The 57,048-nt window shown below is 68.5% G+C and carries 49 protein-coding genes and 1 tRNA gene (2 of these 50 cut by a window edge); 23 read left to right on the top strand and 27 right to left on the bottom strand.

Going from position 1 to position 57,048, the window contains the following annotated elements; all coding sequences use genetic code 11:
- The 14 genes from zigA to gatC form a co-directional block, all read right to left on the bottom strand.
- Positions 1–716, bottom strand: the 5' portion of a protein-coding gene (gene zigA / locus GO999_RS16480; protein ID WP_111374655.1) for a zinc metallochaperone GTPase ZigA. It extends 583 nt beyond the left edge of the window; only the first 716 of its 1,299 coding nucleotides appear in the window; its start codon is at positions 714–716; the stop codon falls past the left edge of the window.
- Between the two features lie 69 nt (positions 717–785).
- Complete coding sequence (gene dksA, locus GO999_RS16475) at positions 786–1,205, bottom strand: RNA polymerase-binding protein DksA (protein WP_011000013.1); 420 nt, start codon at positions 1,203–1,205, stop codon at positions 786–788.
- A gap of 409 nt (positions 1,206–1,614) precedes the next feature.
- On the bottom strand, positions 1,615–2,691 hold the full coding sequence (locus GO999_RS16470) for a CobW family GTP-binding protein (protein ID WP_211906414.1): 1,077 nt from the start codon (positions 2,689–2,691) through the stop codon (positions 1,615–1,617).
- Entirely contained in the window at positions 2,679–3,197 is a 519-nt protein-coding gene (locus GO999_RS16465) for a Fur family transcriptional regulator (RefSeq protein WP_011000015.1), read from the bottom strand. The genes GO999_RS16470 and GO999_RS16465 overlap by 13 nt, the downstream gene beginning before the upstream one ends.
- An 88-nt stretch (positions 3,198–3,285) precedes the next feature.
- Complete coding sequence (locus tag GO999_RS16460; RefSeq protein WP_071012306.1) at positions 3,286–4,542, bottom strand: lactonase family protein; 1,257 nt, start codon at positions 4,540–4,542, stop codon at positions 3,286–3,288.
- A 12-nt stretch (positions 4,543–4,554) separates the two neighbouring features.
- Positions 4,555–6,081 carry an N-acetyl-D-hexosamine oxidase gene (locus GO999_RS16455; RefSeq protein ID WP_011000017.1) on the bottom strand — a complete coding sequence of 509 codons (1,527 nt, stop codon included), beginning with the start codon at positions 6,079–6,081 and terminating at the stop codon, positions 4,555–4,557.
- A gap of 146 nt (positions 6,082–6,227) precedes the next feature.
- On the bottom strand, positions 6,228–7,421 hold the full coding sequence (locus tag GO999_RS16450) for a class I SAM-dependent rRNA methyltransferase (protein ID WP_028860027.1): 1,194 nt from the start codon (positions 7,419–7,421) through the stop codon (positions 6,228–6,230).
- 39 nt (positions 7,422–7,460) lie between these two features.
- On the bottom strand, positions 7,461–8,450 hold the full coding sequence (gene xerC / locus GO999_RS16445) for a tyrosine recombinase XerC (protein WP_211906413.1): 990 nt from the start codon (positions 8,448–8,450) through the stop codon (positions 7,461–7,463).
- A gap of 13 nt (positions 8,451–8,463) precedes the next feature.
- Positions 8,464–9,177: a DUF484 family protein gene (locus GO999_RS16440; RefSeq protein WP_020830841.1), complete on the bottom strand. Its 714-nt coding sequence runs from the start codon at positions 9,175–9,177 to the stop codon at positions 8,464–8,466.
- The gene (gene gatB, locus GO999_RS16435) at positions 9,177–10,643 is read right to left on the bottom strand and encodes an Asp-tRNA(Asn)/Glu-tRNA(Gln) amidotransferase subunit GatB (RefSeq protein ID WP_020830842.1); all 1,467 of its coding nucleotides are present in this window, start codon (positions 10,641–10,643) and stop codon (positions 9,177–9,179) included. The genes GO999_RS16440 and gatB overlap by 1 nt, the downstream gene beginning before the upstream one ends.
- Positions 10,644–10,728: 85 nt before the next feature.
- A complete protein-coding gene (locus GO999_RS16430) occupies positions 10,729–11,706 on the bottom strand; it encodes a dienelactone hydrolase family protein (RefSeq protein ID WP_011000022.1) in 978 nt (325 codons plus the stop codon).
- On the bottom strand, positions 11,685–12,185 hold the full coding sequence (locus tag GO999_RS16425) for a hypothetical protein (RefSeq protein WP_011000023.1): 501 nt from the start codon (positions 12,183–12,185) through the stop codon (positions 11,685–11,687). Before GO999_RS16425 ends, GO999_RS16430 begins: the two co-directional genes overlap by 22 nt.
- A gap of 40 nt (positions 12,186–12,225) precedes the next feature.
- Positions 12,226–13,713 (bottom strand): Asp-tRNA(Asn)/Glu-tRNA(Gln) amidotransferase subunit GatA, encoded by a 1,488-nt coding sequence (gene gatA / locus GO999_RS16420; protein WP_069079278.1) that lies wholly within the window; start codon positions 13,711–13,713, stop codon positions 12,226–12,228.
- Between the two features lie 90 nt (positions 13,714–13,803).
- On the bottom strand, positions 13,804–14,103 hold the full coding sequence (gene gatC / locus GO999_RS16415) for an Asp-tRNA(Asn)/Glu-tRNA(Gln) amidotransferase subunit GatC (protein WP_011000025.1): 300 nt from the start codon (positions 14,101–14,103) through the stop codon (positions 13,804–13,806).
- A 477-nt stretch (positions 14,104–14,580) separates the two neighbouring features.
- Here gatC and GO999_RS16410 point away from each other — a divergent pair, with 477 nt between their 5' ends.
- The 5 genes from GO999_RS16410 to rodA all read left to right on the top strand — a co-directional run bounded on the left by GO999_RS16410 (position 14,581) and on the right by rodA (position 20,960).
- Positions 14,581–15,624 (top strand): rod shape-determining protein, encoded by a 1,044-nt coding sequence (locus GO999_RS16410; RefSeq protein WP_011000026.1) that lies wholly within the window; start codon positions 14,581–14,583, stop codon positions 15,622–15,624.
- Between the two features lie 177 nt (positions 15,625–15,801).
- Positions 15,802–16,842: a rod shape-determining protein MreC gene (gene mreC, locus GO999_RS16405; protein WP_197345194.1), complete on the top strand. Its 1,041-nt coding sequence runs from the start codon at positions 15,802–15,804 to the stop codon at positions 16,840–16,842.
- Positions 16,843–16,853: 11 nt separating this feature from the next.
- Positions 16,854–17,366, top strand: a complete 513-nt coding sequence (gene mreD / locus GO999_RS16400; protein WP_211906412.1) for a rod shape-determining protein MreD — start codon at positions 16,854–16,856, stop codon at positions 17,364–17,366.
- Between the two features lie 22 nt (positions 17,367–17,388).
- Positions 17,389–19,794 carry a penicillin-binding protein 2 gene (gene mrdA, locus GO999_RS16395; RefSeq protein ID WP_020830846.1) on the top strand — a complete coding sequence of 802 codons (2,406 nt, stop codon included), beginning with the start codon at positions 17,389–17,391 and terminating at the stop codon, positions 19,792–19,794.
- A 23-nt stretch (positions 19,795–19,817) separates the two neighbouring features.
- Positions 19,818–20,960 (top strand): rod shape-determining protein RodA, encoded by a 1,143-nt coding sequence (rodA, locus tag GO999_RS16390; RefSeq protein WP_011000030.1) that lies wholly within the window; start codon positions 19,818–19,820, stop codon positions 20,958–20,960.
- 30 nt (positions 20,961–20,990) lie between these two features.
- Here the strand turns inward: rodA and GO999_RS16385 are convergent, their stop codons facing one another.
- The gene (locus GO999_RS16385; protein WP_211906411.1) at positions 20,991–22,685 is read right to left on the bottom strand and encodes an AMP-binding protein; all 1,695 of its coding nucleotides are present in this window, start codon (positions 22,683–22,685) and stop codon (positions 20,991–20,993) included.
- A 455-nt stretch (positions 22,686–23,140) separates the two neighbouring features.
- On the opposite strand from GO999_RS16385, the gene GO999_RS16380 reads away from it, so the two are divergent.
- A complete protein-coding gene (locus GO999_RS16380) occupies positions 23,141–24,079 on the top strand; it encodes a LysR family transcriptional regulator (protein ID WP_011000032.1) in 939 nt (312 codons plus the stop codon).
- Between the two features lie 100 nt (positions 24,080–24,179).
- On the opposite strand, the gene GO999_RS16375 is transcribed toward GO999_RS16380, so the two are convergent.
- From GO999_RS16375 to GO999_RS16360, 4 genes are all read right to left on the bottom strand, one after another.
- Positions 24,180–26,813, bottom strand: a complete 2,634-nt coding sequence (locus tag GO999_RS16375; protein ID WP_211906410.1) for a DNA topoisomerase III — start codon at positions 26,811–26,813, stop codon at positions 24,180–24,182.
- A 230-nt stretch (positions 26,814–27,043) separates the two neighbouring features.
- Positions 27,044–27,433, bottom strand: a complete 390-nt coding sequence (locus tag GO999_RS16370; RefSeq protein ID WP_020830850.1) for a thioredoxin family protein — start codon at positions 27,431–27,433, stop codon at positions 27,044–27,046.
- A 40-nt stretch (positions 27,434–27,473) separates the two neighbouring features.
- Positions 27,474–28,679 carry a DNA-processing protein DprA gene (dprA, locus tag GO999_RS16365; RefSeq protein WP_016722608.1) on the bottom strand — a complete coding sequence of 402 codons (1,206 nt, stop codon included), beginning with the start codon at positions 28,677–28,679 and terminating at the stop codon, positions 27,474–27,476.
- Positions 28,680–28,696: 17 nt separating this feature from the next.
- The gene (locus GO999_RS16360; RefSeq protein ID WP_011000036.1) at positions 28,697–29,869 is read right to left on the bottom strand and encodes a LysM peptidoglycan-binding domain-containing protein; all 1,173 of its coding nucleotides are present in this window, start codon (positions 29,867–29,869) and stop codon (positions 28,697–28,699) included.
- A gap of 253 nt (positions 29,870–30,122) precedes the next feature.
- On the opposite strand from GO999_RS16360, the gene def reads away from it, so the two are divergent.
- The 16 genes from def (at position 30,123) to GO999_RS16280 (ending at position 48,385) form a co-directional block, all read left to right on the top strand.
- Positions 30,123–30,632 (top strand): peptide deformylase, encoded by a 510-nt coding sequence (def, locus tag GO999_RS16355; protein ID WP_011000037.1) that lies wholly within the window; start codon positions 30,123–30,125, stop codon positions 30,630–30,632.
- A gap of 47 nt (positions 30,633–30,679) precedes the next feature.
- Positions 30,680–32,653, top strand: a complete 1,974-nt coding sequence (locus GO999_RS16350; RefSeq protein ID WP_211906409.1) for an ArnT family glycosyltransferase — start codon at positions 30,680–30,682, stop codon at positions 32,651–32,653.
- A 45-nt stretch (positions 32,654–32,698) separates the two neighbouring features.
- Entirely contained in the window at positions 32,699–33,682 is a 984-nt protein-coding gene (gene fmt, locus GO999_RS16345; RefSeq protein ID WP_011000039.1) for a methionyl-tRNA formyltransferase, read from the top strand.
- A 34-nt stretch (positions 33,683–33,716) separates the two neighbouring features.
- On the top strand, positions 33,717–34,364 hold the full coding sequence (locus tag GO999_RS16340) for a LysE family translocator (RefSeq protein ID WP_028860038.1): 648 nt from the start codon (positions 33,717–33,719) through the stop codon (positions 34,362–34,364).
- Between the two features lie 118 nt (positions 34,365–34,482).
- On the top strand, positions 34,483–35,343 hold the full coding sequence (htpX, locus tag GO999_RS16335; RefSeq protein ID WP_211906408.1) for a zinc metalloprotease HtpX: 861 nt from the start codon (positions 34,483–34,485) through the stop codon (positions 35,341–35,343).
- A gap of 90 nt (positions 35,344–35,433) precedes the next feature.
- Positions 35,434–36,759 carry a 16S rRNA (cytosine(967)-C(5))-methyltransferase RsmB gene (gene rsmB / locus GO999_RS16330; RefSeq protein WP_011000042.1) on the top strand — a complete coding sequence of 442 codons (1,326 nt, stop codon included), beginning with the start codon at positions 35,434–35,436 and terminating at the stop codon, positions 36,757–36,759.
- A gap of 13 nt (positions 36,760–36,772) precedes the next feature.
- The gene (locus GO999_RS16325; protein WP_197361135.1) at positions 36,773–37,573 is read left to right on the top strand and encodes a DUF4390 domain-containing protein; all 801 of its coding nucleotides are present in this window, start codon (positions 36,773–36,775) and stop codon (positions 37,571–37,573) included.
- Positions 37,570–40,005 carry a sensor histidine kinase gene (locus tag GO999_RS16320; protein WP_019717341.1) on the top strand — a complete coding sequence of 812 codons (2,436 nt, stop codon included), beginning with the start codon at positions 37,570–37,572 and terminating at the stop codon, positions 40,003–40,005. The genes GO999_RS16325 and GO999_RS16320 overlap by 4 nt, the downstream gene beginning before the upstream one ends.
- A 36-nt stretch (positions 40,006–40,041) precedes the next feature.
- Positions 40,042–40,764, top strand: a complete 723-nt coding sequence (locus tag GO999_RS16315; RefSeq protein WP_019717342.1) for a response regulator — start codon at positions 40,042–40,044, stop codon at positions 40,762–40,764.
- 64 nt (positions 40,765–40,828) lie between these two features.
- Positions 40,829–40,904: transfer RNA gene (locus GO999_RS16310), tRNA-Phe, on the top strand.
- A 257-nt stretch (positions 40,905–41,161) separates the two neighbouring features.
- A complete protein-coding gene (locus GO999_RS16305) occupies positions 41,162–43,528 on the top strand; it encodes a hypothetical protein (RefSeq protein ID WP_248173115.1) in 2,367 nt (788 codons plus the stop codon).
- A 238-nt stretch (positions 43,529–43,766) separates the two neighbouring features.
- Entirely contained in the window at positions 43,767–44,072 is a 306-nt protein-coding gene (locus tag GO999_RS16300) for a hypothetical protein (RefSeq protein ID WP_011000047.1), read from the top strand.
- A gap of 204 nt (positions 44,073–44,276) precedes the next feature.
- Positions 44,277–45,179, top strand: a complete 903-nt coding sequence (locus GO999_RS16295) for a MurR/RpiR family transcriptional regulator (protein ID WP_016722598.1) — start codon at positions 44,277–44,279, stop codon at positions 45,177–45,179.
- Positions 45,180–45,209: 30 nt separating this feature from the next.
- The gene (locus tag GO999_RS16290) at positions 45,210–46,562 is read left to right on the top strand and encodes an aspartate aminotransferase family protein (protein ID WP_020830859.1); all 1,353 of its coding nucleotides are present in this window, start codon (positions 45,210–45,212) and stop codon (positions 46,560–46,562) included.
- A complete protein-coding gene (locus tag GO999_RS16285; protein WP_028860045.1) occupies positions 46,559–47,404 on the top strand; it encodes a beta-keto acid cleavage family enzyme in 846 nt (281 codons plus the stop codon). The genes GO999_RS16290 and GO999_RS16285 overlap by 4 nt, the downstream gene beginning before the upstream one ends.
- A gap of 75 nt (positions 47,405–47,479) precedes the next feature.
- Entirely contained in the window at positions 47,480–48,385 is a 906-nt protein-coding gene (locus GO999_RS16280) for a transporter substrate-binding domain-containing protein (RefSeq protein WP_011000051.1), read from the top strand.
- A 3-nt stretch (positions 48,386–48,388) separates the two neighbouring features.
- Here the strand turns inward: GO999_RS16280 and GO999_RS16275 are convergent, their stop codons facing one another.
- From GO999_RS16275 to GO999_RS16260, 4 genes are all read right to left on the bottom strand, one after another.
- Positions 48,389–49,678, bottom strand: coding sequence for a multifunctional CCA addition/repair protein (locus GO999_RS16275; protein WP_020830861.1), 1,290 nt, complete (start codon positions 49,676–49,678; stop codon positions 48,389–48,391).
- Positions 49,675–50,364, bottom strand: a complete 690-nt coding sequence (locus GO999_RS16270) for a glutathione S-transferase family protein (RefSeq protein ID WP_011000053.1) — start codon at positions 50,362–50,364, stop codon at positions 49,675–49,677. The genes GO999_RS16275 and GO999_RS16270 overlap by 4 nt, the downstream gene beginning before the upstream one ends.
- A gap of 191 nt (positions 50,365–50,555) precedes the next feature.
- On the bottom strand, positions 50,556–51,560 hold the full coding sequence (locus GO999_RS16265; RefSeq protein ID WP_011000054.1) for a complex I NDUFA9 subunit family protein: 1,005 nt from the start codon (positions 51,558–51,560) through the stop codon (positions 50,556–50,558).
- Between the two features lie 162 nt (positions 51,561–51,722).
- On the bottom strand, positions 51,723–53,675 hold the full coding sequence (locus GO999_RS16260) for a lytic transglycosylase domain-containing protein (protein WP_071012338.1): 1,953 nt from the start codon (positions 53,673–53,675) through the stop codon (positions 51,723–51,725).
- Between the two features lie 38 nt (positions 53,676–53,713).
- On the opposite strand from GO999_RS16260, the gene GO999_RS16255 reads away from it, so the two are divergent.
- Entirely contained in the window at positions 53,714–54,319 is a 606-nt protein-coding gene (locus GO999_RS16255; protein ID WP_011000056.1) for a 5-formyltetrahydrofolate cyclo-ligase, read from the top strand.
- Positions 54,320–54,410: 91 nt separating this feature from the next.
- On the opposite strand, the gene GO999_RS16250 is transcribed toward GO999_RS16255, so the two are convergent.
- From GO999_RS16250 to ahcY, 4 genes are all read right to left on the bottom strand, one after another.
- Positions 54,411–54,869, bottom strand: coding sequence for a TfoX/Sxy family protein (locus GO999_RS16250; RefSeq protein ID WP_211906406.1), 459 nt, complete (start codon positions 54,867–54,869; stop codon positions 54,411–54,413).
- 8 nt (positions 54,870–54,877) lie between these two features.
- Complete coding sequence (metF, locus tag GO999_RS16245; RefSeq protein WP_011000058.1) at positions 54,878–55,708, bottom strand: methylenetetrahydrofolate reductase [NAD(P)H]; 831 nt, start codon at positions 55,706–55,708, stop codon at positions 54,878–54,880.
- A 13-nt stretch (positions 55,709–55,721) separates the two neighbouring features.
- Positions 55,722–56,063, bottom strand: a complete 342-nt coding sequence (locus GO999_RS16240; protein ID WP_011000059.1) for a phage holin family protein — start codon at positions 56,061–56,063, stop codon at positions 55,722–55,724.
- Positions 56,064–56,129: 66 nt separating this feature from the next.
- Positions 56,130–57,048: the 3' portion of an adenosylhomocysteinase gene (gene ahcY, locus GO999_RS16235; RefSeq protein ID WP_011000060.1), read on the bottom strand. The gene runs 506 nt beyond the window's last position; only the last 919 of its 1,425 coding nucleotides appear in the window; the start codon falls outside the window, past its right edge; its stop codon occupies positions 56,130–56,132.

The raw sequence follows: 57,048 nt of genomic DNA, 5'->3' as shown, positions 1-57,048 counted from the left end.
GCGGCGGCGGCGTCGAAATCGAAGCGGTGGGTGTTCAGGATCGCGTCCAGCGGCACGTGGCCGAACGACGCCGGCAGGATGCGCGCGCGCGGGTTCAGCGAATGCAGGATGCCGGCCAGCCGCTCGCGCTCGGCTTCGTCCACCAGGTCGGTCTTGTTGAGCACGATCACGTCGCAGAACTCGACCTGCTCGATCAGCAGGTCGACCACGGTGCGGTCATCGTCCTCGTCGCGGGCCTGGCCGCGGTCGGCGAGGAAGTCGGCGGCGTCGTAGTCGGCCAGGAAGTGCTGGGCGTCGACCACCGTCACCATGGTGTCGAGCCGGGCCAGGTCGGACAGCAGCCGGCCTTCGGCATCCTCGAAGGTGAAGGTCTCGGCGATGGGCAGCGGCTCGGCCACGCCGGTCGATTCGATCAGCAGGTAGTCGAAGCGGTCTTCGCGCGCCAGGCGGGCGATCTCGTCGAGCAGGTCCTCGCGCAGTGTGCAGCAGATGCAGCCGTTGGACAGCTCCACCATGCGCTCATCGGTGCGCGAGAGCTGGGCGCTCGTGGCGGTGCCGTCGCCCACGAGCTGCGCGTCGATGTTGACGTCCGACAGGTCGTTGACGATCACGGCCACGCGCTTGCCCTCGCGGTTGGCGAGCACGTGGTTGAGCAGCGTGGTCTTGCCGGCGCCGAGGAAGCCGGACAGCACGGTGACGGGAAGGGGTCGAGTCATGGCAGTGCCTACAAAGCAAACAGCCCGGCGATCACCGGGCTGCGGGGTCAGGCTGGGTCGACGAGCACGTCAGTCGCCAAACAGCTTCTGGCGCTTTTCGCGGCGCTCCTGCGCCTCCAGCGTCAGCGTGGCGGTCGGGCGGGCCAGCAGACGCGGGATGCCGATCGGCTCGCCGGTTTCGTCGCAGTAGCCATAGTTGCCCTCGTCGATGCGGGCGATCGACTGCTCGACCTTCTTGAGCAGCTTGCGCTCGCGATCGCGGGTGCGCAGTTCCAGCGCGTGTTCTTCCTCGATCGTGGCGCGGTCGGCCGGGTCCGGCACGATCACGGTTTCGCGCAGGTGCTCGGTGGTCTGGCCGGCATTCTTGAGAATGTCGTCGCGGAGCTTTTCAAGCCGGTCCTTGAAGAAGGCGAGCTGGGCCTCGTTCATGTAATCCTTGTCGCCCATCTTCAGGATTTCGGCTTCGGTGAGTAGTTTCTTGCTGCTCATGGTTGCTGCGGATGATCCTGGTAAATCGCGCGCCGTGTCGGCTGTCGCGTTGTCCTCGCGCGGGGATGCGCCGGACATGTTCTGGCTGGCGGCGGGCTTGCCGCTCCGCGTGCCTCCTGTCGCCTTCCCGGCAGCGGCGCCCCCTGCCGCTCTGTTCCGGGTGGCTGGCGCAGCCTGGGCTGCTGCCGGTACTGTTCCGGGCTGTCCGCCGCCGTTGGCGCCGCGCCCGTCCTTGGTCCTTGACGTCACCATTGCCTGCTCCTCCTGCCGGGCCTGCCTAGGACGACGTACATCGAATCGATCTATTGTATCTGAACGATCTTACCCGAACTATCGGAGAAACACGGACATGAAATGCGGCCCGGACGTCCCGGGCCGCGCGCCGCAAACGAGGGGGGCGGCGGCCGCGTCAGGCCAGGCAGTTCTCCAGGCCCTTCAGGATGGTGTCGCGCGGCAGGTCCACGCCGATGAAGACCATGCGGTTGCCCGGCGTCTCGCCGTCCCACTTGCCGCCCACGTCGCTGCCCATCAGCTGGTGCACGCCCTGGAACACTACCTTGCGGTCGACGCCCTCCATGTACAGCACGCCCTTGTAGCGCAGCAGCTTCTCGCCGTAGACGTTGAGCACGCCGGAGAGGAATTCCTCCAGCTTGGTGTAGTTGAACGGCCGTTCGCTGCGGAAGACGAACGAGGCGATGCGGTCGGTATGGTGCGCGTGGCCGTGATGGTGGTGATGGCCGTGCCCGTGATGGTGATCGTGGCCATGCTCGTGATCGTGATCGCAGTCGGGCGAGCAGGCGTGGTTGTGCTCATGACCGTGGTCGTCCTCGCGCAGGAAGTCGGGGTCGATCTCCAGCTTGGCGTTCAGGTTGAAGCCGCGCAGGTCGAAGATGGTGTCGATCGGCGCCTCGCCGAAGTTGGCGGTGCGGATCGGCGCGCGCGGGTTCATGTGCAGCAGGCGGTGGCGCAGCGCCTCGACGTCGTCGTCGGAGACCAGGTCGCCCTTGGTGATGAAGATCGCGTCGGCGAAGCCCACCTGGCGCTGCGCTTCCTCCTGCTTGTCGAGCTGCTGGTTGCCGTGCTTGGCGTCGACCAGCGTGATGACGGCGTCCAGCAGGTAGCGGGCGGCGATCTCGTCGTCCATGAAGAAGGTCTGCGCGACCGGGCCCGGGTTGGCCACGCCGGTGGTCTCGATGACCACGCGGTCGAACTGCAGCTCGCCCTTGTCGCGGCGCGTGAGCAGGTCGGACAGCGCGGCCACCAGGTCGCCGCGGATGGTGCAGCAGATGCAGCCGTTGCTCATCTGCACGATCTGCTCGTTGCCGTCCTGCACGAGGATGTCGTTGTCGATGTTCTCCTCGCCGAACTCGTTCTCGATCACGGCGATCTTCATGCCGTGCTGTTCGGTCAGGATGCGCTTGAGCAGCGTGGTCTTCCCGCTGCCGAGAAAGCCCGTCAGGATGGTGACCGGGATCAGTTTGGACATGGTGCGTTTCCTGTCTGGTGGCGGGCGGCGCAGTCGGCGCAGCAGCCCTTGATGGTGAGTTCGGCGTGGTCGGCGGCGAAGCCGGCAGGCAGGGCGGGCGTCGGCACGGCCGGCGGCGTGGCCGTTTCCAGGCAGAAGTCCCGCCCGCACTGGGTGCAGTGGAAGTGGCTGTGGGCCCGGTGCGCGGCTTCGCGCGCGGCGTCGTGCTCGGCGAGGCTGAAGCGGAACACGCGGTCGGCGCCGGCCGTCTTGTGGACGATGCCGCCGGCCACCAGCCAGTCGAGCACGCGGTAGACCGTCACGCGGTCGATGCCGGCATCGGCGGGCAGCGCGTCGCAGACGGCCTGGTGCGACAGCGGGGCATCGCCCTGCATCAGTGCGGCCAGCACGCGCACGCGCGGCTCGGTCACGCGGCTGCCCAGCCCGCGCAGGCGCGCCCGGGCCGCCGCTTCGGGCGCATCCGGATGAGAAGTGGTGGGAACGTCGCGTGGAGCCGGGCTGTTCATCCGGCCATTGTACCCAGCCCTGCGCTCCTGCCGCAATTCAGTTGCAACTGGGCGGCGTCGTGCCGTCCCGGATGTGCCCGATGTCCGGCTAGCCGGCGAACACCAGGCACACCGGCGTCGGCACGTTGGAGACCACGGCCGGCTGATCCAGCCTGCCGGTGGCGTCGTCGATGCGCAGGCGCAGGATCGTGTCGCCCTTCTGGCTCAGCGCGTAGAGGTGGCGGCCGTCGTCCGCCATGGTCAGCGCGCGCGGGAAGCGCAGGCCCTCGCTCCAGTACTGGAGGGCGGCGAGCCTGCCGGAGGCCGGGTCGATGCTGAACGCGGCGATGCTGTCGGCCAGCGGGTGCTCCGATTTCAGCCGCCGGTTGGAGGCATACAGGAAGCGCCCCGACGGGTGCATCACCAGCGCCGCGCCGCTCTTCTGCCCGGTGTAGTCGGCCGGCGTGGTGGCGATGCGCTGGCGCTCGTCCAGCACGCGCCCCGTGGCGGGGTCGTAGCCGTGGCAGGCCACGGTGCCGTCCAATTCGCTGATGACGTAGAGCAGCTTGCTGGACGGATGCAGCGCCAGGTGGCGCGGGCCGCCGCCGGGCTTGAGCTGGGCGCGGTCGCGCGGCGTCAGCTTGCCGTCTTCCAGCGCGAACACGTTGATGCGGTCGGTGCCGAGATCCGTGCCCAGGATGTGCCGGCCGGTCGGGTCGAACAGCACCATGTGGGCGTGCGGCGCCTCCTGGCGCGCGGTGTCGGGCCCGGAGCCGGTGTCCTTGAACAGGCCCGAGACGCTGCCCAGCCTGCCGTCCGCGCCGATCGGCAGCACGTTGTACGCGCCGCCGCCGTACAGTGCCACGGCCAGGTGCTGCCCGTCCGGCGACACCGCCACGTGCGCGGGAATCGTGCCCGACAGCGACAGCGGCTGCCGGTTCAGCAGCGTCAGCCGGCCGTCGCGCGGGTCGATGGCATAGGCCTCGGCGGTGCCGGTGGCGCGGCCTTCGTAGACATCGATCTCGTTGATGGCGTACAGGCAGCGCTGATTCGGGTGCACCGCCAGGAACGACGGGTTGGCGCTCTCCACCACCTGCACCTGCGACCAGGCATCGCCGCGCGGCGCCAGCACGTAGATGCCGCGCGCGGGGGGCCCGCCCGCCGTGCCGCCCGGCGCGTCGAACGTATAGGTGCCGACATAGGCGAAGCGCGGCGCTCGCGTGCCGCCGGCCGGCGGCGTGCCGGAGGCGGCGGGCTGCTCGGCGCCCTGCGCCTGGGCAAGCTTGGAAAGAGGCAATGCGCCCAGCAAGGGCAGGCTACCGGTCCACTGCATGAGGGTTCTGCGAAAGCGGTTGAAACGGGTCATCGTCGTTCCTCCTCACGGACGCACGGACATCGCGTGGTGGAAGATGTTGTTCGGATCATAACGGCGCTTGACGCGTTGCAGGAACGCATAGAGATCGCCGTCGCCGTAATAGAGCTGCGGCCAGAACGGATAGGCCAGCATGTCGACGTCGGGGTAGTTGATGTAGCAGCCCTCGTACCGGTCGCCGGGGTATGGCGTGCCGGCATGCGGCGCGCTCACGTCGGGCGTGCCGTAGACGTCGCGGTAGAAGTCGCCGATCCAACGCAGGTGGCCGGCGTCGTCCGCGGCCGATGTCCAGTAGGTCTGGTACTGCAGCTTCATGACGGAAGCGCGCTGGGGCACGGCCGTGTCGGCGATGCGCTCGGCCTTGTTGACGGCGCCGCCGTACGAGTCGACCTGCAGCAGCGATTGGCTCAGGTCGATGCCCTGCACGGTGCGCGTGAGATGCGTGTAGATGCGCTGCGCCTCGCGCGCCGTGAAGCCGCGCTTCATGTAGGCCGACTTGTACTTGCCGCGCTGGTTCGGGCCCGAGCCGTTCAGAGACTGCGTGGCGGTCAGCCAGTCGTACTGGACGACGGTGTGCGGCTTGGAGCAGAGCAGCTGCCCCACGCCCTGCCGGTGCGCGGGGCCATAACCCGGCGGGCGCGCCCTGGCCGGCACCGGCGCGCAGACCTGGAAGCGGGCCAGGAAATCGTTGAGGACAGAGAGGTCGCGGCAGGTGCCGTCGGGGTTGCAGAACTGCGTGAGCATCACGATCTGCCCGGCGGACTTGTGCGTCAGCTTGAGCAGGGAGAACAGGCCCCACGTGTCCGGGTCCTTGCCGCGTGTCGCCCAGTAGTCGCCGTAGAGGCGCAGCAGTTCGGCGAAGCGCTCGGGCGTCATGGCGGCCCAGTCGAAGGCCACGGTGGCGAGGGCGACTTCGCGCGGTGCCTCGGGCAGCCTGGCGAAGGTATAGCTGGTGATGATGCCGAAGTTGCCGCCGCCCGCGCCGCGGCAGGCGCGGAACAGGTCCGGATCGCGCGCCGCGTCGACCGTGCGTGGCGCGGCCCTGCCCTGCTTGTCGACGGTGACGATGTCGACGGCGCTCAGCCAATCCACCGTCAGGCCCTGCAGGCGCGACAGCAGCCCGTAGCCGCCGCCGCTGATGTGCCCGCCCGCGCCCACCGAATAGCACGAGCCGCCCGGCAGCGTCACGCCGTGGCGCTTGTAGAGCTCGAGCGCGCCGTTCCAGTTCTGCATGCCGGCGGGGACGCGCACGGCGCCGTCGGCGCGGACCTCGGGCGCATTCAGCAGGCTGAGGTCGACGATCACGCCGCCGGGGTTGTTGCTGACGAAGTCTTCGTAGCAATGGCCGCCGCTGCGCACCGTGGGGCGCATGCCCGTGTCGATGATGCGCTGGAGCGCGGGCGCCACCTCGTCGGTCTTCTCGCACAGGGCGATGCGGCCGGCGGCCTGCGCGTCGCTCGATGGCCAGCGCAGGTTGAAGCCGTGCCGGAGCGTGTCGTAGCGGGGATCCTGGCGGGTCACATCGAGCGTCATCGGCGACTCCCGGTCGGGTTTGCGCAAGCGTTGCGCAAACGGAGTTGGGGTCGGGCCGCACGCCGGCGGCGCGGGCCCGGAGGTTCCAACTTAGTCGCTCGCCTGCCCGGATTCCACGGCAGATCGCGGGCCGCGATGGCGCGCCGTCAGCCCACCTGCAGCAGCAGGCCCTTGAGGTATTCGCCTTCGGGGAAGCTGGCGAGCAGCGGATGGTCCAGCCCGGCCGAGAGCCGCCGCTGGATGCGCGCCGTCACCCGGGCATCGGCCGCCGCGCCGGCCACGATCTTCTGGAACAGGTCGGCGTCGATGGCGCCCGAGCATGAATACGTGAACAGCAGGCCGCCCGGCCGCAGCAACTGCAGGCCGACCAGGTTGATCTCTTTGTAGGCTCGCGCGGCGCGGTCCACCTGCTGCGCGGAGGCGGCGAACTTGGGCGGGTCCAGCACGATCAGGTCGAACTGGCGGCCCTCGGCGCGGAAGTTGCGCAGTGACTTGAAGACATCGGCATCCAGCCATTCGGCGCGCGCCGCATCGAAGCCGTTGAGCGCGACGTTGCGCTCGGCCACCGCCAGCGCCTCGCCCGACGAGTCGATCGAGACCACCGAGCGCGCCCCGCCCTTGAGCGCCGCCAGCGAGAAGCCGCCGGTGTAGCAGAAGCAGTTGAGCACGTCGCGGTCCCGCGCCAGCGCGCCGACCAGCGCGCGGTTGTCGCGCTGGTCCACGTAGAAGCCGGTCTTGTGGCCGGCGCGCGCGTCCACGTAGTAGCGCACGCCGTGCTCGGTGGCCGACAGGTCGGCGGGCGGCTCGGCGCCGGCCAGCACGCCGGTCTGCTGCGGCAGGCCCTCGCGCTCGCGCACGCTCACGTCCGAGCGTTCGTACACGTTGGGGCAGCCGGTCTCCTTGACCAGCGCGGCGACGATCGCCTCCTTCCAGTGCTCGACGCCGGTCGCGCTGAACTGGCACACCAGCTGGCCGGCGGCGAGCGTGCCGTACTGGTCGACGATCAGGCCGGGCAGGCCGTCGGCCTCGCCCATGACCAGGCGCACGGCGTCGGTGTCGCGCACCCAGTCGCGCCGGTACGCCACGGCGGCGGCGATGCGGCGCTTGAAGAAGGCGTGATCGATCGGCTCGGCTTCATCGAAGGACCACACCCGCGCGCGGATCTGCGAGGTGGGGCTGAACGCGGCGCGGGCCAGGAAGCGGCCGTCATGCGCGCGGACCACCATGGTGGTGCCGGAGGCCGGGCGGCCTTCCACGCGGTCGATGGCGTTGGCGAATATCCACGGGTGCCGGCGCAGCAGCGAGCGCTCCTTGCCGGGCTTGAGAATCAGGGTTTGCATACGGCTGGGATGGGAATGCCCGGTTGCCCGGGCGGCGCGTCATTTCTTCTTTGCGCGCGGGTGGGCCTGATCGTAGATCTTGGCCAGGTGCTGGAAATCGAGCGAAGTATAAACCTGCGTGCTGGCGATGCTGGCGTGCCCGAGCAGTTCCTGCACCGCGCGCAGGTCGCCGGAGGATTGCAGCATGTGCGTGGCGAACGAATGCCGCAGCACGTGCGGATGCACGTCCGCCGGCACGCCCGCGGCGATGGCGTTGCGCTTCATCCGGGTCTGGATCTGCCGCTGCGCCAGCCGCTTGCCGCGCGCCGACAGGAACAGCGCGTGGGCGTCTTCCGGGGCGGCGTCGGGCTGCGCCAGCTGCGGGCGCACCGCCAGCCACGCGGCCAGGGCCTCGGCGGCCTTGCTGCCCACCGGTACGGTCCGACGCTTGTTGCCCTTGCCGAGCACCGTCACTTCGCGTGCCTCCAGGTCGAGCCAGCTCGCCGAGGCGTAGTCGCCGGCCTGCGCGTGGCGCAGGTCGAGCCCGACCAGTTCCGACAGCCGCAGCCCGCACGAATAGAACAGCTCGTTGACGGCGCGGTCGCGGACGGCTTCGGGGTCGTCGCCGGGCAACTGCTCCATCAGTGCGACGGCCTGTTCGACCGAGAGCGCCTTGGGCAGCCGCTTCGGGCTCTTGGGCGCGCGGATGCCGTCGACCGGGTTGGCGGTGACGGCCGCATCACGCGGCGCCAGCCACTGGTACCAGCCGCGCCACGCCGACAGTGCCCGCGCGATGCTGCGGCCCGACAGGCCGCCGCCGTGCAGCTGCGCCATCATGCGGCGGATGTGGTGCGGCTGCAGCCGCATCAGGTCGATGCCCGCCGCGAACCGCGCGCCGAGCTGCTGCAGCACGGCCAGCTCGCGGGCGTAGCTCGCCAGCGTGTGCTGCGACAGCTTGCGCTCGAACTTCAGCGCGTCGAGGTAGGCCGCGATCTGCGGATGGGGCGGCGCGGGGGCGTCGCGGTCATCGTCGGGTGCAGACGGCGGCATGGCGGCGGCGCGATCAGTCGCGCAGGCGGTTCAGCGCAGCGGCGGCCAGCTCGCCGATCTGCGCGAGATACGTGGTGCCCATGCCATCGTGGAAGCGACGCGCATCCGGCGAGCCCAGCACCAGCAGGCCAAAGGCCGGCGCGGCGCCGGCATCGGCATCGGCATCGTCGCGCACCGGCACGCGCAGCGTGACGATGGCGACCGACTGGACGGCATCGCCCTCGCCCTTGCCGCCCTCGGCCAGCTCCAGCCAGCCGGCCGCCTCGAAGCCGGCATTGGGGCCGCAGTACGGCGCGCGCAGGCCGGCGGCGAACAGGCGCACCTCTTCGCTCACGCCCAGCGCCACTTCCAGGTGCGCGAATTCCTCGGACACCTGCCACACCCGCAGCGCCACGGCCGGCACCTCGAAGATCTCGCGCAGCCCGTCCTGCACCGCGTAGGGCAGCGCATGCGAGTCGGCCTCGCCGAGCAGGCGCGCGGTCCACGCGTGGATGCGCTGCTGCGTGCGGTCGTTCTCGTTGCCGTGGCGCACCAGGTCCGACAGCTTGAGCTCCAGGTGCTTGTTCTTGTCGCGCAGGATCTCCATCTGGCGCTCCTGCAGCGAGACCGCGCGGTGGCTGTGCGGGCTGGTCAGCTGGATGGCGGCCAGCAGTTCGGCGTGCTCTTCGAAGAAGGCCGGATGCGTCTGCAGGTAGTTGGCGACGTCTTGTGCGTTCATGGTGCTCATCAGGCTACGCCCAGTTTCTTCTTCAGCAGTTCGTTGACCTGGCTCGGGTTGGCCTTGCCGCGCGTGGCCTTCATCGCCTGGCCCACCAGCGCGTTGAAAGCCTTGTCCTTGCCGGCGCGGAATTCCTCGACCGACTTGGCGTTGGCTGCCAGCACCTCGTCGATGATCTTCTCCAGCTCGCCGGAATCCGACATCTGCTTGAGGCCCTTCTCGGCGATGATGGCGTCGGCGTCACCACCGTGCTCGCCGGTCCACATGGCGGGGAAGACGTCCTTCTTGGCGGTGTTGTTGGAGATGGTGCCGTCGGCGATGCGCGCCAGCAGCCCGGCCAGTTGCCCGGGCGACACCGGCGCGGCATCGATCTCCAGCCCGGCGCGGTTCAGGTTCGAGGCCACCTCGCCCATGATCCAGTTGGCGGCCGCCTTGGCGTTGGCCGCGCCGGCGGCGGCCACCACGGCCTCGAAGTAGGCGGCGGTGGCTTTGGTGGCGGTCAGGATGCTGGCGTCGTACCGGGGCAGGCCGTAGGCCGATTCGAAGCGCGCGGCCATGGCGGCGGGCAGCTCCGGCAGCGTGGCGCGCACCGCGTCCACCCAGTCGGCGCCGATCATCAGCGGCAGCAGGTCGGGGTCGGGGAAGTAGCGGTAGTCGTGCGCGTCTTCCTTGCTGCGCATCGAGCGCGTTTCCTTGCGGTCGGGGTCGTACAGGCGGGTTTCCTGCACCACGGTGCCGCCGTCCTCGATCAGCTCGATCTGGCGGCGCACTTCGTAGTTGATGGCCTCTTCCAGGAAGCGGAACGAGTTCAGGTTCTTGATCTCGCAGCGCGTGCCGAACGGCGCGTCCGGGCCCCGGCGCACCGAGACGTTGGCATCGCAGCGGAAGCTGCCTTCCTGCATGTTGCCGTCGCAGATGCCCAGCCACATCACCAGCGCGTGCAGCGCGCGGGCATACGCCACGGCTTCGGCCGCGCTGCGCATGTCGGGCTCGGTGACGATCTCCAGCAGCGGCGTGCCGGCGCGGTTCAGGTCGATGCCGGTCATGCCGGCGAAGTCTTCGTGCAGCGATTTGCCGGCGTCTTCTTCCAGGTGGGCGCGCGTCAGGTTGACGGTCTTCTCGTAGCCGGGCTGCCCGTTCCTGCCTTCCACCTGGATGGTCAGCGTGCCGCCCTGCACCACCGGAATCTCGTACTGGCTGATCTGGTAGCCCTTGGGCAGATCGGGGTAGAAGTAATTCTTGCGCGCGAAGATGCTCTTGGACGCGATCTTGGCCCCGATGGCCAGGCCGAACGTGATGGCGCGCTCGACGGCGCCCTTGTTGAGCACCGGCAGCACGCCGGGCAGCGCCAGATCAACCGGCGCGGCCTGCGTGTTGGGCGCCGCGCCGAAGGCGGTGGAGGCGCCGGAGAAAATCTTCGAGGCGGTCGAAAGCTGTGCGTGCGTTTCGAGGCCGATCACCACTTCCCATTGCATGTTGCGTGTGTCCTGTCGATTGTTGTGGTGTGAATCCTAGGTGTGTTCCGTGTTCGTGCGTGCGGCGCTGCCGGGTGGGCGGCGCTCAAGGGTGCGGATTATCCAGCCATGCCGCCAGCTGCGTGAAGGCCGCTTCGCGCGCCGCCGGATCGCCGCCGATCGTGACGGTGCCATGGCGCGCGCCGTCCGGGATGTCCTTGCGCGGCGCGAGCGGTGCCGTGCCGTCGAAGCCATGGTCAGTGCCGCCGAGCTGCTCCAGCGCGAAGCGCGCCTGCGGCTGGCGGGCCAGCACCGCGCTTTGCAGGGCCTGGCAGCGGTCGGCGGGCGTCCAGTCGTCGTAGGCGCCGGCCAACAGCAGCAGCGGCGCGTTCAGCCGGTAGGCCGGACGTCGCAGCGCGGCGAGGCAGCCGGGGTCGAACGCCACCGCGCGCTCCACGTCCGGCGTGCCGGCGGGCCAGGTGCGGCTGGCATCCACGGTGTCCAGCACCGCCTGCGCGCCGTTGGACCAGCCGAGCAGCACGATGTGGCGCGTGTCCAGTCCGGGCTGCGCGGCAATCCAGCGCAGCGTCGCCAGGATGTCGGCACGCCGCGCCGCGCCGTCGATGCTGCGCCCGGCCGTCGGCTCGGTGCAGATGCCGTGCGGCTTGCCGCGCGGGCCGAAGCTATCGGGCAGCACCACCGCATAGCCGCGTGCGGCCAGCCATTGCGCGTAGCCGCGATAGCGTTCGCCGAGCGCCATGGCGTCCGCGCCGGCCGGCGTGTACAGGCCGCCGCAGCCGTGCAGCGCGACCACCACCGGCGCGCCGGCGGCGGCGCTCTTGCGGCCCGGCGCGATCCAGTATGCGGTCAGCGTCTGCGGCGCGTCCTCGGCATCCTTCATGACGGCGCGCGGAATCTGCACGGTCTGCACGCCCAGTTCCGCCGCCGACGGCGCATGGGCGGCCGGCATGTCGGGCTGCGCGCTGGCGAGCGCGCTCGTTGCCAGCAGCACGCCGGCCAGCCCGCGCGACAGGGCACGCGATGCGCGACGCACCCGGCGCATCACCGCGCGTTGCGGGCGCATTGTCCCGTTTGCGGATCGAACATCACCGGCCAGGCTTCCTCATAGATGCCGGGGGTGCAATGCGCTTCGCAGTTGGCGTGTGCCAGCGTGACGCGGCGCGGGTCCTGCCAGACCATCAGCTTGCAGCTGCTGTTGCGCTCGCTCAGCTCGATGCTGGGCCGCCGCTTGGTCTGCTGGAAGGTCGACAGGTCGAACCGGCAGGAGCCGCGCCGGCCGACCCACAGCTGCCATTGCAGCGCGCTCACGTTGTTGTCGGCCACGGTCAGCGTCGCCTGTTCGCGGAAGCCGTCTTCCTCGGTCTGGCTGCAGGAGCCGGACAGGTCGATGCGGCGGTCGGCGATCGGGGCGGACGGCGCCGATGGCCTGCCGATGATCGGCAGGGACGGCAGCGAAGGCAGCGGCAACGGAATCGAACCGCAGGCGGTCAGCACCACGGCGGACAATGCCGCCAACCCGCCCATGCCGATGCGTCGCGCCATGATCGCCTCCGCCATTGCGTTGAGCCGCCGGACCCCGGGGTCAGGCCGCCGGCCGGCGCGTGTGCCAGTCGGTCGCCTGCTGGAACGCATGCGCGATCTGCAGCATGCGTGCCTCTTCAAAATAGTTGCCAATGATCTGCAAGCCAACCGGGAGACCGTTTGCGCCGAAGCCGGCCGGCACGCTCATGCCCGGCAGGCCGGCCAGGCTGGTCGATAGCGTGAAGATGTCGGCCAGGTACATCTGCAGCGGATCGTCGGTCTTCTCGCCGAGCTTCCAGGCCACCGTCGGCGCCACCGGCCCCATGATCACATCGCATTGCCCGAACGCGTTCTGGAAATCCTGCGCGATGATGCGGCGGATCTTCTGCGCCTGCAGGTAGTAGGCGTCGTAGTAGCCGTGCGACAGCACATAGGTGCCGACCAGGATGCGGCGCTTGACCTCCCAGCCGAAGCCTTCGGCGCGGGTCTTGCGGTACATGTCGGCCAGGTCGCGGTACGCCGCCGCGCGGTGGCCGTAGCGCACGCCGTCGAAGCGCGACAGGTTGGACGAGGCCTCGGCCGGGGCGATCACGTAGTAGGTCGGGATCGACAGTTCGGTCTTGGGCAGGCTGATGTCGACCAGCGTGGCGCCCAGCGTTTCCAGCTCTGCCAGCGCGGCCCGCACGGCGGCGCGCACGTCGTCGGCCAGCCCCGCGCCGAAGTATTCCTGCGGCAGCCCGATGCGCAGGCCGGCCAGCGGGCGGGCGGCGTCGGCGCCTTCCAGCGGCCGGCCCAGCAGGCGGCCGAAGTCTTCCGCGTCGCCGCCGCGGCCCGGCTCGAGGCTGGTGGAATCGCGCGCGTCGAAGCCGGCCATGGCCGACAGCAGCAGCGCGCAGTCCTCGGCCGTGCGCGCCATCGGGCCGCCCTGGTCCAGCGACGAGGCAAAGGCGATCATGCCGTAGCGCGACACCCGGCCATACGTCGGCTTGATGCCGGTGATGCCCGAGAACGACGCCGGCTGGCGGATCGAGCCGCCGGTGTCGGTGCCGGTCGCGGCCGGCGCCAGGTCCGCCGCCACGGCTGCGGCCGAGCCGCCGGACGAGCCGCCCGGCACGCGCGCGACATCCCACGGATTCTTGACCGGGCCGAAATGCGAGTTCTCGTTGGACGAGCCCATCGCGAACTCGTCCATGTTGGTCTTGCCCAGCGTCACCATGCCGGCGGCGGCCAGGCGCTCGACCACGGTGGCGTCGAACGGGCTCACGTAGCTGTCGAGCATCTTCGAGCCGGCCGTGGCGCGCCAGCCGCGCGTGACGAACACGTCCTTGTGCGCGATCGGGATACCGGCGAGCGGCCCCGCGTCGCCGGCGGCCAGGCGCGCGTCGGCGGCTTGCGCCTGCGCCAGCGTGGCCTCGGGGTCGACATGGATGAAGGCGTTCAGGTCGGCCCGCGCCTCGATGCGCGCCAGATAGTGGCGCGCCAGTTCCACCGCCGACACTTCCTTGGCGGCGAGTTGGGCGGACAGGGTTTTGAGCGTGGATGCGGTCATCGAATACGTTCGGATGGGCTGCCGGCAGCGGCCGGCGACGGCAAATGGGACGGGGTCGGAGCAGGCGCGTCGGCGCCTCGGGGCGATGCGTTACTCGATGACCTTGGGCACCAGGTACAGGCCGGCCTCGGTGGACGGCGCGCACTGCTGGTAGTCGGCGCGGCGGTCGGGCTCGGTCACGGCGTCTTCGCGCAGGCGCTGGGCCGGGGCCTGCACTTGCTCGATCGGGTGGGCCATCGGCTCGATGCCGGTGGTGTCGACGGCCTGCATCTGCTCGACCAGCGTGAAGAACTGGTTCAGCTGGGTCAGGGTCTGCGCCGCCTCGCCATCGGAGACTTCGATGCGGGCAAGATGGGCGATGCGTTTGACGTCGGAGAGTTCGAGTGCCATCGGAGCTAGTGTGTGAGTGCGGCCACGGGCGGGGCAAAGTGCGCGAAAAGGCGACAACAGGGCGCGAGGTGCGCGCAATCGCCGCAAAATTGGAGGCAAACGCCCGCGAATCGCCCGAATTATAAGGTATGATTGCCGACTAAATTTCTAAGTCAGCAGGCGTTTTCGTGCGGTCACGGACCCTCTGATTAAGTGCCCGGGCGCCATGTCCGGCGGCGCTGGCAGGGTCTGGCGACACTTAATCAAAGGTTCCTTGGGGCCAGCCCTCGACGGGCGGCTCGCGACCGGCAGGCTCCAGCGCGCGCGATGCGCGCAGGGCCACCGGCCACCACGGGGACCCGCGACACATTCCCGGGGAGCGCAGTAGCAGGATCGGACCGCATGGCAGCGCCAGGCGACGTCCGCGCATCGGTGCAGCCGTTGCACCGTGATTCTGCGATTGGGCGTCCCATGACTTGAGAAAACAGGATTCATCCGATGTTCGGCTTTCTGCGCAGCTATTTTTCCAACGATCTCGCGATCGACCTCGGCACCGCCAACACCCTGATCTACGTCCGCGACAAGGGCATCGTCCTCGACGAACCGTCCGTGGTCGCCATTCGCCAGGAAGGCGGCCCGAACGCCAAGAAGACCATCCAGGCCGTCGGCAAGGAAGCCAAGCAGATGCTGGGCAAGGTGCCGGGCAACATCGAGGCGATCCGCCCGATGAAGGACGGCGTGATCGCCGACTTCACCGTCACCGAGCAGATGCTCAAGCAGTTCATCAAGATGGTGCACGACAGCAAGCTGCTGCGCCCGTCGCCGCGCATCATCATCTGCGTGCCGTGCGGCTCGACCCAGGTGGAGCGTCGCGCCATCCGCGAATCGGCGCTGGGCGCCGGCGCCTCGCAGGTGTACCTGATCGAGGAGCCGATGGCGGCCGCGATCGGCGCCGGCCTGCCGGTGTCGGAGCCGTCGGGCTCGATGGTGGTGGACATCGGCGGCGGCACCACCGAGGTGGGCATCATCTCGCTGGGCGGCATGGTCTACAAGGGTTCGGTGCGCGTGGGCGGCGACAAGTTCGACGAGGCCATCGTCAACTACATCCGCCGCAACTACGGCATGCTGATCGGCGAGCAGACCGCCGAAGCCATCAAGAAGGAAATCGGCTCCGCCTTCCCGGGTTCGGAAGTGCGCGAGATGGAGGTCAAGGGCCGCAACCTGTCCGAGGGCATTCCGCGTGCCTTCACGGTGTCGTCCAACGAAATCCTGGAAGCGCTGACCGATCCGCTCAACCAGATCGTGTCGTCGGTCAAGATCGCGCTCGAGCAGACGCCGCCGGAACTGGGCGCCGACATCGCCGAGCGCGGCATGATGCTGACCGGCGGCGGCGCGCTGCTGCGCGACCTGGATCGCCTGCTGGCCGAGGAAACCGGCCTGCCGGTGCTGGTGGCCGAAGATCCGCTGACCTGCGTGGTGCGCGGCTCCGGCATGGCGCTGGAGCGCATGGACAAGCTCGGCAGCATCTTCTCGTACGAGTGATGCGCCACCGTTTGCCATCCGTTCATGTGGCCGCGCAGGCGGCCTGGGCGGATCGCTGACATGCGCACTGTGCCGGTGCGACGTGCTCCGCCCTCCCCGGGCTCCAGCACCGCCCCGGCGCCACACCCCACCCGGGCCTGTTGCGTGCCCGGGGTGTCAATCTGAAGCGTCTGGGTTATGGACTACTCCCCGCCGCCCCTCTTCAAGCAGGGCCCGTCCGCGACAGCGCGGCTGGTCGCCCTGATTGCGCTTGCGCTGGCCCTGCTGGTGATCGACGCGCGCCTGTCGGTGCTCGGCGTGGTCCGGCAGGTGGTGTCGGTGGTGCTGTATCCGGTCGAGCGCGTGGTGCTGATTCCGCGCGATACCGCCCGGGCGCTGCTGGACTACACGCAATCGTCCACCCGGCTCGCCACCGACAACCGCACCCTGCGCGAGTCGGCCGTCGCCCAGGCCCAGCAGTCGCTGCGCGCCAGCCAGCTGGAGGCCGAGAACCGCAACCTGCGCACGTTGCTCAACCTGAAGCAGCACGCCGCCGTGTCGACCGTGGCGGCGGAAGTCCTCTACGAGGCGCGTGATCCGTACACCCAGCGCATCGTCATCGACCGAGGCACCAGGGACGGCGTGCGCGCCGGCTACCCGGTGATCGACGACCGGGGCGTGGTCGGGCAGGTGACGCGCGTGTCGCTGTTCGAAGCGCAGGTGACGCTGCTGACCGACAAGGACCAGGCGATTCCCGTGGAGGTCGTCCGCAACGGCCTGCGCAGCGTGGCCTTCGGCGGCGCCCGCCCGGGCGCGCTGGACCTGCGCTTCATGGCCGCCTCGGCCGACCTGCAGCAGGGTGATCTGCTGGTGACGTCGGGTCTGGACGGCGTCTATCCCGCCGGCCTGCCGGTGGCGCGCATCGCCCAGATCGAGCGCAAGGCGGACACCGCCTTCTCCCGCGTGATCTGCGAGCCGGTGGCGGGCATCCGCAGCAACCGGCACCTGCTCATCGTCAAGTACGAGTCGGGCTTCCCGCCGCCGACGGACCTGGCGCCGGCCTCCGCCCCCAAGGGCAAGAACGCCGCGCGCGATGCCCGCGAGGAGAAGGCGCGCGCCGCGCGTGCCGCCGCCGAAGCCAACGTGCCCGCGCCGGCCGCCGACGACAACACGCCGCCGCCGCGACCGACCGACGCCGACGGCAACCCGCTGGATACCGATCCGGCGCCGAAACGCTAGCGAGCGACGCCATGAACTCGCCCCAATATCTGCTGCGCCCGGTCAACCCCGGCTTCATCGCCTTCAGCTTTGTGGTGGCGTTCCTGTGCAATCTGATGCCGTGGGGACACCTGCAGTGGATCCCGGACCTGGTGGCGCTGGTGCTGGTGTTCTGGAACATCCACCAGCCGCGCCGCGTGGGCATGGTGGTGGCCTTCCTGCTGGGCCTGCTGATGGACGTGCACGAGGCGCGCCTGCTGGGCGAGCATGCGATGGCGTACACGCTGCTGTCGTACTTCGCCATCACCATTCACCGCCGCGTGCTGTGGTTCTCGGTGCTGTCGCAGGCGCTGCATGTCCTGCCGCTGCTGCTGCTCGCGCACGCGGTGCCGATCCTGATCCGCCTGCTGATGGGCGCGCACCTGCCCGATTGGCAGGTGGCGCTGCCGCCGCTGATCGAAGCCGCGCTGTGGCCCGTCGCGAACGCCATCCTGCTGGCGCCGCAGCGCCGTCCGGAGAGCGTCGACGAGACGCGCCCGATCTGATGCACGCATCCGGGCCGCAGGCATGACCGAGATCCGCAACGTCGAACAGGAGCTGTCGCGCTTTCGCGTGCGGCTGGCCGCGGCCGCGCTGTTCGTGCTGGTGTGCTTCGGGCTGCTGCTGGTGCGCTTCTTCTGGCTGCAGTCGGTCAAGCACGAGCAGTACTCGGCCAAGGCCGAGGACAACCGCATCTCGGTGGCGCCGATCGAGCCCAACCGCGGCATCATCATGGACCGCAACGGGGTGGTGCTGGCGCGCAACTACTCGGCCTACACGCTGGAGGTCACCCCGTCCAAGCTGCAGGACACGCTGGACAACACCATCGACCAGCTCGCCCAGGTGATCGACATCCAGCCGCGCGACCGTCGCCGCTTCAAGCGCCTGATGGAAGACGCGCGCAGCTTCGAGAGCCTGCCGATCCGCAGCCAGCTGACCGACCAGGAGGTGGCGCGCTTCTCGGCACAGCGCTTCCGCTTCCCGGGCGTGGACGTGCACGCTAGGCTGTTCCGCCAGTACCCGTTGGGCGAGGCGGCGGCGCACGTGATCGGCTACATCGGCCGCATCTCCGAGCGCGACCTCGAGCGTATCGACGACATGAGCGAGGCCAACAGCCAGCCCAACGTCACCTACGATCCGCGCAAGGACGCCAACAACTACAGCGGCACCGAGTACATCGGCAAGGTCGGCATCGAGCAGAGCTACGAGACCGAGCTGCACGGCCTGACCGGCTACGAAGAAGTCGAGGTCAGCGCGGGCGGGCGGCCGATCCGCACGCTGTCCACCTCGCAGGCCACGCCCGGCAACAACCTGATCCTGTCGCTCGACATCAACCTGCAGCGGCTGGCCGAGCAGCTGTTCGGCAACCGCCGCGGCGCGCTGGTGGCGATCGAGCCCGAGACCGGCGACATCCTCGCCTTCGTCTCCAAGCCCACCTTCGACCCGAACCTCTTCATCGAAGGCATCGACAGCGCCACCTGGAGCGAGCTGAATGGCTCGCCCGACAAGCCGCTGCTGAACCGCCCGCTGCGCGGCACGTATCCGCCGGGCTCGACCTACAAGCCGTTCATGGCGCTGGCCGCGCTGGAGCTGGGCAAGCGCACGCCGCAATGGGGCATGGCTGATCCCGGCTCGTTCACGCTGGGCAACCACACCTTCCGCGACGACGCGCCGGGCGGCCACGGCTGGGTCGACATGTACCGCTCCATCGTGGTGTCGTGCGACACGTACTACTACAAGCTCGCCAACGACATGGGCGTCAACGCCATCCACGATTTCATGAAGCCGCTCGGCTTCGGCCAGGTCACCGGCATCGACATCGAGGGCGAGCGCACCGGCATCCTGCCCTCCACCGAGTGGAAGCGCAAAGCCTACAAGCGTCCCGAGCAGCAGAAGTGGTACGACGGCGAAACCATCTCGCTGGGCATCGGCCAGGGCTACAACAACTTCACCATCCTCCAGTTGGCGCATGCGGTGGCGACGCTGGCCAACAACGGCGGCGTGATGAAGCCCCACCTGGTCAAGGCCGTCGAGGATTCCGTCAACAAGGCCCGCACGCTGACGGTGCCGACCGAGAGCTACCGGATTCCGCTCAAGCAGGCCAACATCGACGTGATCAAGCGCGCGATGGCCGGGGTGGTCCAGGCCGGCACGGCGGCCAAGGCGTTTGCCGGCGCGCAATATGCCGCGGCGGGCAAGACCGGCACGGCGCAGGTGTTCTCGCTCGGCAAGGGCGAGAAGTACAACCACCATGCCATTCCCGAATACAAGCGCGACCACGCGCTGTTCGAGGCCTTCGCGCCGACCGACCACCCGAAGATCGCGGTGGCGCTGATCGTCGAGAACGCCGGCTTCGGCGCCACCTCGGCCGCGCCGATCGCGCGCGCGGTGTTCGACTACTACCTGCAGGGCAAGTGGCCGGCCGAGCTGGCGGCCATCGCGCCCAAGGTCCAGCCGCAGCCGCCGGTCGATACGCCGAGCGTGTTCTCCACCGGCAAGACCGCCACCATCGCCAGCGCCACGGCCACGCCGCAGGCAGCCGCGGAGGCGGTGGCGCAGAGCGCGGCCCTGGCCGCGGCCGCATCCGGCGAGCAGGCTGCCGATGCAGCCACGGTGGGCGGCGCGTCCGCGCCGGGCGCTTCGGCCGTGGCGGCCGGCGCACCGCGCGCCGCGCCGGCGATGTCGTCCGATCGGGTCGCGCCCGCGCTGCGCGAGGCCGGCACCAGCGCCCAGGCGGTCGCTCCGGCCACGCTGGACGCCCAGGTGCTGCAGGCGCTGTCGCACGTCCAGCCCGCCCCCGACCTGCCGAGCCCGCGCGGCCGCAACCTGCCGGCGGCACCGGCTTCCGCGCCGGCCGCCTCGCCCAAGGACCGCAAGCCCGCGGTCAAGCCCAATCCCAAGCCTGCGCCCAAACCGGCACGGGCCGCTCCCTGACTCTCGCGCTTGAGGAACGCACCATGGACAAGCGCCGCGCATTCAACGTCATCAAGTCGCTCTTCACCGGCTTCGACAAGCCGCTGGCGCTGATCGTCTTCCTGCTGCTCGGCACGGGGCTGATCGCCCTGTACTCGGCGGCCATCGACATGCCCGGCCGGGTGGAAGACCAGGTGCGCAACATCCTGCTGTCGTTCGTGGTGATGTGGATCATCGCCAACCTGCCGCAGCAGACGCTGATGCGCTTTGCCGTACCGCTCTACACCGCGGGCGTGGCCCTGCTGATCGGCGTGGCGATGTTCGGGCTGATCCGCAAGGGTGCGCGGCGCTGGCTCAACATCGGCGTGGTGGTGCAGCCCTCCGAGATCATGAAGATCGCCATGCCGCTGATGCTGGCGTGGTACTTCCAGAAGCGCGAGGGGGTGATCCACTGGTATGACTACCTCGCCGCCGCCGTGCTGCTGCTGGTGCCGGTCGGCCTGATCGCCAAGCAGCCCGACCTGGGCACGGCGCTGCTGGTGCTGGCCGCGGGCATCTACGTGATCTACTTCGCGGGGCTGTCGTGGCGGCTGATCGTGCCGGTGATGGTGATCGCCGTGACGGCGGTGACGCTGGTGGTGTCGTTCGAGTCGCGCATCTGCGCGCCGGGCGTCAACTGGCCGATCCTGCACGACTACCAGCAGCACCGCATCTGCACGCTGCTCGACCCGACCACCGATCCGCTCGGCAAGGGTTTCCACACCATCCAGTCGATCATCGCGATCGGCTCGGGCGGGGTGACCGGCAAGGGCTGGCTCAAGGGCACGCAGACGCACCTGGAGTTCATCCCCGAGAAGCACACCGACTTCATCTTCGCGGTCTATTCCGAGGAGTTCGGGCTGGTGGGCAACGCGATCCTGGTGTTCCTGTACCTGCTGCTGATCCTGCGCGGGCTGGTCATCGCCGCCAACGCGGGCACGCTGTTCGGGCGCCTGCTGGCCGGGTCGATCACGCTGATCTTCTTCACCTACGCCTTCGTCAACATGGGCATGGTGAGCGGCATCCTGCCGGTGGTGGGCGTGCCGCTGCCGCTCGTCAGCTACGGCGGCACCGCGCTCGTCACGCTGGGGATGGGGCTGGGCATCCTGATGAGCATCGCGCGGCAGAAGCGCTTCGTGCAGACGTAGCGGCGCGCAGACCGCCCCGGCCGCCGCGGCTCAGGCCGCCACCGCCGCCTCTTCCCGCAACAGTCGCCGCAGCACCTTGCCGGTGGCCGTGGCCGGCAGCGCGTCGTGGAACCTCACCCGGCGCGGCACCTTGTACGGCGCCATGTTCTCGCGCGACCAGGCGATCAGCTCGGCTTCGGTGAGCGCCATGCCGCTCATGCGCACGATGTGGGCGCAGACCACCTCGCCCTTGTCCGGGTCCGGCATCGGTGTCACGGCCACCTGCCGGATGGCCGGGTGGCGCGACAGCAGCGCCTCCACGTCTTCCGGGAACACGCTGTAGCCCGACACCTTCATCAGTTCCTTGATGCGGCCCTGCCATTGCAGGTAGCCGTCGGGCGAGACCTGGCCGATGTCGCCGGTGCGCAGGAAGCCGTCCTGCATCGCGGCCCGCGTTGCCTCGTCTCGCCGCCAGTAGCCGCGGAACACGCCCGGGCTGCGGATCGTGATTTCGCCCGACCGGCCCGGCGGCAGTTCGGCGCCGGTGTGCGGATCGACGATGCGAACCTCGGTCTGCGGCACGATCTTGCCGTGCCAGCCCCAGCGGGGGGCATCGGGCGGCATGACGGCGTCGCAGGTATGCGTTTCCGACAGGCCGTAGGCCGCTTCATAGATGCGGCATTGCGGCCCCGCGAAGGCGCGCCATCGATCGGCGATCGCCTCGGTCAGCGGCGCGCCGAAACTGGTACACGGGTTGCCGATCAGCGAGGCCATGCGGTACTGCCCGGCTTCGGGATGCGCCATCACCGCCAGATTCATCGGCGTCATGCTGTACCACCAGGTGACGCGATAGCGGTCGATCGCCTGCAGCACGGCCAGCGGGTCGAAGCGATACAGCAGGATGGTCGGCGCGCCCGCGTACAGCATCAGGTTCATGCCCATCAGCATGCCGGCGATGTGCGACAGCGGCGCCGCCGCCAGCAGTACGTCGGCGGCCTGGATGCCGCTCGTCTGCACGGTCACGGCGGTCTTGTACAGCGCGTTGCGGTGGGTGAGCATGGCCCCCTTGGGGCGCCCGGTGATGCCGGACGTGTAGACCATCAGCGCCACCTCGTCCAGGTCGACCTGGATCGCGGTGACGGCATTGCGCTCGGCCACGTCCACCGGCTCGCCCAGCAGCCGCATGAGGTCGAACTGACCGCTGCTGCCGGCTTGGCCCCGGCCCACCGGGGCGGACGCGATATCGGCGGCGATCAGCTCGGGCGGCACCGCCAGCGCCTTGCGGCAGGCGGGCTGCGCCGGCTGCAGGTCGGCATAGCGCGTGGTGATGACGGTGTCGACCGAGGTGCCCGGCCGCGCGGCTTCGACGATGGGCATCAGGTCGGCCGCGGCAACCAGGACCTTGGCGCCGCAATCGGCCAACTGGTCGTGCAGTTCATGCTGGCGCGACAGCGGCAGGCATGGCACCGCGATGGCGCCCAGCTTGGCGGCGGCCAGATGCGCCAGGATGGCCTGCGGACAGTTCTGCAGGAACAGGGCGACACGATGCCCACGCGCCACGCCGAGCCGCTGGAACTGCACGGCCAGCCGCGTCGACAGCTGATCGAGTTCGCGCCAGCAGATCGTGCGGCCGTACCACAGCAGGGCGATGCGCTCGGGGGTCTGCGCGGCGTGATGCGCGCAATAGCGGTGCAGCGGCATCTCGCCCGCGAGATACTCGACCGGTTCGCGGTTATGGGCGGTCATGGCGTGTCTCCTCGGTCCGGTGTCGCCGCTGGGCGACGCGCCGGCTGTGTGCTGGCAGCCCTCGATCCGGGGTGCTCGTGACGGTGGGCTTCGATGGTATCCATCGCTCAAGTATGGCAACCGCCGCTTCCGGTTGCCGCCCCGATTTGCGCAAAAGGCCGTTCCATTCCCGAAGACGGACGGAATGCGATCCTGCGCCGCGTGGGCTCCATGAAAATCTACCGTACGGTATAGAGTCTCGTCGTAAATCCGCTGCTACGTCAATCGGTGAGAAGCGGGAGACCGGTTTCCCCGCAACCCGTGCGAGGCATGCAAGGAGTACATGTTGATGCACGGGAGCGTGTACTCACATCCAATGCGCCATTCCGCGCGATAAATTGCTTGGTCCAATACCAAAATTTGAAGTCGAAAAAGATTTGCTCTATTTTTGACAACAAATCATGTGAGAGGCCGGAATGGATCGCTTGCAGTCGATGCGCGTGTTCTCCAAGGTGGTGGAGCTCGGCAGCTTTGCCCGGGCTGCGCAGCATCTGTCGATGTCCAATGCCGTGGTCACCCGCTACGTGGCCGACCTGGAGGCCCATCTCGGCACGCGCCTGCTCAACCGCACCACGCGCAGCCTGTCGTTGACGGACGTGGGCGAGACCTATCTGCAGCGCTGTCAGCAGATCCTGCTGGACATCGATGAAGCTGAATCGCTTGCCACATCGCGCAGCCAGGCGCTGGTCGGCAGCCTGCGCATCGTCGCGCCGGTCATGTTCGGGCTGCACGTGCTGCCGATGCTGCTGGCGCGCTTCCAGCAGCTCTACCCCGAGGTGACCTTCGACGTGGCACTGTCGGACCGTCCGATCGATATCGTCGAGGATGGGCGCGACGTCGGCATCATGGTGTCGGAACTCGGCCTGGGCTCGCATCTCGTGGCGCGCCGGATGATCTCTGCCGAGATGGTCATGGCGGCCACCCCCGCCTACCTGCGCCAGCACTCCACGCCGCAGCGCGCCGAAGACATCGCCGACCACCGCGTGATCGCCATGTGGCATCCGCAACTGCGGCACGAGTGGGAGATGACTGCGCCGGACGGCCAGTCGATCGCGGTGCCGGTGCAGCCGTCGCTGGTGACCAGCAACGCCGAGCTGATGCACCGCGCGGTGCTGGCCGACATGGGGATCGCCATCCTGTCGTCTTACATGGCGCGGCCGGATCTGGAGTCGGGGCGGCTGGTGCGCGTGCTGCCGCAGTACAAGCTGCCGCACCGATCGCTATCGCTGGTCTACCCGAGCCGCAAGTTCCTGCCGACCAAGGTGCGCACCTTCATCGACTACATGCTGGCCCAGGCGATGGAGGCCAAGCAGAGCGAGGCCCGCGCCGGCCGCGCGCTGACCGAGGCCGCATAAGCGCGCAGCCGGCCGATTCAGGCGGCGCCCAAAGCAGAACGGGAGGCACACTGTCCTCCCGTTTTTTTTGCATCGATGCCGGCCCGGCCGACGGCCAAGGTCAGGTTTCGCTGGTGCTTTCCTCGTCGGCCTCGGTGGCCGCCTTCTTGCGCGCAGGGGTCTTCTTGGCCGCTGCCGTGGTCTTCTTGGCGGCAGTCTTGGCCGGTGCCTTGGCTGCCGCGGTTTTCTTGGCTGCAGTCGTGGTCTTCTTGGCGGCGGCCTTGCCCTCGCCGCGCGGCTCGAACTCGAAGCCGATCTTGCCGTCCGGCTGCTTGACCAGGAACGCCTTGAAGACCCGGCCCGTGCGCGCCGACTTGAAGCCGGTCAGCAGGTCGGTCTTGCCCTCGGCGAGCAGCTTGTGCAACTGCTCGCGGCTGATCTCCTGCTGCAGGATGATCTTGCCGGTGGTGAAGTCGCACGTCTTGGGCTGGGCGACCGCGTTCTCGCACACGTACTTCAGGCCGTGCTCGTAGACACTGCCGCTGCACTTGGGGCAATGCCCGACGCTTTCCTGGCCGCTGAAATCGACCGGCTCGCCGTCTTCGTCGCCATCGTTCTGGCCGAAGTCGAACTCCATCTTCCAGTGGCCGTCTTCCTGCGCCAGCTTGAGGATGGCCGCGAACGGCCGGCCCATCTTGCTGCGGAAGCCCTGCAACGGACCGATGGTCTTGTTGATCAGCAGCTCCTCGACTTCTTCCAGCTCGAACTGGCGCCCGCCCGGGATCTTGCTGATCGAGAAATCGCAGTGGCTGCAGGCGAAGCGGCGGTAGTTCTCCTTGACCACGTGGCCGCACTGCGGGCATGGCGTGGACAGCGTCGCGTAGTCGCCGGGGATGGTGTCGCTATCGTATTCCTTGGCGCGCTTGACGATCTGCTGCGTCATCTGCGCGATCTCGCGCATGAATTCGTCGCGCGCCAGGCGGCCGCGCTCGATCTGGGCGAGCTTGTGCTCCCACTCGCCGGTCAGCTCGGCCTGCGTCAGTTCTTCCACGCCCAGGCCGCGCAACAGCGTCATCAACTGGAACGCCTTGGCGGTGGGGATCAGCTCGCGGCCTTCGCGCAGCAGGTATTTCTCGGTCAGCAGCCCTTCGATGATGGCGGCGCGCGTGGCCGGCGTGCCCAGGCCCTTGCCGGCCATGGCCTCGCGCAGCGCGTCGTCATCGACCAGCTTGCCGGCGCCTTCCATGGCCGACAGCAGCGTCGCTTCGTTGTAGCGCGCGGGCGGCTTGGTGGTCAGGCTGACCGGCTCGACCTTGTCGGTCTTGACCTTCTCGTCCTTGGCCACCGGCACCAGGTTGCCGCTTTCCTTGTCGTCTTTGCTTTGCGATTCGCGGCCGTAGACTACCAGCCAGCCCGGGTTCACGAGGACCTTGCCTTCGGTCTTGAAGTGATGGCCCGCCACCTCGGTCACGCGCGTGGTGACCAGGTACTCGGCCGCCGGGAAGAACACCGCGAGGAAGCGGCGCACCACCAGGTCGTACAGCTTCTGCTCGGGCTCCGACAGGTTCTTCGGCGCCTGCAGCGTGGGGATGATGGCGAAGTGATCGCTGATCTTGCTGTTGTCGAAGATCCGCTTGTTGGGCTTGACCCACTGGCTGGCGAGGATCTTCTTCGCGTGCGGCAGGTAGTTGTGCGAGCTGTCGGCCAGCATGTCCAGCGTCTGGCGCACCGTGCCCAGGTAGTCTTCGGGCAGCGCGCGCGAATCCGTCCGCGGGTAGGTCAGGACCTTGTGCTTTTCATACAGTGCCTGTGCCAGGCCCAGCGTGTTCTTGGCCGAGAAGCCGAAGCGGCTGTTGGCCTCGCGCTGCAGGCTGGTCAGGTCGAAGAGCGCCGGCGACATCTGCGTCGACGGCTTCGATTCTTCGGTGACCGTGCCCGGCTTGTCGCGGCATGCGGCGACAATACTCAGGGCTTCGGCCTCGCTCCACAGCCGCGATTCGCGCTGCTCGGGGTCGAACTCGCTCTTCTTGAACTTCGGGTCGAACCAGCGGCCCTCGTACAGGCCGGCCGCGGCGATGAACTCGGCGCGCACTTCCCAGTAGTCGCGCGGGACGAAGCGCTTGATCTTCTCCTCGCGCTCGACCACGATCGACAGCGTCGGCGTCTGCACGCGGCCCACGGTGGTCAGGAAGAAGCCGCCGCCCTTGCTGTTGAAGGCGGTCATGGCGCGCGTGCCGTTGATGCCGACCAGCCAGTCGGCCTCGGAGCGGCAGCGGGCGGCGTCGGCCAGCGGCAGCATCTCGTTGTCGCTGCGCAACTGGGCAAAGCCGTCGCGGATGGCCTGCGGCGTCATCGATTGCAGCCACAGCCGCTGGATCGGCAGCTTGGTGTTGGCGTGCTGCGCGATCAGGCGGAAGATCAGTTCGCCCTCGCGCCCCGCGTCGCAGGCGTTGATGAGGCTGGTGACGTCCTTGCGCTTGATCAGCCGGGTCAGAACCTTCAGCCGCGATTCCGATTTGGCGATCGGGCGCAGGTCGAAGTGCGGCGGGATCACCGGCAGGTGCGCGAAGCTCCATTTGCCGCGCTTGACTTCGTATTCATCGGGGGCCGCGATTTCGACCAGGTGGCCGACCGCCGACGAAAGGACGTGGTCGTCGCTTTCGTAGTACTCGTCGTGCTTGGTGAAGCCACCCAGCGCGCGCGCAATATCAGCGGCGACCGACGGTTTTTCGGCAATGATCAGAGCCTTGGACATGTGAGCGCAAGCAATCGGGTCAAAATGGGGTCGCTTCTATTATTAGCGACCGTTCGCGTAGGTTTTGTAGAGTCTTATGGCTCCACTCGCCGACTTCAAGTGTCGTCGGCGCCTGTTGCCGCGCGAGATCGGGCGGCTGCCCAGAATTCGGCCGCCAATCATAAGCGCGGTTCCTTGGCAGGCGCAATAGAGCGGCGCTTACATCTCTTGTATTTGTCAAGAGCCCTGCGTCAAGCCGCGTGCAATAACCAGCCACGCAAATCCGGCGCCACGGGCACCGCTTGGGCCGACGCCAGGTCGCGCGACAGCAGCCCCTCGACCACACCCGCGTGCGGCAGCACCGGACCGAAAAACAACACCCGGCCGTTCTCCCGGCCGCGCTGGACCAGCAGCGTCGGGAAGTTCTCGACGTCGAGATCGCCCAGCGCGTCGGCGTGGTCCTCGATATCCACCCAGACGAAGCAGTGCTGCGGATAGCGTGCGGCCAGGTTCGCGAAGGTGGCGCGGTAGCTGCGGCAGGTGCCGCACCACTCCGCGCACAGGCAGGCGACCAGCAGGTCACCCGCGCGGATGCGGGCATGCAGTGCGTCGGCGTCGGTGTCGGGGGAGAGCAGCGGCATGGGGCGGTCGGCAAAAAGGTCGCCCTATTGTAGACAGGTGCTATGGCAGCCGCAGAAAGCGTCCGCCCGGTTGGCGCTCGATGTGGCCTGCCAGCTCCAGCGCCAGCAGTTGTGCCGACAGGTTGGCCGCGGTTTGGCCGGTGCGTTCGCACAGGGTGTCGAGGTCGACCGGGTCGAAGCCGAGCGCATCGAGCAACGCGGTTTCCGCGGCCGTTGCCGCCGGACGTGCGGCCGGGGCGGATGCGGGGACAGGTGCCTGGGCGGCCGTGCGCGGTGTCCGTGTCGCTGGCGTCGGTGTGCGGCTCCAGCCCAGTTCGTCCAGGATGTCGGCCGCCGTCTCGACCAGCTTGGCACCCTGCTTGATCAGCAGGTGGCAGCCCTTGGCCAGCGGCGAATGGATCGAGCCGGGAATGGCGAACACATCGCGCCCCTGCTCGGCGGCCAGCCGGGCGGTGATCAGCGAACCGGATTGCGCGGCGGCCTCCACCACCAGCAGTCCGCGCGCGAGCCCGGCGATCAGCCGGTTGCGGCGCGGGAAGTTCTCGGCCCGTGCCCCCATGCCGAGCGGGTACTCCGACAGGATCAGCCCGGCTTCGGCGATGCGGTGTGCCAGGGCTCGGTTCCGGGCCGGGTAGACCATGTCCAGCCCCGTGCCGACCACCGCGATGGTGCTGCCGGGCCCGGTCAGCGCGCCGTCGTGTGCGGCGGCATCGATGCCCAGCGCCAGCCCCGAGACGATCGTCACGTTGGCGGCGGACAGCGCCTGCGCGAAGGCGCGGGCGTTCTCCAGACCCTGCGCGGTGGCGCTGCGCGCGCCGACCACGCCCACCGCCGCAGCCCGCAGCAGCGAGACATCGCCCTTGGCATACAGCAGCGTCGGCGGATCGGGGAGTTCCAGCAGCCGGGGCGGATAGCCACGGTCGGCCAGCGTGAAGATGGCATTGCCCGGTTCGGCGGCCCAGGCGGCAGTCCGCTCGATCAGCGCGGCGAGCGCTTCGTCCGGCTCGGCCAGCAGCGCGCGCGCTTGTCGTTCAGGCAGCACCTTGGCGAGTGCCGCATAGGATTGACGGAAGATGTCCTGGGGTAGCCCGAAAGCGGCCAGCAGTTGCCGCGCGGCGACGGGGCCGATGCCCGGCGTTTCCGTCAGCCGCAGCCAAGCGGCCAGCTCGGCGGGATCGCGTGTGGCGTCGAGGGGATCGGCGGGAGCGGTCGCGGCGGGCGCCGCGACCTGTGAGGCATCGATCAAATCAGGCAGGTGTGACGTCAGGGCTGCGTCGTCGGGCTGATGGCTGCATCGCCCACTTCCACCGTGTTCGACGCATCCGTCACCAGCGCATAGGCCACGTGCTGGAACACGCGGAACACAAAGGCCAGGCCATAACGTTCCTCGGGCAGCTGCACGGGCTCGTTGCCCGCGGTCGTGTCGTTGACCACCTTGCCCGCGCGCGACAGCGCCAGTACATGGCCCGGCTCCAGCCCGTTGGCGCTGCCGATGTTCAGCACGACCACCTGGTCGGACCCGCCGAACTGCACCCCGCCGGTGACCTTGGCGACCGCGCCGCGGATCTCGCCTTCCGGCGCATGCGGGGAGTAGCGCACCGGCTCACGCGCCGGTACCGGCATCAGGTGGGTGCCGACGCCCATCTCTTCCTTGGACGACAGCACTTCCATCTTGGAGACGGCTTGCGGGCCGGTGGCCGCGCGCACCACGCGCAGGGTACCGAGGAAGTCGGCCTCGTAGCCGAGCACGGTGCCGGTGACCGGATCCTTGAGCGGCTTGACCGGGCGATATGCCTGCCACACGGTGCCGGGCTGGCCGGCTTCGCCATCGGGCAGGCCGCGGGCGTAGGCGTTTTCGCCCTTGCCCATATAGACGCGCGCCTCCGGCAGCTCGAAGATGCGTGCCGGCGTGGCCAGCGTTGCTTCATCCACCACGATCGGCTGGGTCAGGAACGGCTCGATGACCGAAGAGGGAATGCTGGAGATGGCGTCGCCGTCCTGGCCGGCCACGCGCGTATGCGGCGACAGGCGCACCGTGCTGCCCTCGGCGGAAGCCGGCGAGCTCGACAGCCAGGCGCGGCCGTTGGCATGGTGCAGGTACAGGATCTGGCCCGGATAGATCAGGTGCGGGTTGCGGATCTGCTCGCGGTTCATGCCCCACAGTTCGGGCCAGCGCCACGGCTGCTTGAGGTACTTGCCGGAAATGGCCCACAGCGTGTCGCCGCGGCGCACGGTGTATTGCGCGGGCGCTTTGGGCGAGAGGGCGGATTCGGGGATCCCGGCTTGCGCGGCCGCCGTGGCCTGCGCTTGTTGTGCCGGCGAGACAGTCCGCTCGGCGGCGTGCGTGGCGCCCGCGCAGAACAGCGCTGCCGCGGCAACCGCCGAGAGGGCGCAAACGTAAGACTGGCGCGGTTTCATGGCGGGCTTGGACAGCATCGGTGTGTTACGATGGCGCATTATTCTTTGAAGAATCGGCGAGTGGTCCGCGTACGTAGTGTCCGACGCCCGGCCGCCGCCGCTGCGCGCTTGCGTGTCGCAGCGAGAGGGGTGTGGCATCGAACGTTCGTCAGGCTTTTTCCTAAGCCATGTGGCGGATAGCGCCCCCGATTCTGCATGACATTCGAAGCGACCGCAATTGACGGCGATCCGCCGTCTGCGTGGCCTTCCGCAACCGTTGTTGCCAAGCATCATGGCCCTACTGAATATCCTGCAATACCCCGATCCGCGGCTGCACAAGGTCGCCAAGCCGGTGGCCGTCGTGGACGACCGCATCCGCAAGCTGGTGGCCGATATGGCCGAGACGATGTACGACGCGCCCGGCATCGGCCTGGCCGCCACGCAGGTCGACGTGCACGAGCGGGTGATCACGATCGACGTATCGGAATCGCGCGACGAACTGCGCGTCTTCATCAACCCGGAGATCGTCTGGGCGAGCGAGGCGCGCAAGGTCTGGGACGAAGGCTGCCTGTCGGTGCCCGATATCTACGACAAGGTGGAGCGGCCGGACCGGGTGCGCGTGCGTGCGCTCAACGAGAAGGGCGAATCCTTCGAACTGGAAACCGACGGGCTGCTGGCGGTTTGCATCCAGCATGAGATGGATCACCTGATGGGCAAGGTGTTCGTCGAGTACCTGTCACCGCTCAAGCAGAACCGCATCAAGATCAAGCTCAAGAAGCACCAGCTCGAGCGCGCGCGCTGAATTCCGTGACGCCCGATGCCGAAGCGCCTCCCCGTTCCGTGCCGTTGATGACGCTGTCCGAAGCCGACGGCGGTGCCGCTTCGCGCCGTCTGCCGCTGCTGCTGGTACGCCACTGGCGCTGGGCCATCATGCTGATGGTGGCCGCTTACTTCATTGCCGGCACCTTCTGGCGTGCGCCGTGGAAGGCCGATGAGCCGTACTCGTTCGGCATCGTGCTCAATATCATCGAGCGCGGCGACTGGATCGTGCCCAATGTGGCGTTCGAGCCCTTCGTCGAGAAGCCGCCGCTGATGTACTGGAGCGGCGCGCTGGCTGCGCTGGCGGTGCCCGAGCTGCCGCCGCACGAGGCCGTGCGGCTGGCCGTGCTGTTCTGGATGGGGCTCACCTGCCTGGCGGTCTGGCGGACGGCCCGCCTGCTGCGCGCCGAAGCCCGCGACTGGCGCATGCGGATCGGCGCGCAACTGGCGCGGGGGCCCGCGCCGACGCTGGCCGAGCGCCGGGTGGCCGGCCTGGATGCCGGCAGCACCGTGCTGCGCGACTATGCGCTCGGCGCCCTGCTGCTGTTCGTGGGCTGCATCGGGCTGACGGAGCACATCCACAAGTTCATCGCTGATGTGCCGCAACTGGCCGGCACCGCACTCGCGCTGTACGGCCTGGTGCGCTATGCCAAGGCCTGCGAGGCGGGCGGTGCGGACGGCGTGGAGGTGATGCGGCCGGCGCTGTGGTTCGGCACCGGCCTGGGCGTGGCCTTCCTCGGCAAGGGTGTGCTGGTGCCGGGGCTGTTCGCGCTGACGGTCGTGGTGGCGATGGCGCTGCTGCCCGACTTCCGCAGCCGGCAGGCGTGGCGCTTCTATCTGGTGTCGCTGCTGGCGGCCTCGCCGTGGCTGCTGGTCTGGCCGGTGCTCTTCTGGCGCGAGTCGCCGGACCTCTTTATCGAGTGGTTCTGGATCAACAATATCGGCCGCTTTTTCGGCTTCACCCATCTGGGCGGCGAGAAGAGTTCGCTGGAGGTCACGGTCCGATCGATCCTCCTGACCGGCACGCCGGCGGTCTGGCCGGCGCTGAGCGTGCTGGGCGTGTCGCTGTGGAAGCTGGCGCGCCAGCGCGGACGCGGCGCGCGCGCGGCATGGCTGCTGCCGTACCAGGGGCACCTGGTCGTGGCGCTGTTCGTGCTGGCGACGCTGGCCGTGGTGCTGCGCTCGGCGGTGCTGCGCGATGTGTATCTGATGCCGCTGCAGCCGGCGCTCGCGCTGCTGGGCGCGCCCATGCTGCTGCTGATGCCGCCGGCATGGCGCGCGCGCATCTGGGGCGCGCTGGTTGCGCTGTTTGCTGCGATGGCGCTGGTGGTCTGGGGCGTGTGGGCGGCGATGGTGACCAGCAGCGGCGCGTGGCTGCCGGGCTGGCTGGCCAAGTCGCTTGGCCGGGTGCTGCCGTTGCCGTACGACATGCTGGTGCATCCCGTGGCCGTGCTGGCGGCGGTGGGCATGACGGTGCTGTGGGCGGTATGCATGTGGCTGCGCCCGGCGCGTTCGGGCGTGGTGGCGTGGGCGGCCGGCATCGGCCTGGTCTGGGGGCTGCTGGGCACCCTGCTGATGCCATGGATCGACGATGCGCGCAGCTATCGTCCGCTGTTCCAGGCCATCAAACCGGTGCTGGAGTCGGCGCAGGTCTGCGTGGCGACGCGCGGCATGGGCGAGAGTGAGCGCGCGCTGATGCATTACGAGACCGGCGTGCGTCCGGTCAAGTGGCTGCTCGGCCATAGCGGCACCGGCGATGAGCACCGGCCCAACCCGGCGGCGCGCACCTGCGATCTGATGCTCGTGCTCGAAAAGCGGCCGGAGCACCGCCTCCGCCGCCCGCGTGGCGACGACTGGGAGCTGGTGTGGCGCGGCAGCCGTCCGGGCGACACCAATGAAACCTTTTCGCTGTTCCAGCGGCGCAGCACCAGTGTGGCGGAGGCCCTGCCCGCGCCCGAACCGATCGTGCCGCTGACCGATACGCAGCACCGCGGTCGCCCATAACCCCGGCGCCGTCGGCGCGGCGCGCTTTCCTGCCCTTTCCGATCCATGACTTCCACGCTACGCGTTGCGTTCGCCGGCACGCCCGAGTTCGCGCAGATCGCCCTGGCGGCGCTCCACCAGGCCGGCCTTCCCATCGTCGCCGTGCTGAGCCAGCCGGACCGCCCGGCCGGGCGCGGCATGCATCTGCAGGCCAGCCCGGTCAAGCAGTACGCCGTGTCCCACGGGCTGGGGCCGGTCCTGCAGCCGCCGTCGCTGCGGCGCACCGGCAAGTATCCGCAGGAGGCAGCCGCGGCGATCGACGCGCTGTCCGCCCAGCAGCCGGACGTGATGGTGGTGGCGGCCTACGGGCTGATCCTGCCGCAGGAGGTGCTGGACCTGCCGCGCTTCGGCTGCATCAATATCCATGGCTCGCTGCTGCCGCGCTGGCGAGGCGCCGCGCCGATCCACCGCGCCATCGAAGCTGGTGATGCCGAGACCGGCATTACGCTGATGCAGATGGACGCGGGCCTGGACACGGGCGACATGATCGCCATGGAGCACGTGCCGATCGGCCTGACCGACACCACCGGCACGCTGCATGACACGCTGGCGGCGCTCGGCGGCCGCATGGTGGTGGAGGCGCTCGCCAGGCTGGCGCAGGACGGCAGCCTGCCCGCCACGCCGCAGCCGGCGGAGGGCGTCACCTATGCCGAGAAGATCGCGAAGGAGGAGGCGGCGCTGGACTGGTCGCGGCAGTCGGCCGCGCTGCTGCGGCAGGTCCATGCCTTCAACCCGTTTCCCGGCGCGTCGGCTGAACTGGACGGGGTGAGCATCAAGTTCTGGCAGGCCGAGGCCCTGCCCGACCGGCCCGCCGATGCGCAGCCCGGCGCCGTGCTCGCGGCCGATGCCGATGGCGTGGTGATCGCCTGTGGCGCCGGTGCGCTGCGTGTGACACAGTTGCAGAAGCCGGGCGGCAAGCGCCTGCCCGCGCGCGAGTTCCTGCAGGGTTTGCCGATCCGGCCGGGGCAGCGCTTCGCTTCGCGCGCCTGAATTTCCCGCTGTCTTTCCTGGAAGGATTGCCGCCATGAGTACGCTGGGCATCATCAACCTGCCGGTCTTCATGTTTGCCGTGCTCCTGCTCAACGTGACGCCCGGGCCGGATACCGCCTATATCGTCGGGCGCAGCGTGTCGCAGGGGCGCGCGGCGGGGCTGATGTCGAGCCTGGGTGTGTCGGCGGGGTGCTGCGTGCACGTGCTGGCGGTGGCCTTCGGGCTGACGGCGCTGCTGGCCGCGTCGGCCGTGGCGTTCACGGTGATCAAGGCGATCGGCGCGGCGTATCTGATCTATCTGGGCGGCCGCATGCTGCTGGCGCCGGCCGGGAGCGACGACGCGCCCGTGGCGCAAGCGGTCGCCACTGCCCGCCGTCCGCTGCGCGCGCTGTTCATGCAGGGGTTCCTGACCAATGTGCTGAACCCGAAGGTGGTGCTGTTCTTCCTGTCGTTCTTCCCGCAGTTCGTCGATCCGGGCGCGAGCCACAAGGCGGCGGCGTTTCTGGTGCTGGGGGCGGTGTTCATCGTGATGTCGACGGCATGGAACAGCCTGGTCGCCTGGGTGGCGGCCAGCGTCACGCGCCGGGTGGCGGGCAAGCCGGGCATCAAACGCTGGCTCGACCGCGTTGTCGGGACGGCGTTCATCGGGCTGGGGGCGCGGCTGGCGTTCACGACCCGATGACGCGCGGTTGCGGCGGCCATGGCCGGATGCGGCGAAATACCGCGCAACCCCTTGAATTTTCAGCGCTTAGCGCGATCTAAGAGACTCGAACGTACGGACCCACAGGAGCCACGCCCCCATGTTCAACTGGATCAAGACCTTCATGCTGATGGCAGCGATCACCGCGCTGTTCATCGTCATCGGCGGCATGATCGGCGGACGCAGCGGGATGATGCTGGCGCTGCTGTTCGCGCTGGGCATGAATTTCTTCTCGTACTGGTTCTCCGACAAGATGGTCCTGCGCATGTACAACGCGCAGGAAGTCAGCGAGACCACCGCGCCGCAGTTCTACCGCATGGTGCAGGAGCTGGCGGGGCGCGCCGGCCTGCCGATGCCGCGCGTCTACCTGATCGACGAAGCCCAGCCCAACGCCTTTGCCACCGGCCGCAACCCGGAGCATGCGGCGGTCGCGGCCACCACCGGCATCCTCAACATCCTGAGCGAGCGCGAGCTGCGCGGCGTGATGGCGCACGAACTGGCACACGTGCAGCACCGCGACATCCTGATCTCCACCCTCTCGGCCACCATGGCCGGCGCGATCTCGGCACTGGCCAACTTTGCGGTGTTCTTCGGCGGGCGCGATGAGGAAGGCCGGCCGGTCAACCCGATCGCCGGGATTGCCGTGGCGATCCTCGCGCCGCTGGCGGCATCGCTGATCCAGATGGCGATCTCCCGCGCGCGCGAGTTCGAAGCCGACCGCGGCGGCGCGGTCATCAGCGGCGACCCGCAGGCGCTGGCGTCGGCGCTGGACAAGATCCATTGCTTTGCCGCCGGCATTCCGTTCGCGGCGGCGGAGGCGCATCCGGCCACCGCGCAGATGATGATCATGAACCCGCTGCACGGCGGCGGCCTGGCCAACCTGTTCAGCACGCACCCGGCCACCGAGGAGCGCATCGCGCGCCTGATGCACATGGCGCAGACAGGGACCTATCCGGCCTGAGCCCGCGCTTCCTTTATACTTGCGCCGTCCGCACGAGCCCGCCCACCACGGGCTCGTTGCTTTTCCACCGTCCGCTTTCCGCCGTCGTCGATGCGTCTGCCGCCCGATTCCCTCGCCCATGCCCTGTCGCTCGCCGCTGCCGTCATCGGCCGGTTGCGGCAGGGGACGGCGCTGCCGCAGGCCATCGATGCCGCATGCCCGGGCCAGCCCGGTGCCACGCGTGGCGCGGTGCAGGATCTCGCCTATCGCGCCACACGCTGGCTCGGCAGCGCCGATTGGCTGATCCGCACGCTGATTCCGCGCCCGCCCGCCGAGGGTGCGGCCAACCTGTTGCGCGTGGCGCTGGCTCAGTTGCTCGACACGCCGCAGCCCTATGCACCTTTCACGGTCGTCGATCAGACCGTGCGTGCTGCCTCGGCCGACCCGAAGCTCGCGCACGCCAAGGGCATGATCAACGGGGTGTTGCGGCGTTTCCTGCGGGAGCAGGCGGACCTGACGGCCGCCATGCAGGCCGATCCGGTCGCGGCGATCAACTATCCGGCCTGGTGGATCGGTGCCGTGCGCGAGGCCTACCCCGAGGCGTGGCAGGCCATCCTGGCGGCCGGCAACCGTCGTCCGCCGATGGTGTTGCGCGTCAATCCGAGCCGCGTGCCGGTCGAGGCCTACCTCGCGCGGCTGGCCGAGGTAGGCATCGAGGCTGAACGCATCGGCGCGCAGGCCGTGCGCCTGGCGCGCGCGATGCCGGTGGGCGATCTGCCCGGCTTCGCCGAGGGCGATGTCTCGGTGCAGGATGCGGGCGCGCAACTCGCGGCGGCGCTGCTCGATGTGGCGCCCGGCCAGCGTGTGCTGGATGCCTGCGCCGCGCCGGGCGGCAAGACCGGCCATCTGCTGGAGCTCGCCGACGGCCTGGACGTGGTCGCGCTCGAATCCGATGCCGCGCGCGCCGCGCGCATCGGCGAGAACCTGGCGCGGCTGGGGCAGACCGCCACCGTTTGCGTGGGCGACGCGGCCAAGCCCGATGCCTGGTGGGACGGCCGCCCGTTCGACCGCATCCTGGTCGACGTGCCGTGCTCCGCGGCGGGCATCGTGCGGCGTCATCCGGACATCCGCTGGCTGCGCCGTCCGGCCGATCTGCCTGCGCTGGCCGCGCTGCAGCGGGACATCGTGAGCGCGCTATGGGCATGCCTGAAGCCCGGTGGCAAGCTGGTTTATGTCACCTGTTCGATTTTCCCGACGGAAGGTGAGGCCCAGGCCCGATGGTTTGAAAGCCGTCTGCAAGATGCGATACGATTGCACGCGCCCGGCCAGTTGCTGCCGGCCATGCCCGAGGCGGCTGGCGGCTTCGTTCCTGGCGTCTCATCCCTGCCGCTCGACCACGACGGCTTCTATTACGCGGTGTTCCAGAAACGGCCCTGATGCGACGACCGTTGTGACTGCATTCCTTCGCCCATCGACCTGGCTGCCGGCGGTGCCCCGGTTCCGGCAAGTTCTGCATCGGCTGGTCGTGCTGGGCATGCTGTGCCTGTGGTGGCCGGCCGCGGCGCCGGCGCAGACCATCGAAGTCGGGCGCACGCAGCTGGAATACGCCGACGGGGGCTGGAACCTCTCCGCCGATTTCGATTTCGATCTGCCGGGCAACCTCGAAGATGCCGTCAACAAGGGCATCGCGCTGTATTTCCTCGTCGAGTTCGAACTGATCCGTCCGCGCTGGTACTGGTTCGACGACCATGCCGTCAGCGCGACCCGCGTGGTGCGGCTGTCGTACCACCCGCTCACGCGCCAGTACCGGGTCTCGACCGGTGGTCTGCAGGTGCCGTTCTCGCGGCTGAAGGACGCGGTCGACTTCATGCAGCACGTGCGGGGCTGGCGCGTGTTCGAGCAGCGCGCGGTCAAGGCCGGCGAGGCGGTGCAGGCCGAAGTCCGCATGCGCCTGGATGTGTCCCAACTGCCCAAGCCGTTCCAGATCAACGCCGTCAACACGCGCGACTGGAATCTCGGCTCCGACTGGAAGCGCTTTTCGTTCGTGGTGCCCAACGAACCGGTGCCGCCCGCACAGCCGCCCGCGCCGCCGGCGCAGCTGCCCACGAGCGCGCCGCCCGCCGGTCCGGCGCCGAACCCGGCCGCCTCTCCCGCGTCCGGCACGCTGGGCCTGTCGCCCAATCCGGGCTGGGGCATGGGCGCGGGGTCGGGCAACAATGCGGCATCGCTGCTGCTGGCCCCAGCCAAATGATCTTCGATCGCAGCTACAAGCGCCTGCTGTACCAGGTGGTGGCCGGCACCATCGTCTTCCTGGCGATCGTGCTGGTCGGCCTGCTGGCGGCCGCCTCGGCCAATACCGAGTTCTTCGATCGCTACTTCACCCTGCTCTACAAGGTCAACCTCGTCATCGGCGTGCTGCTGGTGGTGATCATCGGCGGGCTGATGCTGGCGCTGGCGCTGCGCGCGCGCCGCGGTAAGTTCGGCACGCGGCTGATGACCAAGCTGGCGGTGTTCTTCGGCGTGGTGGGTGTGCTGCCGGGCGTGCTGATCTACCTGGTGTCGCTGCAGTTCGTCTCGCGCAGCATCGAGTCGTGGTTCGACGTGAAGGTGGAGTCGGCGCTCGAGGCGGGCCTGAATCTCGGGCGCACCACCATGGACGCATCGCTGGCGGAGTTGCAGAACAAGGGCCGCCTGATCGCCGAGCAGCTTGGCGATGGCTCGATGTCGGCCACCGCCATCACGCTGAACCGGCTGCGCGAGCAATTCGGCGTGCAGGAGGCGACCATCTTCACCGGCAGCGGCCGCGTGGTGGCGACGTCGTCGAACACGTATGACACGCTCGTGCCGGAGTTTCCCAGCCAGGCCGTGCTGGAGCAGGCGCGCACGCCGGGCGGCTATGCCAGCCTGGAAGGCGGCAGCGACAGCGCGGCCGACGGCGAAGCCGCTTCGGCGCCCGCTGCGCGCGCGGGCGGCCGCCGCAGCGATCTGTACCAGCTCCGGGTGGTGCTGGCGCTCGGAACCATGGCGCGCGACGATGCCGCGCTCACGCCCCATACGCCGGTGCGCAAGTGGGCTGGCTCGGGTCTGCTGGCCGATCGCCGTTCGGACGACAGCAGCACGCGCGGCTTTGGCCTGATTGGCGAGGCCGGGCGCGAGGAGCGCTTCCTGCAGCTGGTGCAGCCGGTGCCGCAGGCGCTCGCGCGCAACGCCGACGCCGTGCAGCGGGCCTACCAGGAATACCAGGAGAAGGCGCTCGGCCGCACCGGCCTGCGCAAGATGTACATCGGGACGCTGACGCTGACGCTGTTCCTCGCGGTGTTCATTGCGGTGATGCTGGCGCTGCTGCTCGGCGCGCAGCTGGCGCGTCCGCTGCTGATGCTGCTGCAGGGCACGCGCGAGGTGGCCGAGGGCGACCTGTCGCCCAAGCGCGAGCTCCACACGCGCGACGAGCTCGGCCTGCTGACCCAGCAGTTCAACCAGATGACGCGCCAACTGGCCGATGCGCGCCGTGCCGTGGAGCAGAATCGCGCGGCGCTCGAGCAGTCGAAGGCCTATCTCGAGAGCGTCCTGACCAACCTGACGGCCGGCGTGTTCGTGTTCGATCACCGCTTGGTGCTGCTGACCGCCAACCCCGGCGCCGAGCGGATCTTCAAGCAGCCGTTTGGCGCATGGGTCGGCCAGTCCCTGTCCGGCATCACGCCGCTGCAGGCGTTTGCCGGCACGCTCGAGCATGCCTTCGCCGAGCACGATGTGAGCGCCGCGGCCGGCGGCGCGGCGGCCCACTGGCAGAAGCAGGTGGAGATTCCGCTGGCGGACGAGGACGAGCCCCTCACCCTGCTGGTGCGCGGCACGCGGCTGCCGGGGCCGTCGGTGGACGCGCGCGGTACGGAGCGCGGCTACGTGGTGGTGTTCGACGACATCTCCGACGTGATCTCGGCGCAGCGCTCGGTCGCCTGGGGCGAAGTGGCCCGGCGGCTCGCGCACGAGATCAAGAATCCGCTCACGCCGATCCAGCTCTCCGCCGAGCGCCTGGAGATGAAGCTCTCTCCCAAGCTGACGGACGCCGATGCCGAGGTGCTGCGGCGCGGCGCGACCACCATCGTCAACCAGGTCGCGGCGATGAAGCGCATGGTCGACGACTTCCGCGACTATGCGCGCACGCCGCCGGCCGTGCTGCAGGACCTCGATCTGAACGCGCTGTGTACCGAGGTGCTGCACCTGTACGGCATCGATCACCCGGGCCAGAGCGATCACGCCGTCATCGCGGTCAGGCTGGGCGAAGGCCTGCCGCTCATCAAGGGCGACCCGACGCAGTTGCGGCAGGTCATCCACAACCTGCTGCAGAACGCGCAGGACGCCGTCGCCGACAACGAAGCGGCCGGGCGCCCCGCTGCGCATGTCATGTTGCAAACTGACACGGTAGAATACGACGACGCCTCGGGCGCGCGGCGGCAGGCGGTCCGGCTCGGCATCGCGGATAACGGGACGGGTTTCTCATCCCGCATCCTCAACCGCGCATTCGAGCCGTACGTGACGACCAAAGCCAAGGGCACTGGATTGGGCTTGGCCATGGTGAAGAAGATCATGGACGAGCACGGGGCGCGCATTGAATTGCGCAACCGCCAGTCGGGCACCGACACCGTCGGCGCCCAGGTTTCCATTCTGTTCGTAAAACTTGCCTAGCGCGGTAGGCGATCCCGCCGCACATAGAGGAAAAGCATGGCCACCATCCTCGTTGTCGACGACGAAATGGGTATCCGGGAGTTGCTCTCCGAAATTCTCGGAGACGAAGGACACGTTGTCGAAGTCGCCGAGAACGCGCAGCAGGCGCGCGAACACCGCAACGGCGCCACGCCTGACTTGGTGCTGCTCGATATCTGGATGCCGGACACCGACGGCGTGACGCTGCTCAAGGAGTGGGCCTCGCAGGGGCTGCTGACGATGCCGGTCATCATGATGTCCGGCCACGCCACCATCGACACGGCGGTGGAAGCCACCAAGATCGGTGCGCTCAACTTCCTGGAAAAACCGATCGCCTTGCAGAAGCTGCTGGCTGCAGTGGAGCAGGGCCTGGCGCGCGGCAAGGAAAGGCCGCGCGTCTCGCCGGCGGCACCGCTGGCGGTCGCGGCCGCCAGCGGTGGGGGCAGCGTACCGCTTGCGGCTGCTGCGCAGGGGGCGGTCCTGGCGACGGATCGCGCCGACGTGAACGGTGCGCCGGTGCGCGCGGCCGAGGGCGGCGGCATGCAGTTCTCGTTCGACATGCCGCTGCGCGAGGCGCGCGATCTGTTCGAGCGCGCCTACTTCGAATACCACTTGCAGCGCGAAGGCGGCAGCATGACCCGCGTGGCGGAGAAGACAGGACTGGAGCGTACCCACCTGTACCGCAAGCTCAAGCAACTGGGCGTGGAGCTGTCGCGCAACAAGGGTGAACCGTCGGCCTGATTGGATGATTCGGTGGTGCTTGACGACAAGGGACAAGTGCTGTCATACTTACGTTTCTTTGCTTGGCCCGGTAGCTCAGTTGGTAGAGCAGCGGATTGAAAATCCGCGTGTCGGTGGTTCGATTCCGCCCCAGGCCACCAGAAATACGAAAACCCCAACCAGTTTTGGTTGGGGTTTTTTCTTTTGCGTGTGCGCAATGGAATCGGCTCCAAGGGCGCCATCCCCGCAGCTTCCCCCCCGGGTGCCAGGCACACGTCGTTTTTCCGCGATCCCCTTTACGCTTCACCGCAGCGATGGTTGTGCATGAGACGGCGCGCCTCGATAATTCCGCGGCCTTCCTGTTGTTCAACCGGCTGTTTCAATGTCCAGGCGAAAAGTGTCCGATCGATTGCAAAGCATGAAGCTCCAAATCAACTCCACGTTGATCCAAAACGTCATGTGGGCCCGGATTTGGCGGTTGCTGATCGTCGTCACCGCCGTTTGCGCTTTTGTGCCTTGGCTGCCGGTCATGCCGCAGGCAGGTCTCGACCACTCGTGGGTGCTCGGCATGAATCAAGCCGTCGCGCAGGGGCTGGTTTTCGGGCGCGACATGATCTTTACGTTCGGGCCGTATGCATCCATTTACACAAAATCGTTCCATCCGGCCACCGACCATCTGATGGTCGCCGGGGCATTGTTTCTGGGCCTGATTTACGGTGCCGGGCTCGTCCTGCTGACCCGTGAGCGCGGAGCGCTTCCGTTGGCGGGGCTATGCTTGGCGCTCGCCCTGGTTGCAGGATTGCCCCAGTCGCAGGACACCCTTCTGTTTTCCTATCCCCTGATTGTCAGCCTTTACTGTTTCGGCCTGTCGGACAAGGCAGTCTCGGATCAAAGGGCGAGGAACAGATCGACGATCAGCGTTGTTGTCCTGTTTCTGCCGTTCGGGCTGCTTCCCCTGATCAAGGGGTCGCTGGTCGCCCTGTGTCTGGCGGCTACTGTGTTTGCGGTCATTCGATTGATCAGTCTTGGGCGGCGGGAGTGGGCTATTGCGGCGCCGGTCGCGCAGGTGGTTGCGCTGATCGTCTTTTGGCTGGCGGCGGGACAGCCGCTTTCCGGATTGCCGGGCTACTTTCAATCCATGGCCCAGATCGTTTCCGGGTACACCGAGGCGATGGCATACCCGGGGGCTCCCTCGGAAATCATCCTTTATCTCATTGCCGCCGTTGTCCTGCTGGTATCGGTGTTGCGCGATAGCGGTGAAACCACGATCGGGAAGAGACTCGTACTGCTTTTGCCTTTGGTTGTTTATTTCTTCGTCGTTTTCAAGGCTGCGTTCGTCCGTCATGATGGGCATGCCTTGACGGCGGGTACGTCCATCCTGCTCGCCTCGGCCATCTTGGCTTTCCGGCTGTACAAGCGCAGCTTGTTGTTCGTTCTGTCGGTTTCTTTGGTGACGTGGATCAGCATTGATAGCCGCTATCTCGCGCTCTCGGAGGCGGCCCTGCTGGATGATGCCGTATCGCCTTATTTCTCCGCATGGGCCGGAGCGCAAGCCAGGCTTGCCGACTCCCAGGCGTTGCGCCGCGATTTCGATGCTGCGCTTGCCAAGATCCGCGCTCAGCACGCGCTTCCGCTGCGTGAAGGCACGGCGGACATCTACTCCCATGAGCAGTCTGACCTCATCGCGTCGGGAAATCGCTGGAATCCGCGGCCGGTGCTTCAGAGCTACTCGGCATATACGCCCGCACTGGCTTGGGCCAACCGGGACCACTTGCAGGGGCCTGCCGCGCCGGACACCATTTTCTTCAGGGCTGAAACCATCGATGGCCGCCTGCCCGCTCTGGACGATGGTCCGAGCTGGTTCGCCTTGCTGGGGCACTATCGGCCGGAAAATCTTCAGGGCGGTTTCCTGTCTCTGAGGAAGGAAACTTCTGCGGGGGAGCGGATCCGGTTTGATGCGGCTGGAGAGGGGCGCTTTTCGTTTGATCAGCAGGTGAGCGTTCCTGAGGGACAGGGCCCGGTATTTGTTGAGATCGACGTCGAAAAGAGCCTCGCCGGGAGGGGGATGAACACCCTCTACAAAGTGGATCCGCTGGTGATCGTACTGAATCTCGAAAACGGTGAAATGATGCAGTTCAGGCTGCCTTCCGAGATGGCGCGGTCCGGCTTCATGGTGTCGCCGGTGGTGCTGAGTGCCTCTGATTTTGGGCTCCTGTATGCGAATGCGTATGCGCAGGGCAGCCGGGTCAAGTCTTTCTTCATCCACGCTTTTGGCGGCGACTGGCAATGGAAGAATACGTACACGGTTCATTTTAAAAATGTGACGGTTGCGCCCCGGGCCGGGGCGCTGGCATCGCTGCATTTCAATCAGCCAGTCAAAGCGCCTGCCGGTACCAATATCCATGTCGTGAATCAATGCGAAGGCAGTATCGACACCGTCAATGGCGTGTCACCGTCTTCCGCCGGGTTCTCGGCGCGAGGACTGTTGCAGGTGCGCGGATGGCTCACTGTGCAGGGAGAACAGCAGCGTCTGCCGACAAAACCGCTATTGGTCCTGGGCAATGTGGAGGGTGAGCTTGCCTTCATAGAAACCCGCAGGACGATCCGGCCGGATATCGCTGCGCACTTTGGGAGTGATCTTCTGCAGTGGGCGGGCTATGACGCCATTGCGGATGTTTCCCAGGTGACCGGGGGGCGTGTGCTGGGTTTGGCCTTCGAGCAGAATGGCCAGATTGGAATCTGTCCGCAGTTCGGGGTGGCGGGCCGGTTCAGCGGTGCCGAATAAAGCATTTGAACCGTGCTGGAAAATCGTGCGGGTCACCTGACTGATGTGATGTGCAGATGAGTGATTGCCACATCTGAATTCACGCCCGTTCTTTCAATAAAAACCATTAAAAGTCGACCATCAATCGCTTTTTCGCACTGCAGCTAAGGGAATGACCTAGGCTTTTGTGTGTGTCAATCTGTCGCAGGTCTCGCTATAGTGACTCAACGCAATCAGGCGACACGCGCAAGGAGACATCATGGCACTCGTTGGCACCGGTCACCATTTCCATTTCCACGCTTTCGACGGCATCAGCCGCAAGACGCGGTTGACCTGGCTGCGCAACGCGGCGGCCCTGACGTGCCTGGCAGCGCTCATCGCGACCATGTGGGTGGGCGGCAATCTGTCGGCCCTGATGCATACGCCGATCCTGGATGGCGTTTCGCCGCTGGCGGCGGTGGTTCTGCTGGCGTGCAGCTGCATGGCGATCAGCCTGCTCAGCCTCATCGCCGCGGGGTTCTTCCAGTTCCGCATGGAGCAGCTCGATACGCTGGCGACCGCCTGAGCAGGCGGATATCCGGATCAGAGGACGGAGGCTTCGGCCTCCGTTTTTGTTTGCGCGCGCGGTTGTGGTGGCGCGTGATCCGGCGCCAGCCGGCGGTGTGCCCATCGTTCCTGTTGCCGGTCGTGTGCTGCGGCACCAGCGTTAACTTGACGCGTTTGTTTCAATGTAATAGATTTTGAAACAAATGAATCATGTTGGCCGCCGATGACCTTTGACGAGCTGATGCAGACCCTGCGCGACCGCGCAGCCGACCTGTCGCCGCAGCTGCAGCGGGCCGCGATGTTGCTGGAATCCAACCGGAGCGACATCGCGCTGTTGTCGATGCGCGACCTGGCGCGGCGCTGTGACCTGCCGCCGGCGACCTTCTCGCGGCTGGCGCGGGCGCTGGGCTTCGAGGATTTCGCCGCGCTGCGCGAGGTGTGCGTCAGCCACCTGCGCCAGCAGGCCGAAGGCTATGCCGGGCGCGCGACGGCGTTGCCGAGCACCGGCTCGGACGGGTCGGAGGCCGAGCGCATCGGCGTGGCCGTCGGTGTGCATGTGCAGATGGCGTTTTCGCCGGCCAACCTGGCGGCGCTGGAGGCCGTGGCCGATGCGCTGTGCGCTGCCCGCCGCGTTTTCCTGCTCGGCGCGCGCAGCTGCCTGGCGCTGACCCATGCGTTCGGCTATGCCGCCCAGCTGTTCGACGACAAGGTCACCGTGTGCGCCGGCCATGGCAACACGCTGGCCGATCCGATGCGCTTCTGCGGCCAGGGCGACATTGTCGTGGCCGTGACCTTCGATCCGTACACGCGCGAGGTGATCGAGGCGATGCAGTATGCGCACGCACGCGGCGCCCGCCTCGTCTACCTGACGGACAGCGCGCTTGCGCCCGGCGCGGAACTGGCTTGGCAGCAGCTGATCGCGCCGGTGGCCGTTCCGTCGTTCTTCCATTCGCTGGCGGCGCCGCTGGCGCTGCTCGATGCTCTGCTGATGGCCTGGTTCCGCCGCGCGGGGCCGGCCGCGCTGGCGCGCCTGGCCGACAGCGATGCCCAGCTCAAGCAACAGCAAGCCTATGTACGCAACGCGCGCCGTAGCGAAGCGGCCATCGCCGTGCCCGCGCAGTCCTGACCCAGCCAACCGCCTCAAGCTCCATCGACCATGACGCCCTCCACCACTTCTGTTTTCCATCGCGACCCGCGCAAGACGCTGCCGACCGCCGTCGGCGGCGAAGGCATGATGCTGATCGATGCCGAAGGCAAGCGTTACCTCGACGCCAGCGGCGGCGCGGCGGTTTCGTGCCTGGGCCATGGGCATCCGCGCGTGGTCGAGGCCATCTGCAAGCAGGTGCGCGCGCTGGCCTATGCGCACACGTCGTTCTTCACCACCGCCGTGGCGGAGGAGTTGGCCGCGCGCCTGGCCGCGGCCGCGCCGGGTGACCTGGACCATGTCTATTTCGTCTCCGGCGGCTCGGAGGCCATCGAGGCGGCGCTGAAGCTGGCGCGGCAGTACTTCGTCGAGATCGGCCAGCCGCAGCGCCAGTACTTCATCGCGCGTCGGCAGAGCTATCACGGCAACACGCTGGGCGCGCTGGCGATCGGCGGCAACGCGTGGCGGCGCGAGCCGTTCCTGCCGCTGCTGGTGCCGGCGCACCATGTGTCGCCGTGCTTCGCTTACCGCGAGCGGCGCGACGGCGAGACCGACGCGCAATACGTGCAGCGCCTGGCCGACGAGCTGGACGCCAAGATCGTCGAGCTGGGGGCGGACCGCGTCGCCGCGTTCATCGCCGAGACGGTGGTGGGCGCCACGGCCGGCGCGGTGCCGCCGGTGGCCGATTACTTCCGCAAGATCCGAGCGGTGTGCGACCGCCACGGCGTGCTGCTGATCCTGGACGAGGTGATGTCCGGCATGGGCCGCACCGGCCATCTCTTCGCGTGCGAGGAGGACGGCGTGGTGCCCGACCTGATCGCCATCGCCAAGGGGCTGGGCGGCGGCTACCAGCCGATCGGCGCGATGATCGCCAGCGACCGCATCTATGACGCGATCACGCGCGGCTCGGGCTTCTTCCAGCACGGCCACACCTACATCGGCCATGCCACGGCGTGCGCGGCGGCGCTGGAGGTGCAGAAGGTGATCGCCGAAGAGAACCTGCTCGCCAATGTGCTGGCGCGCGGCGAGCAGTTGCGCGCTGCGCTGCGCGAGCGCTTTGCCGCGCATCCGCACGTGGGCGACGTGCGCGGCCGCGGCCTGTTCGTCGGCGTGGAGCTGGTGGCGGACCGGGGCACCAAGGCGCCTCTGCCGCCCGCGCGCAAGACGCACGCGCGCGTGCGGGCCGAGGCGATGCAGCGCGGCCTGATGGTGTATCCGATGGGCGGCACCATCGACGGCCAGCGCGGCGACCACATCCTGCTGGCGCCGCCGTTCATCGCCACCGCGCAGGACATCGACGCGATCGTCGCGCGCCTGGGCGACGCGGTCGAGGCGGCCACCGCCAACGCGCTGGAGGCGGCATGACGCTGCCGCTGTCCATCGCCGTCGCGCCCAACGGTGCGCGCAAGACCCGCGCCGACCATCCCGCGCTGCCGATCACGCCGGACGAGCTGGCCGCCTGCGCCCGCCAGTGCGTCGATGCCGGCGCGGCGATGCTGCATCTGCATGTGCGCCGCGCCGACGGCACGCACAGCCTGGAGCCCGACGACTACCGCCCGGCCATCGCCCGCGTGAAGCAGGCGGTGGGTGATGCGCTGGTGATCCAGATCACCACCGAGGCGGTCGGCATCTACGGCCCCGCGCAGCAGATGGCGTCGGTGCGCGCGCTGCGGCCGGAGGCGATTTCCGCTGCGCTGCGCGAACTGGTGCCGAATGACGTGAATGCGGCCGCGCACGAGGCCGAGGCAGCGCGCTTTTTCGCCGAGCTGGCCGCGGCGCGCACGGCCATCCAGTACATCCTCTATTCCGACGACGACGTGGTGCGCTACCGCGACCTGCGCGCGCGCGGCGTGCTGCCCGATGCGCCGCACTGGGTGCTGTTCGTGCTCGGCCGCTACAGCGCGGGGCAGCGCTCCGAGCCGGCCGACCTGCTGCCCTTCCTGCGCGCCTGGGCCGACGGCGGCGAGCTCACCGCCGGCGTGCCGTGGGCCATGTGCGCCTTCGGGCCGCGCGAGGCCGATTGCGCGCTGGCCGCCGCGCTGCTGGGCGGCCACGTTCGGCTCGGCTTCGAGAACAACATGGCGTTGCCCGACGGCAGCCCCGCGCCCGACAACGCCGCGCTCGTGGCCCACTTCCGCCGCCATACCGATGCGCTGCACCGGCCGCTCGCCAGCGCGGCCGACCTGCGCGCGTGGTTTGCCCGCTAGCGCACGTACCGCTTTCTCACCTCGATCCCATCCCTTAGACGGCACAAGCCGCGCCACGCAACCATTGGAGGAATCATGCGTTTCACCCTTCGCTGTATCCCGCTCGCGCTGGCCGGCGCGATCGCTGCGTCCGTCCTGCCCGCGCAGGCCGAGGCGCTCGACGGCACGCTCAAGAAGATCCAGGACAGCAACACCATCCTGATCGGCGTGCGCGAATCGTCGATTCCGTTTTCGTATCGCGACAGCAAGAACCAGATCATCGGCTTCTCGGCCGACCTGTGCTCGCGCGTGATCGATGCGGTCAAGCAGAAGGTCGGCAAACCGGACCTGCAGGTGCAGCAGATTCCCGTCACCTCGCAGAACCGCACGGCGCTGGTGCAGAACGGCTCGGTGGACCTGGAGTGCGGCGTGACCACGCACCTGAAGTCGCGCGAGCAGCAGACGGCGTTCTCGACCACCTTCTTCATTGCCGCCACGCGCCTGCTGACCAGCACGCATTCGGGCGTGAAGGACTTCCCGGATCTGGCCGGCAAGTCGGTCATCACCAATGCCGGCACCACGTCGGAGCGCATCCTGCGCAAGATGAACGACGAGAAGAAGATGAACATGAACGTCATCAGCGGCAAGGACTACGGCGAGTCTTTCCTGACGCTGCAGAGCGGCCGCGTGCAGGCCTTCATGATGGATGACGTGCTGCTGGCCGGCGCGCGCACGCTGGCGCAGAAGCCGGCCGACTGGGTCGTGACCGGCACGCCGCAGTCGTTCGAGGCCTACGGCTTCATGCTGCGCAAGGATGATCCCCAGTTCAAGAAGCTGGTGGACGACACCCTTACCGGCGTCATGAAACGCGGCGAGATCAGCACGCTGTATGCCAAGTGGTTCGAGAAGCCGGTGCCGCCCAAGGGCGTCAACTTCGGCTTCCCGATGAGCGAGCAGCTCAAGGCGCTGTACACCAGTCCGAACGACACGCCGTTCGAGTAAGCATCAGAGGCCGGCCTGCGCGACGGCCTCGATGCGGGCCACGTGCACGGCCTGCTTGATGTGCGCGGGGTTGTCGGCGTAGCGCTTGGCGACGGCGCCGGCATCGATCGATGCGGCGGCCTGCAGGGCCCGCAGCAGCCGCTCGGGCTGCGGGTAGTCGCGCTGCTCGAAGCCCAGGCGGCCGCGCGCGTCGGCCTCGCACGCCAGCAGCGCCTGGCGGAAGCGCTCGGGTTTGCGCAGCGCGTCGCAGCGCTCCAGCAGGCGCACCAGCGCGGTGGCGTCGAACCCGTCGCTGCGGTGGATGTTGCCGTGCTCGCGCGCCACCATGATGGCCAGGTCGCGGCAGTCGGTGGGCACGCGCAGGCGCCGGCAGATCTCTTCGATCATCGGCAGGCCGCGCGCTTCGTGGCCGACGTGGCGCGGCAGGATGTCGGCGGGCGTGGTGCCCTTGCCGAGATCGTGCACCAGCGCGGCAAAGCGCACCGGCAGCGGCGTGTCCATGGCGGCGGCGGTGTCGACGACCATCATGGTGTGCACGCCGGTGTCGACCTCGGGGTGATAGTCGGCGCGCTGCGGCACGCCCCACAGCCGGTCGAGCTCGGGCAGCAGGCGGACCAGCGCACCGCAGTCGCGCAGCACGGCGAACAGGCGCGACGGCCGCGCCTCCAGCAGCCCGCGCGCCAGTTCCTGCCAGACCCGCTCGGGCACCAGCGCGTCCACCTCGCCGGCCTCGGCCATGCGCTGCATCAGCGCGCGGGTCTCGGGGGCGACGTGGAACTCGGCGAAGCGCGCGGCAAAGCGCGCCACGCGCAGGATGCGCACCGGGTCTTCGACGAAGGCCTCGGAGACGTGGCGGAAGGTGCGCGAGGCGAGATCCGCCTGCCCGCCGTACGGGTCGATGACGGGGCCGACCAGCGCGCCGTCCTCCGCCACGCGCTGCGCCATCGCGTTGATGGTCAGGTCACGGCGGATCAGGTCGTCTTCGAGCGTGACGTCGGGGGCGTAGTAGACCGAGAAGCCCTTGTAGCCGGCCGCCGTCTTGCGCTCGGTGCGCGCCAGAGCGTACTCGGCCTGCGTGCGCGGGTGCAGGAAGACCGGGAAATCCTTGCCCACGGTGCGGAAGCCGCGCGCCTCCATCGCCTCGGGCGTGGCGCCGACGACGACGTAGTCGCGGTCCTGCACGGGCAGGCCCAGCAGGGTGTCGCGAATGGCGCCGCCCACGGCATACACGTCGAGCCCGTGCGTGGCCGGATCGACGATGGCGTCACCGGCCGATGCTGCGTGTTGCGTCATTGGTTGGCGGCGACCAGCGTGTCTTCGTCCAGCGCGGTCCGGTAGGGTTCATCGTCGGCCAGGAAGTCGTGTTCGCCGCGCGCGCTCTCGATCCATTCCTGCATCGCGCTCAGGTTGAGGATGTGATCGGCATAGGCCTTGGCCAGCTCGGGCAGGCGTACGCCGTACGTGGCGAAGCGGCTGACGACCGGCGCATAGAAGGCGTCCGCCACCGTGAAGTGGCCGAACAGGAACGGGCCCTCGGCGGCGTATTTCTGGCGCAGCTCGGTCCAGATCTGGGCGATGCGGTCGACGTCGCGCTGCACGGCGACGTTCCAGCCCATGCCCGGTAGCACGGCGGTCACGTTCATCGGCATCTGGCCGCGCAGGGCGGTGAAGCCGGTGTGCATCTCGGCACAGATCGAACGGGCATGCGCACGCGCCTTCGGATCTTCCGGCCACAGGCGCGCGCGCGGAAAGCGCTCGGCGAGCGTCTCGCAGATCGCCAGCGAATCCCACACGGTGAGGTCGCCGTCGACCAGCACCGGCACGCGGCCGGCCGGCGAGTAACGGCGGACCTCCGCGGCAAAGCTCTCCGAGCCCAGGCGCAGGCGGATCTCCTCGAACGGAATGCCGGCCTGCCGGGCCAGCAGCCAGGGGCGCAGCGACCACGACGAGTAGTTCTTGTTGCCGATCACCAGTTTCATGTTTCCCGTCCTTGGAGCGTGTTGTTGTGGGGGCCGCGCGACCGGGGATCGCCGCCGATCGGGCATGGCGGCGGGCGGCCCCGGGGAGCGGATCATTCTAGCCCTGCGATGCTGCGCGGCCAAACGAATCCGTTTGCCCACGGTTGTGAAATGGGCTCACTACGCCACGCCACCGGCAGGGCGGCGTGGCCCTAGCGATGGGCACGCGCCCGCGCATCGCCGAGCCTGCCGTTGGGGCCGCGCCCAGCCAGGGTCGCGGTCATCACGGCTTCCATGCCCAGCGGGTGGATGTCGAGCTCCGGGGCGATCGGCTCGGCGCTGATGTTGTCGATGCGCATGGAGTCGAGGTTGTCGCGCGAGAGCGGCGAGCCGGGCAACTGCTCGAACAGCGTGGCCTGCAGGCGGCCCATGGCATCCGACAGCGGCACGATCCAGCGCGGGTGGCCGCTGGCCGTGCCGGCGAAGCGCACCAGCTCGGCCAGCGTGTAGACGCGCGGGCCGACCAGCGGATAGACGTGGCCGAAGGTGGCCGGGTTGTCCAGCGCGTGGGCGAACGCCGCGGCCACGTCATCCACGTACACGGGCTGGAAGCGCGCCTCGGCGCGGGCCAGCGGCACGAACGGCGCGAGGCGCTGCAGGCGCGCGAACAGGTTGAGGAAGTGATCGCCGGGGCCGAACACGACGGACGGGCGGAACACCGTCCAGTCCAGGTCGCTGCCGGTGACGATGCGCTCGCCGTCGCCCTTGCTGCGCTGGTACATCGATGGGCCGGCCGGATCGGCGCCCAGCGCGCTCATGTGCAGCAGGCGCTTCACCCCATGGCGCCGGCAGGCGTCCACCACGCGGCGCGGCAGGTCGACATGGGCGCGGCGGAAGGCTGGGCCGTAGGGCGCGGCGCGCACGTCCTGCAGGACGCCCACCAGGTTGATCACGGCGCAGTGTTCGCCGCCGCCCTCGGTGAGCGCGAGGAACAGTGCATCGAGGGCGTCGTCGGCGTGCACGTCGGCTTCCATCACGTCCACGCGCGGCAGCAGCGTCAGGTTGTGTGCCCGGGCAGATTCCGCGTCGCGGGTCGGCACGATGACGCGGCCGTCGGGCAGTCCGGGCGCGGCAAAGGTTTCGGTGACGAGGCGCGACAGCAGCTGGGTGCCGATGAATCCGGTGCCGCCCAGCACGAGCAGGTTGGAGGTTCGCATGATCGTGTTCCGGAGGGAAGGAACAGAAAAACAATAGGCCGCGCGCGCCGATACCGACAAGGCGCGCGTCAGGCACCGCGTGATCGCCATGGCGCATCTGTGCGCGGGCAAAAAAAAACGCCCGCAGCAGGTGCGGGCGCGGCGATGCGATGGCGGTGCGGCCTACGGCAGATCGTCCGGCGTCACGGCCTCGGGCGCGACCTTGCCCAGGCGGTCTTTCAGCGATTGCGGCCGGCCGGTCAGCAGGGCACCGTAGTAGGTGGCGTTCGACAGTACGTTCTTCACGTAGGTGCGGGTCTCGTTGAAGGGGATGGTCTCGGCGAAGATCGCGCCTTCCACCGGGCGCGTCAGCGTGGAGCGCCAGCGCTTGGGCCGGCCGGGGCCGGCGTTGTAGCCGGCGGTGGCCAGCGTCATCGAGCTGTCGAGGTCGGTCAGGATCATCGACAGGTAGCTGGTGCCGAGCAGCACGTTGGTATCGATGTCGCTCATCTGCGAGGGACGGAAGGCGGGCAGGCCGATCTTCTTGGCGACGCGCTTGGCGGTCTCGGGCATCACCTGCATCAGGCCCGATGCGCCCACCGAGGAGCGCGCGTCCATGATGAAGCGCGATTCCTGGCGGATCAGGCCGTAGGTCCAGGCGACGTCCAGGCCGACGGCATCGGCGTTGCGCTCGACCACGTTGCGGAACGGCATCGGGAAGCGCAGCGAGAAGTCATGCTCGTTGCGGGTCTTGTCGGCCGAGTTGACGGTGCGGTCGAGCATGCCGAGCTTGCGGCCATACTCCGCCGCCGCCAGCAGCTCGCGGTCGCTCATGTTGCGCAGCTCCCAGTTCCACTCGCGGTTGCCCTCGAAGCGCAGGTTCAGGTCATACAGCCGCTTGGCGCGGCCGAAGCCCGGATGGTTGCGGCCCATCGGGTCGATCTCGGCATCGGTCACGGCCGTGCGCTGCGGCACGGTGATGCGCTGGCCGAGCTCTTCCAGCGCCAACTGGCCATAGAAGTTGAACTGCCCGGCGATCGACTGGAACTGCTGCTTCGCGTCCTCGTTGCGGCCGTCGGCCTTGAGCGCACGGCCGTACCAGTAGGTCCAGGCCGGATCGCGGCTGCGCAGCGGCGCGCGCATCGAATCGATGGCCTGGCGCACCATCTTCCAGTCGCCGGCGCGCAGGGCGGTGCGCACGCGCCATTCCTGCGAGTCGTCCGACAGCCAGGCGTCGCCGCCCAGCGTCATCTGGCGGCGGTAGGCGTCGAGCGCATCGGGCGTCTGCTTCTTGGCGGCGTACTGGCCGATCACGCCCCAGCCCGCGCCCTGCTCTTCCTTCGACAGGCCGCCGCTTTGCGCCATCAGGTAGGCGGTGGCCTGCGACGGGTCGCTGCGCGCCATGCGCGTGACGTTGGCGAGCGTATCGTTGTCGACCCGGTCGCCCTCCGGCAGCATGGCGGCGATGCGCGCGGCCTGCGTGATGAGGTTCTGCTCCAGCGACAGCCGCGCCGCGAAGGCGACGTCGGCGCGCGCGAGCTGGCCGGACTGGGCGAGATAACCGATCAGGTCGACGCAGCCCTCGCCGTAGCCCTTGGGATCGGACAGGGTGTTGCGCGCGTCGGCGGCCACGTTCTGGCCCTTCATTGCGCGCGACAGCAGCGCGTAGCACTCGACCTGGGTGTCGTCCTTGAGCACGAACTGCGGGTATTCGGCGTCGAAGGTGGCCCAGTCGCGCTTCTTGCCGAGCACCAGCAGCCAGTCGTTGCGCAGGCGGTCGGCGATGGCCTCGCCCTTGTAGCGCTGCAGGAACGAGCGGATCTCGTCTTCCGGCGCATCTGTGCGCGCGTAGCCGCTGGCGTCGAACAGCTGCGGCTTGATGCGGAAATACTGGACGTAGGATGGGATCGGGTAGTCGGACAGGCTGTCCGCGAGCTCCCAGCTGCGGGCCACGTCGTTGCGGCGCGCGGCGTTGCGCAACTCGACGAAGGCATCGTCCGGATTGGCCGGAATGACCTGCAGCGCCGGCCGCTTGCCGGCCACCGCCAGGGGCACCGGCCCCACCGCGCCCATGCCGATCACGCCCGCGAAAGCCAGCGCCACCGCGCGATATACTGCCTTGCCCTTCACTGTCATTTCCTGCCCCATCACCGTTACGGTGCGCTGATTATCCCATGCCATCCTTCGGCAACCCGCACGATCCGGCCCACCCGACCACACCGGTCGAATCGCGCCGCGCCCTGCGCGCCATGCTGCTGCACGCGCGCGCCGCGCTGCCGGACCGGGTCGCGCACGACGGCGCGCTGGCCCGCCACCTGGGCGGGCTGCTGCATGCCCTGCCCGTCCGGTGCCTGGCGGCCTACTGGCCCACGCAGGGCGAGTTCGACGCGCTCGGCGTGCTGGGTCACTGGCTGGCGGCCGACACGGCGCGCCGCGCGCTGCTGCCCGTGGTGACTGACAAGTTTTCACCGCTGCAGTTTCGGCGCTGGACGCCCGATTGCGAAATGGCGCCGGGCGCCTACGGCATCCCCATCCCCCGCGCGGGCGAGGCTGAGACGCCCGATGCCCTGCTGGTGCCGTGCGTGGGCTTCGATGCGCACCGCTATCGCATCGGCTACGGCGGCGGCTTCTACGACCGCACGCTGGCCGCGCTGCATGCCGCGGGGCACCGGCCGCGCACCATCGGCATCGCCTTCGAAGCCAACCGGCTGGAGTCGATCGCGCCGCAGCCGCACGATATCGCGCTCGACTGCATCGTGACCGAGCACGGCGTGTTCTGACGCGCGGCCGCAAGCCCGCCTGGGACGGCCGGTTCTTCCCCCGTCCGGATCGTTGCATGGTGATGCGCGCGGGTGTCGCGGCACTGGCGGATCAGCGCTTGGCGCGTGCCGTGGTCTTCCTGGCGGGGGCCTTCTTCTTCGCACCGGCCTGCCCGGCGGCGGCGGACTTGGCCGGCGCGCGCTTCGGCCTGGCGGCTTTGGCGTTCGCCGCGCGCCGCGCGGCTTCGATGGCCAGGCGGACCCAGTCGCGCAGCGGCTGGCCGCCGTCGAGCGCATCGGCCGGCGTGCTGAGGTAGCCGGTCATGGTGATGGTGCGGCCTTCGCGCTCGTACTGGAACGGGGTGCCGCCCTCGGCAGCGAAGCGCGCACGCGTGGCATCGTCCACGCGCAGGTAGCAGGTGCCCCGGATCACCAGCGCGAAGACGATGTCGTCGTGATACAGCCCCGCCCCGCCGAACATCCGGCGCGCGCGGATCTCGCCGATCTGCGCGGCCAGCGGCTGCAGTTCGTCCAGCAGCCAGGCGATCAGCGGGTCGGGGGCGGTTGCCATGGCGTGCGCTACAGCCCCAGCCGCTGCCAGATCGCGCGCGTGGCGGCGGCCGCGTTGAGCGTGTAGAAATGCAGGCCCGGTGCGCCCCCCGCGAGCAGCCGGTCGCACAGCGCCGTCACCACGTCCAGGCCGAAGGCGCGGATCGATTCGCGGTCGTCGCCGAAGCTCTCCAGCCGCTTGGCGATCCAGCGCGGGATCTCCGCGCCGCACATCTCCGAGAAGCGCATCAGCTGCGACGAATTGGTGATCGGCATGATGCCCGGCACGATGGGCACATCCACGCCCAGCTTGCGCGCGTCGTCGACGAACTGGAAGTAGGCGTCGGCGTTGAAGAAGTACTGCGTGATGGCGGAGTTGGCGCCGGCCTTGACCTTGCGGGCGAAATTCTCCAGGTCCTGGCGCGACGAGCGTGCCTGCGGGTGGTACTCGGGATACGCCGCCACCTCGATGTGGAAGGTGTCGTTCATCTCCTTGCGGATGAACTCGACCAGCTCGTTGGCGAAGCGGAACTCGCCGATCTCGCCCATGCCCGAGGGCATGTCGCCGCGCAGCGCGACGATGCGGCGGATGCCGTGCTCACGATACGTGTCGAGGATGGCGCGGATGCTCTCGCGCGACGAGCCCACGCACGACAGGTGCGGCGCGGCCTCGATGCCTTCGCGCTGGATCTCCACCACGGCGTCGAGCGTGCCCTGCTGCGTGGTGCCGCCCGCCCCGAAGGTCACGGAAATGAAGCGCGGCTTGAGGGGGCTGAGCTGCGCGCGCGTGTTGCGCAGCTTCTCGGCGCCTTCCGCCGTCTTGGGCGGGAAGAATTCGAAACTGAATTGACGGTCTTGCATAACGGAGATGTGCTCAATCGCGCAGCAGCAGGCTGGAGAGCAGCCACGAGATCACGCTGTACAGCACCGAGCCCAGCAGTGCCGCGCCGAAGCTGGCCACATGGAAGCCTGCCAGCACGTTGCCGACAAACATGAACAGCAGTGCGTTGATGACGAAGATGAACAGCCCGAGCGTGAGGACCGTCACCGGCAGGGTGAGGATGACCAGGATCGGACGGATCAGCGTATTGACGAGGCCCAGCACCAGCGCCGCGATCAGCGCGGAGGTGAAGCCGTTGACGTGGATGCCGTTGAGCAGGTAAGCAACAAGAAGCAACGCCAGCGCGTTGATGACCCAGACAGCGAGCAGTCTCATGGTGAGCCTCGGGTTGAATGCCGCCGCCGGCGCGGGATGCACCGGCGGGCGGATACTGCGGGCAGCTTAATAGCGATAGTGGTCGGCCTTGTACGGGCCTTCCTTGCTCACGCCGATGTAGGCGGCCTGTTTGTCGGTCAGCACGGTCAGCTGCGCGTTCAGCTTCTTGAGCTGCAGGCGCGCGACCTTCTCGTCGAGATGCTTGGGCAGCGTGTAGACGCCCACCGGGTACTTGCTCGAGCCCTTCTGCGCCTCGGTCCACAGCTCGATCTGGGCGATGGTCTGGTTGGCGAACGAACTGCTCATCACGTACGACGGATGGCCGGTGGCGCAGCCCAGGTTCACCAGGCGGCCCTTGGCCAGGATGATGATCTTCTTGCCGTCGGGGAAGATCACGTGATCGACCTGCGGCTTGATCTCTTCCCACTGGTACTGCTCGACCGAGGCGATGTCGATCTCGTTGTCGAAGTGGCCGATGTTGCAGACGATGGCCTGGTCTTTCATCTTGGCCATGTGGTCGTGCGTGATGACGTGGTAGTTGCCGGTGCAGGTGACGAAGATGTCGCCGTGCTCGGCGGCGTAGTCCATGGTCACCACGCGGTAGCCTTCCATGGCGGCCTGCAGCGCGCAGATCGGGTCGATTTCGGTCACCCACACCTGCGCCGACAGCGCGCGCAGCGCCTGCGCCGAGCCCTTGCCCACATCGCCGTAGCCGGCCACGACGGCCACCTTGCCGGCGATCATCACGTCGGTCGCGCGCTTGATGCCGTCGACCAGCGATTCACGGCAGCCGTACAGGTTGTCGAACTTGCTCTTGGTGACCGAGTCGTTGACGTTGATGGCCGGGAAGCGCAGCTCGCCGCGCTGGGCCATCTGGTACAGGCGGTGCACGCCGGTGGTGGTCTCTTCGGTCACGCCCTTGATGGCGTCGAGGTTGCGGCTGTAGAACGTCGCGTCCTTGGCCAGCTTTTCCTTGATCGCGGCG

Origin of the sequence: Ralstonia nicotianae (assembly GCF_018243235.1) — a bacterium.
GTDB lineage: Bacteria > Pseudomonadota > Gammaproteobacteria > Burkholderiales > Burkholderiaceae > Ralstonia > Ralstonia nicotianae.
This window is presented reverse-complemented; position numbering and strand designations above follow the sequence as displayed.

Bases quoted from the DNA above. Each gene is read 5' to 3' on its own strand.
- GO999_RS16340 (WP_028860038.1), top strand. From the start codon at position 33,717: ATGAGTACGCTGGGCATCATCAACCTGCCGGTCTTCATGTTTGCCGTG.
- GO999_RS16360 (WP_011000036.1), bottom strand. From the start codon at position 29,869: ATGCTGTCCAAGCCCGCCATGAAACCGCGCCAGTCTTACGTTTGCGCC.
- GO999_RS16455 (WP_011000017.1), bottom strand. From the start codon at position 6,081: ATGACGCTCGATGTGACCCGCCAGGATCCCCGCTACGACACGCTCCGG.
- GO999_RS16425 (WP_011000023.1), bottom strand. From the start codon at position 12,185: ATGGCGCGACGCATCGGCATGGGCGGGTTGGCGGCATTGTCCGCCGTG.
- GO999_RS16305 (WP_248173115.1), top strand. From the start codon at position 41,162: ATGAAGCTCCAAATCAACTCCACGTTGATCCAAAACGTCATGTGGGCC.
- GO999_RS16380 (WP_011000032.1), top strand. From the start codon at position 23,141: ATGGATCGCTTGCAGTCGATGCGCGTGTTCTCCAAGGTGGTGGAGCTC.
- GO999_RS16250 (WP_211906406.1), bottom strand. From the start codon at position 54,869: ATGGCAACCGCCCCCGACCCGCTGATCGCCTGGCTGCTGGACGAACTG.
- htpX (WP_211906408.1), top strand. From the start codon at position 34,483: ATGTTCAACTGGATCAAGACCTTCATGCTGATGGCAGCGATCACCGCG.
- GO999_RS16300 (WP_011000047.1), top strand. From the start codon at position 43,767: ATGGCACTCGTTGGCACCGGTCACCATTTCCATTTCCACGCTTTCGAC.
- gatC (WP_011000025.1), bottom strand. From the start codon at position 14,103: ATGGCACTCGAACTCTCCGACGTCAAACGCATCGCCCATCTTGCCCGC.
- GO999_RS16440 (WP_020830841.1), bottom strand. From the start codon at position 9,177: ATGAGCACCATGAACGCACAAGACGTCGCCAACTACCTGCAGACGCAT.
- GO999_RS16255 (WP_011000056.1), top strand. From the start codon at position 53,714: ATGCCATCCTTCGGCAACCCGCACGATCCGGCCCACCCGACCACACCG.
- rsmB (WP_011000042.1), top strand. From the start codon at position 35,434: ATGCGTCTGCCGCCCGATTCCCTCGCCCATGCCCTGTCGCTCGCCGCT.
- GO999_RS16450 (WP_028860027.1), bottom strand. From the start codon at position 7,421: ATGCAAACCCTGATTCTCAAGCCCGGCAAGGAGCGCTCGCTGCTGCGC.
- GO999_RS16465 (WP_011000015.1), bottom strand. From the start codon at position 3,197: ATGAACAGCCCGGCTCCACGCGACGTTCCCACCACTTCTCATCCGGAT.
- GO999_RS16280 (WP_011000051.1), top strand. From the start codon at position 47,480: ATGCGTTTCACCCTTCGCTGTATCCCGCTCGCGCTGGCCGGCGCGATC.
- GO999_RS16275 (WP_020830861.1), bottom strand. From the start codon at position 49,678: ATGACGCAACACGCAGCATCGGCCGGTGACGCCATCGTCGATCCGGCC.
- GO999_RS16260 (WP_071012338.1), bottom strand. From the start codon at position 53,675: ATGACAGTGAAGGGCAAGGCAGTATATCGCGCGGTGGCGCTGGCTTTC.
- GO999_RS16375 (WP_211906410.1), bottom strand. From the start codon at position 26,813: ATGTCCAAGGCTCTGATCATTGCCGAAAAACCGTCGGTCGCCGCTGAT.
- xerC (WP_211906413.1), bottom strand. From the start codon at position 8,450: ATGCCGCCGTCTGCACCCGACGATGACCGCGACGCCCCCGCGCCGCCC.
- metF (WP_011000058.1), bottom strand. From the start codon at position 55,708: ATGCAAGACCGTCAATTCAGTTTCGAATTCTTCCCGCCCAAGACGGCG.
- gatB (WP_020830842.1), bottom strand. From the start codon at position 10,643: ATGCAATGGGAAGTGGTGATCGGCCTCGAAACGCACGCACAGCTTTCG.
- GO999_RS16385 (WP_211906411.1), bottom strand. From the start codon at position 22,685: ATGACCGCCCATAACCGCGAACCGGTCGAGTATCTCGCGGGCGAGATG.
- mreD (WP_211906412.1), top strand. From the start codon at position 16,854: ATGAACTCGCCCCAATATCTGCTGCGCCCGGTCAACCCCGGCTTCATC.
- def (WP_011000037.1), top strand. From the start codon at position 30,123: ATGGCCCTACTGAATATCCTGCAATACCCCGATCCGCGGCTGCACAAG.
- GO999_RS16430 (WP_011000022.1), bottom strand. From the start codon at position 11,706: ATGCGCCCGCAACGCGCGGTGATGCGCCGGGTGCGTCGCGCATCGCGT.
- mreC (WP_197345194.1), top strand. From the start codon at position 15,802: ATGGACTACTCCCCGCCGCCCCTCTTCAAGCAGGGCCCGTCCGCGACA.
- GO999_RS16350 (WP_211906409.1), top strand. From the start codon at position 30,680: ATGACGCTGTCCGAAGCCGACGGCGGTGCCGCTTCGCGCCGTCTGCCG.
- GO999_RS16315 (WP_019717342.1), top strand. From the start codon at position 40,042: ATGGCCACCATCCTCGTTGTCGACGACGAAATGGGTATCCGGGAGTTG.
- GO999_RS16460 (WP_071012306.1), bottom strand. From the start codon at position 4,542: ATGACCCGTTTCAACCGCTTTCGCAGAACCCTCATGCAGTGGACCGGT.
- mrdA (WP_020830846.1), top strand. From the start codon at position 17,389: ATGACCGAGATCCGCAACGTCGAACAGGAGCTGTCGCGCTTTCGCGTG.
- fmt (WP_011000039.1), top strand. From the start codon at position 32,699: ATGACTTCCACGCTACGCGTTGCGTTCGCCGGCACGCCCGAGTTCGCG.
- GO999_RS16320 (WP_019717341.1), top strand. From the start codon at position 37,570: ATGATCTTCGATCGCAGCTACAAGCGCCTGCTGTACCAGGTGGTGGCC.
- GO999_RS16265 (WP_011000054.1), bottom strand. From the start codon at position 51,560: ATGCGAACCTCCAACCTGCTCGTGCTGGGCGGCACCGGATTCATCGGC.
- rodA (WP_011000030.1), top strand. From the start codon at position 19,818: ATGGACAAGCGCCGCGCATTCAACGTCATCAAGTCGCTCTTCACCGGC.
- gatA (WP_069079278.1), bottom strand. From the start codon at position 13,713: ATGACCGCATCCACGCTCAAAACCCTGTCCGCCCAACTCGCCGCCAAG.
- GO999_RS16295 (WP_016722598.1), top strand. From the start codon at position 44,277: ATGACCTTTGACGAGCTGATGCAGACCCTGCGCGACCGCGCAGCCGAC.
- GO999_RS16270 (WP_011000053.1), bottom strand. From the start codon at position 50,364: ATGAAACTGGTGATCGGCAACAAGAACTACTCGTCGTGGTCGCTGCGC.
- dksA (WP_011000013.1), bottom strand. From the start codon at position 1,205: ATGAGCAGCAAGAAACTACTCACCGAAGCCGAAATCCTGAAGATGGGC.
- GO999_RS16240 (WP_011000059.1), bottom strand. From the start codon at position 56,063: ATGAGACTGCTCGCTGTCTGGGTCATCAACGCGCTGGCGTTGCTTCTT.
- GO999_RS16285 (WP_028860045.1), top strand. From the start codon at position 46,559: ATGACGCTGCCGCTGTCCATCGCCGTCGCGCCCAACGGTGCGCGCAAG.
- GO999_RS16470 (WP_211906414.1), bottom strand. From the start codon at position 2,691: ATGTCCAAACTGATCCCGGTCACCATCCTGACGGGCTTTCTCGGCAGC.
- GO999_RS16290 (WP_020830859.1), top strand. From the start codon at position 45,210: ATGACGCCCTCCACCACTTCTGTTTTCCATCGCGACCCGCGCAAGACG.
- GO999_RS16410 (WP_011000026.1), top strand. From the start codon at position 14,581: ATGTTCGGCTTTCTGCGCAGCTATTTTTCCAACGATCTCGCGATCGAC.
- GO999_RS16370 (WP_020830850.1), bottom strand. From the start codon at position 27,433: ATGCCGCTGCTCTCCCCCGACACCGACGCCGACGCACTGCATGCCCGC.